52 protein-coding genes and 1 other RNA gene (2 of these 53 running past the window's edge) are annotated in these 57671 nt (G+C 57.9%); 36 read left to right on the top strand and 17 right to left on the bottom strand.

Annotated features, from left to right (window positions below):
* The 6 genes from CUC55_RS19520 to CUC55_RS19495 all read right to left on the bottom strand — a co-directional run.
* Window positions 1–289, bottom strand: partial view of a glycoside hydrolase family 25 protein gene (locus CUC55_RS19520; protein WP_103088888.1) — the 5' portion only. It extends 503 nt beyond the left edge of the window; 289 of the gene's 792 nt are visible here — the first part of the coding sequence; it begins with the start codon at window positions 287–289; its stop codon lies beyond the left edge, outside the window.
* Window positions 290–472: 183 nt separating this feature from the next.
* Window positions 473–1096 (bottom strand): class I SAM-dependent methyltransferase, encoded by a 624-nt coding sequence (locus tag CUC55_RS19515; RefSeq protein ID WP_067645621.1) that lies wholly within the window; start codon window positions 1094–1096, stop codon window positions 473–475.
* A 50-nt stretch (window positions 1097–1146) separates the two neighbouring features.
* A complete protein-coding gene (locus CUC55_RS19510; protein ID WP_103088887.1) occupies window positions 1147–2397 on the bottom strand; it encodes a BtaA family protein in 1251 nt (416 codons plus the stop codon).
* Between the two features lie 305 nt (window positions 2398–2702).
* The gene (locus tag CUC55_RS23700; RefSeq protein ID WP_425352891.1) at window positions 2703–2972 is read right to left on the bottom strand and encodes a lytic transglycosylase domain-containing protein; all 270 of its coding nucleotides are present in this window, start codon (window positions 2970–2972) and stop codon (window positions 2703–2705) included.
* Window positions 2973–3823: 851 nt separating this feature from the next.
* Window positions 3824–4459 carry a LysE family translocator gene (locus tag CUC55_RS19500; protein WP_067645265.1) on the bottom strand — a complete coding sequence of 212 codons (636 nt, stop codon included), beginning with the start codon at window positions 4457–4459 and terminating at the stop codon, window positions 3824–3826.
* 174 nt (window positions 4460–4633) lie between these two features.
* Window positions 4634–5845 (bottom strand): pyrophosphate--fructose-6-phosphate 1-phosphotransferase, encoded by a 1212-nt coding sequence (locus tag CUC55_RS19495; protein ID WP_103088885.1) that lies wholly within the window; start codon window positions 5843–5845, stop codon window positions 4634–4636.
* Between the two features lie 321 nt (window positions 5846–6166).
* Here CUC55_RS19495 and CUC55_RS19490 point away from each other — a divergent pair, with 321 nt between their 5' ends.
* The 18 genes from CUC55_RS19490 to murB all read left to right on the top strand — a co-directional run bounded on the left by CUC55_RS19490 (window position 6167) and on the right by murB (window position 26081).
* Window positions 6167–6907: a J domain-containing protein gene (locus tag CUC55_RS19490; RefSeq protein WP_170063936.1), complete on the top strand. Its 741-nt coding sequence runs from the start codon at window positions 6167–6169 to the stop codon at window positions 6905–6907.
* A complete protein-coding gene (locus tag CUC55_RS19485; RefSeq protein ID WP_067645269.1) occupies window positions 6904–7671 on the top strand; it encodes an N-acetylmuramoyl-L-alanine amidase in 768 nt (255 codons plus the stop codon). The genes CUC55_RS19490 and CUC55_RS19485 overlap by 4 nt, the downstream gene beginning before the upstream one ends.
* A gap of 245 nt (window positions 7672–7916) precedes the next feature.
* On the top strand, window positions 7917–8453 hold the full coding sequence (locus CUC55_RS19480) for a lytic transglycosylase domain-containing protein (RefSeq protein WP_103088884.1): 537 nt from the start codon (window positions 7917–7919) through the stop codon (window positions 8451–8453).
* A 67-nt stretch (window positions 8454–8520) separates the two neighbouring features.
* Complete coding sequence (locus tag CUC55_RS19475; protein WP_103088883.1) at window positions 8521–9708, top strand: FAD-dependent oxidoreductase; 1188 nt, start codon at window positions 8521–8523, stop codon at window positions 9706–9708.
* Between the two features lie 287 nt (window positions 9709–9995).
* Window positions 9996–11189: an NAD(P)/FAD-dependent oxidoreductase gene (locus CUC55_RS19465; RefSeq protein WP_103088882.1), complete on the top strand. Its 1194-nt coding sequence runs from the start codon at window positions 9996–9998 to the stop codon at window positions 11187–11189.
* A 59-nt stretch (window positions 11190–11248) separates the two neighbouring features.
* Window positions 11249–11650: RNase P RNA component class A (gene rnpB / locus CUC55_RS19460), an RNA gene on the top strand.
* 398 nt (window positions 11651–12048) lie between these two features.
* Window positions 12049–12489, top strand: coding sequence for a division/cell wall cluster transcriptional repressor MraZ (gene mraZ, locus CUC55_RS19455; RefSeq protein ID WP_067645277.1), 441 nt, complete (start codon window positions 12049–12051; stop codon window positions 12487–12489).
* Between the two features lie 14 nt (window positions 12490–12503).
* Window positions 12504–13529 carry a 16S rRNA (cytosine(1402)-N(4))-methyltransferase RsmH gene (gene rsmH / locus CUC55_RS19450; protein ID WP_103088881.1) on the top strand — a complete coding sequence of 342 codons (1026 nt, stop codon included), beginning with the start codon at window positions 12504–12506 and terminating at the stop codon, window positions 13527–13529.
* A 1-nt stretch (window position 13530) separates the two neighbouring features.
* The gene (gene ftsL, locus CUC55_RS19445; RefSeq protein ID WP_067645281.1) at window positions 13531–14085 is read left to right on the top strand and encodes a cell division protein FtsL; all 555 of its coding nucleotides are present in this window, start codon (window positions 13531–13533) and stop codon (window positions 14083–14085) included.
* Complete coding sequence (locus CUC55_RS19440) at window positions 14085–15824, top strand: peptidoglycan D,D-transpeptidase FtsI family protein (protein ID WP_067645283.1); 1740 nt, start codon at window positions 14085–14087, stop codon at window positions 15822–15824. Before ftsL ends, CUC55_RS19440 begins: the two co-directional genes overlap by 1 nt.
* 57 nt (window positions 15825–15881) lie before the next feature.
* Window positions 15882–17336: a UDP-N-acetylmuramoyl-L-alanyl-D-glutamate--2,6-diaminopimelate ligase gene (locus CUC55_RS19435; RefSeq protein WP_103088880.1), complete on the top strand. Its 1455-nt coding sequence runs from the start codon at window positions 15882–15884 to the stop codon at window positions 17334–17336.
* Between the two features lie 2 nt (window positions 17337–17338).
* On the top strand, window positions 17339–18772 hold the full coding sequence (locus CUC55_RS19430) for a UDP-N-acetylmuramoylalanyl-D-glutamyl-2,6-diaminopimelate--D-alanyl-D-alanine ligase (RefSeq protein WP_103088879.1): 1434 nt from the start codon (window positions 17339–17341) through the stop codon (window positions 18770–18772).
* A 120-nt stretch (window positions 18773–18892) separates the two neighbouring features.
* Complete coding sequence (gene mraY / locus CUC55_RS19425; protein ID WP_067645289.1) at window positions 18893–19993, top strand: phospho-N-acetylmuramoyl-pentapeptide-transferase; 1101 nt, start codon at window positions 18893–18895, stop codon at window positions 19991–19993.
* Window positions 19994–19997: 4 nt separating this feature from the next.
* Entirely contained in the window at window positions 19998–21407 is a 1410-nt protein-coding gene (gene murD / locus CUC55_RS19420) for a UDP-N-acetylmuramoyl-L-alanine--D-glutamate ligase (RefSeq protein WP_103088878.1), read from the top strand.
* Between the two features lie 4 nt (window positions 21408–21411).
* Window positions 21412–22566 carry a putative lipid II flippase FtsW gene (gene ftsW, locus CUC55_RS19415; RefSeq protein ID WP_103088877.1) on the top strand — a complete coding sequence of 385 codons (1155 nt, stop codon included), beginning with the start codon at window positions 21412–21414 and terminating at the stop codon, window positions 22564–22566.
* A 4-nt stretch (window positions 22567–22570) separates the two neighbouring features.
* Window positions 22571–23707, top strand: a complete 1137-nt coding sequence (murG, locus tag CUC55_RS19410) for an undecaprenyldiphospho-muramoylpentapeptide beta-N-acetylglucosaminyltransferase (protein ID WP_103088876.1) — start codon at window positions 22571–22573, stop codon at window positions 23705–23707.
* Entirely contained in the window at window positions 23704–25119 is a 1416-nt protein-coding gene (murC, locus tag CUC55_RS19405; protein ID WP_067645297.1) for a UDP-N-acetylmuramate--L-alanine ligase, read from the top strand. Before murG ends, murC begins: the two co-directional genes overlap by 4 nt.
* Window positions 25116–26081, top strand: coding sequence for a UDP-N-acetylmuramate dehydrogenase (murB, locus tag CUC55_RS19400; RefSeq protein WP_103088875.1), 966 nt, complete (start codon window positions 25116–25118; stop codon window positions 26079–26081). The genes murC and murB overlap by 4 nt, the downstream gene beginning before the upstream one ends.
* A 92-nt stretch (window positions 26082–26173) precedes the next feature.
* Here the strand turns inward: murB and CUC55_RS19395 are convergent, their stop codons facing one another.
* Window positions 26174–27478, bottom strand: coding sequence for an MFS transporter (locus tag CUC55_RS19395; RefSeq protein WP_067645302.1), 1305 nt, complete (start codon window positions 27476–27478; stop codon window positions 26174–26176).
* Window positions 27479–27999: 521 nt separating this feature from the next.
* Here CUC55_RS19395 and CUC55_RS19390 point away from each other — a divergent pair.
* The 7 genes from CUC55_RS19390 (at window position 28000) to recN (ending at window position 37004) form a co-directional block, all read left to right on the top strand.
* Window positions 28000–28926 (top strand): D-alanine--D-alanine ligase, encoded by a 927-nt coding sequence (locus CUC55_RS19390; protein WP_067645304.1) that lies wholly within the window; start codon window positions 28000–28002, stop codon window positions 28924–28926.
* The gene (locus CUC55_RS19385; protein WP_425352882.1) at window positions 28914–29843 is read left to right on the top strand and encodes a cell division protein FtsQ/DivIB; all 930 of its coding nucleotides are present in this window, start codon (window positions 28914–28916) and stop codon (window positions 29841–29843) included. The genes CUC55_RS19390 and CUC55_RS19385 overlap by 13 nt, the downstream gene beginning before the upstream one ends.
* Window positions 29840–31171: a cell division protein FtsA gene (ftsA, locus tag CUC55_RS19380; RefSeq protein ID WP_103088873.1), complete on the top strand. Its 1332-nt coding sequence runs from the start codon at window positions 29840–29842 to the stop codon at window positions 31169–31171. The genes CUC55_RS19385 and ftsA overlap by 4 nt, the downstream gene beginning before the upstream one ends.
* A gap of 91 nt (window positions 31172–31262) precedes the next feature.
* Window positions 31263–33011, top strand: a complete 1749-nt coding sequence (ftsZ, locus tag CUC55_RS19375; RefSeq protein WP_103088872.1) for a cell division protein FtsZ — start codon at window positions 31263–31265, stop codon at window positions 33009–33011.
* Between the two features lie 275 nt (window positions 33012–33286).
* Complete coding sequence (lpxC, locus tag CUC55_RS19370; protein ID WP_067645312.1) at window positions 33287–34246, top strand: UDP-3-O-acyl-N-acetylglucosamine deacetylase; 960 nt, start codon at window positions 33287–33289, stop codon at window positions 34244–34246.
* A gap of 201 nt (window positions 34247–34447) precedes the next feature.
* Window positions 34448–35314 carry an outer membrane protein assembly factor BamD gene (locus tag CUC55_RS19365; protein ID WP_103088871.1) on the top strand — a complete coding sequence of 289 codons (867 nt, stop codon included), beginning with the start codon at window positions 34448–34450 and terminating at the stop codon, window positions 35312–35314.
* 16 nt (window positions 35315–35330) lie between these two features.
* Window positions 35331–37004, top strand: coding sequence for a DNA repair protein RecN (gene recN, locus CUC55_RS19360; RefSeq protein WP_103088870.1), 1674 nt, complete (start codon window positions 35331–35333; stop codon window positions 37002–37004).
* Here recN and CUC55_RS19355 read toward each other — a convergent pair.
* Window positions 37001–37615 carry a LysE family translocator gene (locus tag CUC55_RS19355; protein WP_103088869.1) on the bottom strand — a complete coding sequence of 205 codons (615 nt, stop codon included), beginning with the start codon at window positions 37613–37615 and terminating at the stop codon, window positions 37001–37003. The two genes, recN and CUC55_RS19355, sit on opposite strands and share 4 nt — an antisense overlap.
* Before the next feature lie 115 nt (window positions 37616–37730).
* Here CUC55_RS19355 and ligA point away from each other — a divergent pair, with 115 nt between their 5' ends.
* The gene (ligA, locus tag CUC55_RS19350) at window positions 37731–39905 is read left to right on the top strand and encodes an NAD-dependent DNA ligase LigA (protein ID WP_103089201.1); all 2175 of its coding nucleotides are present in this window, start codon (window positions 37731–37733) and stop codon (window positions 39903–39905) included.
* A 42-nt stretch (window positions 39906–39947) separates the two neighbouring features.
* Here the strand turns inward: ligA and CUC55_RS19345 are convergent, their stop codons facing one another.
* Entirely contained in the window at window positions 39948–40892 is a 945-nt protein-coding gene (locus CUC55_RS19345) for a bile acid:sodium symporter family protein (protein ID WP_067645318.1), read from the bottom strand.
* Window positions 40893–41005: 113 nt separating this feature from the next.
* Window positions 41006–41902, bottom strand: a complete 897-nt coding sequence (locus tag CUC55_RS19340; RefSeq protein ID WP_103088868.1) for a DMT family transporter — start codon at window positions 41900–41902, stop codon at window positions 41006–41008.
* Window positions 41903–42056: 154 nt separating this feature from the next.
* Here CUC55_RS19340 and CUC55_RS19335 point away from each other — a divergent pair, with 154 nt between their 5' ends.
* Together CUC55_RS19335 and CUC55_RS19330 are read left to right on the top strand one after the other, a co-directional pair.
* Complete coding sequence (locus tag CUC55_RS19335; protein ID WP_103088867.1) at window positions 42057–42647, top strand: 3'-5' exonuclease; 591 nt, start codon at window positions 42057–42059, stop codon at window positions 42645–42647.
* A 66-nt stretch (window positions 42648–42713) separates the two neighbouring features.
* A complete protein-coding gene (locus tag CUC55_RS19330; RefSeq protein ID WP_103088866.1) occupies window positions 42714–43202 on the top strand; it encodes a CreA family protein in 489 nt (162 codons plus the stop codon).
* A 43-nt stretch (window positions 43203–43245) separates the two neighbouring features.
* On the opposite strand, the gene CUC55_RS19325 is transcribed toward CUC55_RS19330, so the two are convergent.
* Complete coding sequence (locus tag CUC55_RS19325) at window positions 43246–43713, bottom strand: chemotaxis protein CheW (protein WP_067645630.1); 468 nt, start codon at window positions 43711–43713, stop codon at window positions 43246–43248.
* Window positions 43714–43934: 221 nt separating this feature from the next.
* On the opposite strand from CUC55_RS19325, the gene CUC55_RS22940 reads away from it, so the two are divergent.
* From CUC55_RS22940 to CUC55_RS19310, 4 genes are all read left to right on the top strand, one after another.
* Window positions 43935–44093 (top strand): hypothetical protein, encoded by a 159-nt coding sequence (locus CUC55_RS22940; protein ID WP_170063925.1) that lies wholly within the window; start codon window positions 43935–43937, stop codon window positions 44091–44093.
* A gap of 126 nt (window positions 44094–44219) precedes the next feature.
* A complete protein-coding gene (locus CUC55_RS19320; protein WP_103088865.1) occupies window positions 44220–44819 on the top strand; it encodes an SCO family protein in 600 nt (199 codons plus the stop codon).
* 95 nt (window positions 44820–44914) lie between these two features.
* On the top strand, window positions 44915–45793 hold the full coding sequence (locus tag CUC55_RS19315) for a 50S ribosomal protein L11 methyltransferase (protein WP_103088864.1): 879 nt from the start codon (window positions 44915–44917) through the stop codon (window positions 45791–45793).
* A gap of 87 nt (window positions 45794–45880) precedes the next feature.
* A complete protein-coding gene (locus tag CUC55_RS19310) occupies window positions 45881–47716 on the top strand; it encodes an aminopeptidase P family protein (RefSeq protein WP_067645332.1) in 1836 nt (611 codons plus the stop codon).
* Here CUC55_RS19310 and CUC55_RS19305 read toward each other — a convergent pair.
* Both CUC55_RS19305 and CUC55_RS19300 read right to left on the bottom strand, forming a co-directional pair.
* A complete protein-coding gene (locus CUC55_RS19305; RefSeq protein WP_067645635.1) occupies window positions 47706–48020 on the bottom strand; it encodes an AzlD family protein in 315 nt (104 codons plus the stop codon). The genes CUC55_RS19310 and CUC55_RS19305 overlap by 11 nt on opposite strands.
* Window positions 48020–48739, bottom strand: a complete 720-nt coding sequence (locus tag CUC55_RS19300; protein WP_103088863.1) for an AzlC family ABC transporter permease — start codon at window positions 48737–48739, stop codon at window positions 48020–48022. Before CUC55_RS19300 ends, CUC55_RS19305 begins: the two co-directional genes overlap by 1 nt.
* Before the next feature lie 129 nt (window positions 48740–48868).
* On the opposite strand from CUC55_RS19300, the gene CUC55_RS19295 reads away from it, so the two are divergent.
* Complete coding sequence (locus CUC55_RS19295; protein WP_103088862.1) at window positions 48869–49120, top strand: DUF2164 domain-containing protein; 252 nt, start codon at window positions 48869–48871, stop codon at window positions 49118–49120.
* 9 nt (window positions 49121–49129) lie between these two features.
* Here CUC55_RS19295 and pncA read toward each other — a convergent pair whose 3' ends face one another.
* Window positions 49130–49756 carry a bifunctional nicotinamidase/pyrazinamidase gene (pncA, locus tag CUC55_RS19290; protein ID WP_103088861.1) on the bottom strand — a complete coding sequence of 209 codons (627 nt, stop codon included), beginning with the start codon at window positions 49754–49756 and terminating at the stop codon, window positions 49130–49132.
* 438 nt (window positions 49757–50194) lie between these two features.
* Between pncA and CUC55_RS19285 the strand changes: the two genes are divergently transcribed.
* A complete protein-coding gene (locus CUC55_RS19285) occupies window positions 50195–51460 on the top strand; it encodes a DUF2778 domain-containing protein (protein WP_103088860.1) in 1266 nt (421 codons plus the stop codon).
* Window positions 51461–51466: 6 nt separating this feature from the next.
* Here the strand turns inward: CUC55_RS19285 and CUC55_RS19280 are convergent, their stop codons facing one another.
* The 3 genes from CUC55_RS19280 to CUC55_RS19270 all read right to left on the bottom strand — a co-directional run bounded on the left by CUC55_RS19280 (window position 51467) and on the right by CUC55_RS19270 (window position 55495).
* Window positions 51467–51889 (bottom strand): DMT family transporter, encoded by a 423-nt coding sequence (locus tag CUC55_RS19280; protein ID WP_103088859.1) that lies wholly within the window; start codon window positions 51887–51889, stop codon window positions 51467–51469.
* Window positions 51886–52368, bottom strand: coding sequence for a DMT family transporter (locus CUC55_RS19275; RefSeq protein ID WP_067645344.1), 483 nt, complete (start codon window positions 52366–52368; stop codon window positions 51886–51888). The genes CUC55_RS19280 and CUC55_RS19275 overlap by 4 nt, the downstream gene beginning before the upstream one ends.
* 658 nt (window positions 52369–53026) lie before the next feature.
* Window positions 53027–55495: an ATP-dependent helicase gene (locus CUC55_RS19270; RefSeq protein WP_103088858.1), complete on the bottom strand. Its 2469-nt coding sequence runs from the start codon at window positions 55493–55495 to the stop codon at window positions 53027–53029.
* A 305-nt stretch (window positions 55496–55800) separates the two neighbouring features.
* Here CUC55_RS19270 and CUC55_RS19265 point away from each other — a divergent pair, with 305 nt between their 5' ends.
* Window positions 55801–56946 carry an efflux RND transporter periplasmic adaptor subunit gene (locus tag CUC55_RS19265; protein WP_067645346.1) on the top strand — a complete coding sequence of 382 codons (1146 nt, stop codon included), beginning with the start codon at window positions 55801–55803 and terminating at the stop codon, window positions 56944–56946.
* Window positions 56943–57671, top strand: the beginning of a protein-coding gene (locus tag CUC55_RS19260; protein ID WP_103088857.1) for an efflux RND transporter permease subunit. 2424 nt of this gene lie beyond the right edge of the window; only the first 729 of its 3153 coding nucleotides appear in the window; it begins with the start codon at window positions 56943–56945; the stop codon falls past the right edge of the window. Before CUC55_RS19265 ends, CUC55_RS19260 begins: the two co-directional genes overlap by 4 nt.

Below are 57671 nucleotides of genomic sequence, written 5' to 3'. Positions count from 1 at the left end.
ATTCATCGAAGCGCGCATCCACACGGTCCGTGCCTTCGGTTGCCTTGATGAAGGCAAAGGAGACGCCTGATTTGCGCACGGTGGCCCAGTCGATATCGCCATTCCACTTGGACACGTCGATTCCGTGCACATCATGCTTGTGCGGTGAGCGTGCGCCGAAATCCTGCGGATCATTATCCTTGAAGCGCGGCCTGGCGACGGATGCAGTTTCGAGGAAATCATAACTGGTGGAGGTGCAGCCGCTCAACAGGAGGATGGACGCGAAAAGAGCCGGAAGTAGCCGCTGCATGATGATCCCAGTGAAACGAATGAAAGTCCCGCCGGCTGCCTGGTGAGAAGCGCCGTAATCTCCTGTTTACCATAACAGGGTAAACAAGCCGTTATGGCAAGATGGGCGGCGGGAAATTCTGCGGCTTAGAGCGGCTTCTAACTAGCAAAGGCAGCGGGGGCAAGCCACACCCACGTTTCGACTTCAGCCCTTCGGGAGCGTCAGAACAGCGCGCCACGCGTATCCTCGTGCAATCGGCTGGAACTCGAGCGTTGCCTTGTGGCTGCCCGCCAAAGCTTCAAGAACATAACGCATATTGGCGCGCGGCGTGACGTGGAACTTGGTGAGCCATGCCTGAAGCAGGGTGCGGAAGGGGCGGGGCAAGCCTTCCTGCTGGCCGAAATCCACGATGTGCAAGGAGCCACCGGGTGCGAGCGACGCCAGTGCGCGCTCCACGGCCTTTTCCCAGTCCGGTATCATCGACACGGCATAGGAAATCATGATTCGGTCGAAGCCTTCGTTTCGGGCGAATTCGCTGATCTTGAAGGTTGTCGCGTCCGAGACCCGCAATACAGGCCGTTCCTGACGTCCGCCGAAGTTTTCAGCGGCCGTCGTCAGCATTTCTGCCGAGATATCCAAACCATAAAGCTTGGCGGTGGGGAACAGCTTCGATGCACGAAGAAGATTGCGGCCAGTGCCGCAGCCGATTTCCAGCAAGCTGCCGCCCTGGGGTACATCGAGCTTGTCGATGGTCGTGTCGCGCCCCAGAAGGTAATATTTGCGGGTGATGTCATAGATGTGCCGCTGGTTGCGGTACATGCGGTCCATCAGGTTTGCATGATTGGCATCGCCAAGGCTGATATTGTCGCCGATGATCTTCACGCCTGAGCCCTCTGATAGATATGGAAACCGCCATAGATCGCGGAGCGGTCGCGGGCGTTCAGCTCTTGAGAACGTTCGCCGAGATAGGACCATTGCGCTGCGATATCCGGCGACAGGCGACCCTCGATCACGCTTTTTTCGGCTGCGGTGCGGAAGATGACGCGCGCGTCAGGCGCTGCCGTGCGGCTGATCTGCGACCACAACTCGTTGATCTGCACATCGCTCATCCAGTCCTGCGCGTCGAGAAGCACGTAGCGATCGACGGAGGAGGCGGGTTTGGAGGCGAGCAGTTCGGTGAAGGTGGCGTGGTGGACGTGCACCCGTGAGGCGTTTTCACGGATGGCCTGATAGTAGTCCCGACGCAAATAATCCGGCAGATTGCCTTCCTGCGCTTGCGGGTAACGACGTGCGAAGGCCTGCCAAGCGAAATAATTCTCCTTCAGCGGAAANTCACAGGCCAGTTTCTCGAGACGTTGACGCAGGACCGGGGCAATGGTGTTGCCATCCGACAGGCTGGCGAGTTCGTCATACTGGCGCGGTGGAATGCCGAGACCGAAGAGCGAGCTCTTGCGCTTCGTCAGCCAGCGGATGACAGGCTTGTCGAACAGCGGCGCCACCTTTTCATCGAAAAACTGGCGTTGCTCATCCATGGAGCGGGTATTGGCCATCTCCTGCAGCTTCACGCCATGCAGACGGGCCAGCACATGGCCGACCCCGATGAAACGGCCCAGTAGGCCGGTGCGGTAGATATTGCGGTCGAAGACAGAGATGCGACGGCGTCCGCTCAAAGTGCGCTTGGACCAGTAAGCGCGCGTTTGTGCATCGAGGTTCGGCGCGATGAACTGATCGTAGCCATTGCTGTTGGAGCGCACGTTTGCGACGCCGAACTGGCGCACGACATCTCCATGGCCGGGCAGATGGCGGAAGGCGGCCAGTTTCAGCTTGTTGAGCGCAATGTGGTGCGGATTGAGGTCGACCACATCGATGCGTGACGGATTGCGCGAGAGGTAAGCCAGGACGTTGCAGCCGCCTGAGCCGATGGTGACGATGCTATGGCCATCACGCAATTCCATGGCCTGCATATCGATTTCAGGGTCTTCCCAGATTTGCGGATAGACCAGACCGGAAANCAAAACGCCGAACAATCTCTCAGACAGGCCGCTGGTGGACAGGGCCTTGTGCTGAAGGAGGGCGGACTTGAGCTTTACGTTTTTGCTGAAACCGGTTTTTGGAGCGACACTCGTCATCTGATTCCACCTCTCATTCGGTTGAGAGGCGTTTAGCGACGAGACGCAACAGTTTGATGACGGGGGTGATTGCCATATTCGATGGCAGTGGGCTTGGCCCACCCCCCTCTGTCCTGCCGGACATCTCCCCCTCAAGGGGGGAGATCGACTCGTAGCGACCTCTCGGCTATCTTGAACGGTGTGGGAGGAGTGATGAGCAGACGTCTAGCCGATCTCCCCACCTGAGGGGGAGATGTCCGGCAGGACAGAGGGGGTTAAGCCCCACACGCCGATGTGCAATCTCGGAAANTGATAGGCCGCTAGTCCTACTTGCGCAGAACGTGCAGCATGCCTTTGCGCTTGGCATCGTAATAATAGCCACGTGCATAGAGGCGCACGGCGTTGTCGCGGTTGTTATCGGCGACGAGCCAGGCGCCGCGCAGGTACTTTACCGCATATTTCAGGTTGGTTTCAGCGTCGAACAGGCCGGAGGCGGGGCCGTCGAAACCCATGGAGCGGGCTGTTGCGTGCTTGATCTGCATCAGTCCGAAATGGCCGCCATTGACGGCCTTGGGATTGTAGCGGCTTTCGCGCATGACCACGCGGTGGACGAGATCTTCCGGCACCTGATACATGGTCGCATATTTGGTGATGAGACCGCTGAGCTTCTGCCGGCCTGCCATGGACGGCGCATCCAGTGAGGGCGTCAGGCCTTCGCGGGTGCTGATGGCGGCAAGAGCGGCGTTCTGAGGTGCCGAAGCGTAGGCCAGCATGGCACCCTGTGGCTTGGGAACCGGGATGACGCTTTGCTGACGCATCATGTCTTCGGTCAAAGGTACAGCGGCTGCCGATGGTGTCCNGGGTGCACCNGGGGCAGGGGGGAAGCTGCCTTTGAGCGCAACGACCTGCGGCAGGGCAGAGGTGGCGGTCTGACGTGCAACGGCGGCTGCAGCAGGCGTTGTGGCTGCCGGTGCGGCCAGAGCGGTCTGGGTTGCTGCCTGTGGCTGAATTTGTGCGTCGATGGCTGCTGCGGCTGCAATTTCCGATGCAGGTGGAAGTGCGATACGTGCGCCCTTGGCCGTAGCGACTGTCGGAAGAGCTTCCGCTGTCGCATTTTCAGCGACCTGTGCTGGGGTAGAGGATGCACTGGCCGGGCTTGCGGCTAAGGTGCTTTCCACCGTAGCGGCGGAGGCTATCTGAGGCTTGGCAATATCGCTTTTGGATGCGACTTCTACGCTTGTGCAGCCCGCCAGTGTCAGCGCGATGCCGACTGTGGACGACAAAAGAAGAGCCGATTTNCGGCGAAAATTGCCTTCAACTTTCATGCGTCCGCCCTTGAATGTGCCTGTCGCTCGATACCCCCGTTTCTCGCGAAGCAGGCAGTCCCTATCCGGCGATCATTAACCTATCGTAAGGATTCCGGCAAGCAGGGACTCATATTTGCGTTTCAGGCGGCAATCCGGCGGTATCCGGCGGTCACGGCGCGGCCCGCGATGAAGTGGGTTCTTTTCGGATTGCGGAGCTTTTTGGTCACGGACATGCGCCGCACCGAAGTAATGGTCAGCCGCGAGAAACTGGCCTGGAAAATCAGGCAGACAACCGTCAGCAGCAGCACTGCCGCCTGCATTTGCAATACCATTTCAATGACATTGCGTGTGCCGTTGACGAATTGTACCAGGAAGGCAATGAAGAAGCCGAAATAGCGCAGGCGAAGCGCTGCGATCACGAAGCAATCGGTAAAGATCGTGCCGAAGGTCTTTCCACGCAGATTGTCGTTATCCGCATTCGACTCACGCGCTGCTGGCGTTGCGAGTGTCCACAGGCTGAACAGCATCAGCCAGCCGGTGCCTGCCCATTGGATGATGTCGAGAACAGTGGATGGCAGGAACTCCGATCCTGCGACGACGACGGATGCTGCCGTCACCGTTGTGACGATACCAAGAGTTGCGCCCACGACCGAGGCGACGAAGGCGCGCTTACCGCGAATGGCCGCGTAACTCGCGACTTTGAAGGATATGGGCGAAGGCAATGCGAACAGAATCACACAGGCCGTGCAAAAGACCAGCCAAACTTGTGCGGACATATGCGTTCCTCCTTGCCCTCCCCGACGTCATTTNCCTTTAACCTACAACATCGGCCCAGAAACCGAAACGGATTTCTGGGCCTGACATGGATAAGGTGATGAGCGGTGTGTTTCCGCCACAGTCTTTTAGCGTAGACACATAGAACAGCGTAAGGCCGCGTTTAGCTCGATTGATCAGGCAGCCTGATAAGGCTGGCCGATGTGATCCATGACCTCGCCGAACCATGGCGTCGACAACTCGAAATGCTTGCCACCCTTGATGCGCGGGAACTCGATGGTGCGCAGCTTGCCGCCCTGGTCCTCGTCGTGACCGGTGACGCCGGAGACCTTGTTGAGCGCGCTTTCGACGGCCAGATCGACCATGCTCTGAATGAGGCGTAGGTCCTGACCGTTGGCAGGGGCGGAGCGGGCGTAATAGCCGGACTTCTGCACCATGGTGCGCTCTGCGCCGATGAGGCTCGCAAACTGCTTCTGGAACCAGCCGCCGACATTGATCGTGTCGATCTTGACGTGGCCAAAGGCATCGCGCTTCACGGTATCGCCAGCCGCCTCACGCTCGGCCACGATGGAATCGAGACCGGCGCCTTCCGAAACGAAAAGTGTGACGAAGCCCGTATCGTTCATGATCTTTTTCAGGCGTTCTGCTTCGGCCTGAATGTCGAAAGCCATTTCCGGCAGATAAAGGCCGTCGATGCTTTTCAGCTTTTCGTCCATCAGCAGACCTTCGACATATTCATTGCCCTTGGTCTTTTGAATGTAGGCGCGGGCGGTTGCAGCGGTGAGCCAGCCGCAATGGCGGCCCATGACTTCGTGAATGACGAAAGTCTTTGGTGCGGCACTCTGTTCGTTGCTGACATTGTCGAAGAAGCTTGCGCCGACTTCGGCTGCGGTCCACGCGCCGAGCGACTGCTTGATCGGCACCACATCATTGTCGACGNTTTTGGGAAGACCGACGACGGTGAGGTCATAGCCGTTCGCGCCGAGATAAGCGGCAAGATCTGCCGCCGTGGTGTTGGTGTCATCACCACCGATGGTATGGAGAATGGTAACGCCATCGCTTGCAAGGCGGTCGGCTGCAACTTTCAGCGGGTTTTCGCCTTCCTTGACGAGGCCGCGCTTGGCACAGTCTGCGGCGTTGGTCAGCTTGACGCGGCTGTTGCCGATGGGTGAGCCGCCGTAGCGGTGCAGTAGGTGCGCTTTTTCCCGCATGTCGGCGGTGATTGCGACGCTGTCGCCAAGAAGAACTCCCTGATAACCGGAGCGATAGGCCACGATGTCGATATCAGGCGCGATGTCGCTGTAGCGTTCGATCAAGCCACCCACGGCAGAGGAGAGGCAGGGCGCGAGACCGCCTGCGGTCAACATTGCGACTTTCTGTTTGGCCATCGTGGCACTCCTTCGTGTTCGCTTCCGAGATATATGCGGCAAATGGATGGGGCAGTGAAACCTGCATGTAAAGTGAATTTCTCAAGAAAATCGGGCGTTTTGTGGCAATTTTCAATGTGATAGAGGCTGTTGGCCAATCTAATCGTTTCAATCGCGGAGATGGTGTACCATTCGCGCCCCGGCCTGTGGAAAACCGCTTTGGTGGCGACGAAACCGCGCCGGAAAGACCGCTCGGTGCGCGGCTTTCAGATGAAAAAANGTTAATGATCCGCGACCTTTATGCATATTGCATTCGTCAAATCGGAGTTTATGCTTGATTTCATGATGTACGATTTCGCCTGTTTGCAAATTTCATCCTTCCTGGAACGTCTACTGGGCGCAATCGGCGACGCTGCTGGAAGCGTGTTGGGGCGCGTGATCGAAGCTGTCAGAACAGTATTCGAGGGTGACCCGGAAACGCGTCGGCAGGTTTCTTTTNCCGTTGCCATCATTGCGCTGTCCGCCAAGATGGCCAAGGCCGATGGCATGGTGAACAATGCCGAAGTTCAGGCTTTCCGCCAGATTTTTGATTTCCCCGATGAGGAAGCCAAGAACGTTGCCCGCCTCTACAATCTGGCACGCCAGGACGTGGCCGGTTACGAGGCCTATGCCGAGCGGCTTGCCGGGCTTTGTGGGTCTGGTGACCAGAACTGCGAAATGCTGGAAAGCGTCATTGACGGCCTGTTTCATATCGCCAAGGCTGACGGCTTGATTCACGAGCGTGAATTGGCGTTTCTGGGACGCATCTCGGAAATATTCCGTATCAGCGAAGATCATTTCGAGACGATCATGGCACGGCATGTGCACATGGAAGGACGCGATCCCTACCGCGTTCTGGGTGTTTCGCCTTCCGATGAATTCTCCGATATTCGCAGGCGTTACCGGTCGTTGGTGGCGCAACACCACCCGGATAAGCTCATCGCGCGTGGCGTTCCCATGGAACTGCATGCGGCCGCCAATGAGCGTATGGCAGCGCTGAATGCGGCCTATGCGGCCATCGAGAAAGAACGCCGCGTCGCATGAGTGAATTCACAGCGGACTATGCAGGTGCTTCCGTCGTGCCTTCGCCGAACCATGGCGAGCGGGAAGGGGTGGATGGCCCCGACATCATCATTCTTCATTATACCGGCATGAACAGCGCCGATGGCGCGTTGGCGTGGTTGGCCAATCCTGAAAGTCAGGTTTCCAGCCATTACTTTGTCTATGAGGACGGTCGTGTCGTGCAGATGGTGCCGGAACGTCGCCGTGCCTGGCATGCGGGCAAAAGCCTCTGGGATGGTGCTGCCGATATCAACTCCCGCTCTATTGGCATCGAGATTGCCAATCAGGGTCATCCTGCGGGATTGCCGGAGTTTCCTGAACCTCAGATAAAAGCGGTCATCGAATTGTGTCGTGATTGCGGCGCGCGCTGGTCGATCGCGCCTGAGCGGGTGCTGGGGCACTCCGATATTGCGCCTGTCAGGAAGATCGATCCGGGTGAAAAATTCCCGTGGGACATCCTGTCGCAGAACGGCGTCGGGCACTGGGTGACACCCGCGCCGATCGGCGGCGGGCGTTTCTTTCAGCGCGGCGATAGCGGCCAGCCCGTGGAAGCCTTGCAATCCATGCTCTCTCTCTACGGTTACGGCATTGAAATAGATGGCGTTTACGGTGAGCAGACAGAAGGCATCGTGGCGGCTTTCCAGCGCCATTTCAGGCCCGCTTTGGTGGATGGCATTGCCGATGTTTCGACCATCGATACGCTGCACCGGTTGATTTCCAGTCTGCCGAAATTTCGCAGCGCTTAAGGCGATTTTTTAGAAAAAACGTTCGTGAAAATTGATTTGGTAAAGCGTATTTTCTGTGCCGCCACAGTAATTCCTTATTATGCCCCTCTATAACCCCTCATCAAACCGCGACCTGTTCAGTTTCGAGCAGAGATCGTCAACAATAATGATGAGGACTTTTGCCGGATTGTTCCAATGAACTTTCCCGCTGGCTTCGCTATGCAAGTGACGCCCCAAAGTCTTCATACCGGAGATCCGTTTTACTGATGAGAAGAGTGCTTTTTGCTGTCTCGGCCTGTCTTTCCATGCTCGCGGCACAGAGTGGTATCGTTTNAGCCAAGGACGACGTGAAGACCCAAACCATTCCGCTGGAAACCTATTTCCGCAAACCCGGCTATCCCATTCCCGAGAAGTCTCTTCCGACAGTTTTGAAGAATGAATATTCCGACCTGATCGTCAAATATGCCAAGCGTTACGGCGTGCCGACCAATCTGGCGCATGCCATCGTTTCCGTGGAGAGCAAGTTCAATCCAAAGGCACGGGGACGTGCCGGCGAAGTCGGGCTGATGCAGATCAAGCCCGCCACGGCGCGGATGATGGGCTATCGCGGCACGACCAAGGCGCTTTACGATCCTGAGACCAACATCCGCTGGGGCATGCAATATCTGGCGATTGCTCACCAGCTTGGCGGTAGCCAGGTGTGCAGCACGATTTNGCGTTACAATGCAGGCCACGGAGCCACACGCATGAACCCGGTTTCGAAGCGCTATTGCGGCAAGGTGCAGACGCTGTTGCAGAGTTGATGCCGTTTTGCGGCTTTTGAAACACGCCTGATTTTGCTAGGCAGCGCTTACGCGCAGGAGCAAGATCATGGTGGATTTCAAATATATCGTCGTCGGTGCGGGCATGATGGGTGCGGCGGCGGCTCGGCATCTTTCCGCTGCCACGGATGGTGTGGCATTGATCGGGCCTGCTGAACCGCTGGATCGCAAGAACCACAACGGTGTGTTTTCCAGCCACTACGACGAGGCGCGAATCACGCGTGGTTTCGATGGTGATCCTGTCTGGGCCGAGTTGGCGAAACGCTCCATCGGTCGCTATGCGCAGATCGAAGCGGAAAGCGGCATTCGGTTCTACCATGAGGCGGGTTGCCTGTTTGCTGGTAACGGCAAGGGTTTGGGTGGCGATTATGTATCCAGTGCCATGGCGGCGCGTGACAGGTTAGGCCTCGAGATGGAAGTGTTTGGCTCCACGCAACTGGGGCAGCGCTTTCCGATGTTCGATCTGCCTGATGATCACGAGGGTTGGTTCGAGCCGCGCAATGCGGGCTACGTCAATCCGCGTGCTCTGGTAAAGGCGCAGATTGCGATTGCCGAAACACAGGGTGCCAAACTGATCCGCGAAACGACGATGCGCATTCACGACACCGGCTCGGGCGTGGAGGTGGTGGCGGATGAGGGGCGGCGCTATACGGCGCAAAAGGTCATCGTCGCGGCGGGTGGCTTCATCAATATGGCCGATCTGCTGCCATCGAAAGTCGATATGGCCGCGACGGGNCGCACCATCGCGTTTTTTGAGTTGGACGAGGAAAAGCAGCAGGTTTTTGCGGCGATGCCTTCGACTATCGTGCTCGCAGAAANTGCCGACGACATCGTCTACATCCTGCCGCCGGTGAGATATCCCGATGGCAAGGTTTACCTGAAAATCGGTGGCGAGAGCGAAAAGGGCAGGCTGGAAACGCTGGGCGAGGCGGTGTCCTGGTTCCACTCCGACGGGACCGTCAGCGAGGTCGATTTTCTGGTGAAGCGCGCCATCGAACTGATGCCGGGACTTGCCGGTTGCCTGGTCACATCAAGCTCCTGCGTCGCCTCCATCACGCGCACCGGCTATCCGTATATTGGATATACACAGTCGTCCAACATTGCCGTTTTGACGGGCGGTAATTTTGTGTCGGCTAAGTCTTCGGATGAGATCGGACGGTTGGGGGCGGTGCTGTTGCTGGACGGGCAATTGATGGAAGAGGACTTTGCGGGGCAGGTGGGGCCGGTGTTTGTTTAAAGCGGGTGGAGGTGGGTGCGGCTTACCCCCTCTGCCCTGCCGGACATCTCCCCCACAAGGGGGGAGATCGACTCGTGGTTAGCTCTTGGCCATCTCTAATGTTGAGAGTGAAGCGGGGTTCGTTCGTCCAGCCAATCTCCCTCCTTGTGGGGGAGATGTCCGGCAGGACAGAGGGGGTAAGCCACACCCACCGCCGTCCACCATCATCTGAATCCAAANCCTCTGGAATCGATTCCTCAAACCGCTACAACTCTTTGTAACGGAATCGAAACTCGGCGAGTGCAGGCATGGCAACACAGTTTAAATATATCGTGGTCGGTGCGGGCATGATGGGGGCTGCGGCGGCTCGACATCTTGCGGAACATACTGATGGCGTGGCGCTTATCGGGCCGCGTGAACCTGCTGATATCAAGAACCATACCGGCGTTTTCGCCAGCCACTACGATGCGGCGCGCATTACCCGCACTATCGATAGTAACGCGGATTGGGCGCGTCTCGCCAACCGCTCGATTGCCCGGTACGCGGAAATAGAGCGTGAGAGCGGCGTCGAGTTTTATGGTGAGGTCGGCTGCCTGATCGTCGGCAAGAAGCGTGGTACCGGTTTCCCCTATATCGAGAGCGTCTGTGCGTCTGCCAATGCGCTTGGTGTTGCGACTGAGCTTCTGGACGATGCGTCACTTGCCGATCGCTTTCCATATTTNAAGTTTGAGAGCGGCTGCGAAGGCGTTTNCGAAANGAACAATGCCGGATACGTCAATCCACGTGAACTGGTGCGGGCGCAGATCACGATTGCTGAAAAGCGTGGCGTGACGCGGATCGACGACATTGCAGTCAGCGTGTGGGAAGAAGGCGGCGTTGCGATGGTGACGACTGCTGCGGGCCAAGCCTTTACAGCGGATAAGGTTCTGGTTGCTGCGGGCGGGTTCTCCATCGCCGAAGGGCTTTTGCCGCAGGCACTTGCGATGGAGGTCTATGCGAGGACGGTCGCGTTTTTCGAAATTCCCGATGACGAGCTGCATCTTTATGCTGGAATGCCATCGCTGATCTACGAGCCGACGGACCCGCGAAAACATATCTATCTGTTGCCGCCGGTGCGCTATCCCGATGGCAGGTTTNATCTGAAGATCGGTGGAGAGCCGGTGGATGTTCTGTTGCGCACAGATCAAGAAATCCGCGACTGGTTCCGTTCGGGCGGAAACGTAACGGTGCGCGATAATTTTTCGGACATCATCGACGCGTTGATCCCTTCCATTGATACGTCGCGCATTTCCATGGCGGCCTGCGTGACGTCCTATACACCGACGGGATTTCCGGCGATTGGTTATACGGCTTCATCCAGCATCGCCGTTTTGACCGGAGGCTGCGGTAGTGCGGCCAAAAGCTCGGATGAAATCGGGCGGCTGGGCGCGCAGCTTCTTGTCGAGGGNCAAATCATCGACGGGGGCTATGAGACAGATTTCGCGCCGGTTTTCTCTGCGTAATGATCCGTTTGCGGATTTTCCGGTGGCTTTCGTTTCTGAACCCGTCTAAGGAGCGCGTGCCAGTTGGCCGGGCAGCCGCGCTTTACCAATGTCGAAAGACGGTAGGGTGAGGAAAGTCCGGGCTCCACGAAAACACGGTGCCGGATAACGTCCGGCGGGGGCGACCCTAGGGAAAGTGCCGCAGAGAGTAGACCGCCACTTTTATAGTGGTAAGGGTGAAAGGGTGGGGTAAGAGCCCACCGCGCCGCTGGTAACAGGGGTGGCATGGTAAACCCCACCGGGAGCAAGACCGAATAGGGATGACGTGGGGTGCGCGCAAGCGGACCTACAGCCGGTTTTTGGGCGAGTCATCCGGGTGGGTTGCGAGAGGCGGCGTGCAAATGTCGTCCCAGATGAATGGCTGCCACGTTCCGGGTCAAACCGGGGCCATACAGAACCCGGCTTACAGGCCAACTGGCAAATTCCTTTTTATTACAGGCTCTTACGTCGCGCATCGGCATGGCGCGCGTAAGTATCTGTTATTCCTAATGAAATAAGATTTCAGAGGCGATTTTTTATTGTCGTCGCACAAGTGCTTGAATGAACACGGTAAACCATTCGTTAAACTTAACGGGATATGAATATCCGATCCGAGGCCGGTATCCCGCTGGCTTCTCCCATTGACGCCCAAAGTGTCCCATGGTATCCCAAATGCACACCACAAAGGGTCGTGTTTTTGACCCGCAATCTCTGAAACGGAGCGGCCTGCAAGGGTCCGATGGGCATTACGTCCTGCCGGTCAGCGATGTGTCGTGCGTAACGGTGTTGCCGGTCGGTGCAAGTTTCGGCTCTGCATTCGGCGGCTTTGGCGAGTTTAGGAATGGGTCGCTTTTTATCGAACGTGACGAACAGGATCGACGCCAAGGGGCGCGTCTCGGTTCCGTCTCTGTTTCGTTCGGTGCTGACGGAGCGTGGCATCCAGGAGCTTTATTGTCTCCAGGATTTCGCATTTCCGGCCATCAGCGTTGGCGGTCCGGACTTGCTCGAACGATACGAACGGCAGATCGCGTCGATGGATGCGTTCTCGCCGGAAGCGAACGCGATGTCGCTGCTGGTTCACGGCGGCGGCGTTTTCATGAAGCTCGATGCGGAAGGGCGGTTGATGGTGACGGATTTCATGCGGGAATTCACCAACATCACGACCGAGGTTACCTTTGTGGGTCGAGCGGATCATTTTCAGTTGTGGCAACCGGAAGCGTTTTACGAGGCGCAGAAGGCTGCAAGAACGGGGCGCGGTTTTACGGCTGCTCGCCCCGTATAGGACGGGGAAACGGAATGGCGGCGAATTCTGGCGAACAATCTTCTGAAGCCGGTGGCGGACCGGTTCGCCACATTCCGGTTCTTCTCCATGAAGTTCTGAAAGCGCTGGAGCCAGCGCCCGGAAAAGTTATTCTCGACGGTACTTTTGGCGCAGGCGGCTATACCCAGGCCATCCTCGATCAGGGCGCGCATGTCATCGCGCTGGACCGTGACCCCAACGCCATCGCCGACGGCCAGGCCATGGTCGCTGCCAATGGTGGTCGCTTGTCGCTGATCCAGTCTCAGTTTTCCAATCTTGCAGCCCATGCGCCCGCCGAAGGGCTTGATGGCATCGTACTGGATATCGGCGTTTCCTCCATGCAGATCGATGAGGCCGAACGTGGCTTCTCCTTCCAGAGAAACGGCCCGCTGGATATGCGCATGTCGTCTTCTGGCGTGTCTGCTGCGGATGTCGTCAATCGTTGCAAGGTCGGTGACCTCATTCGTATCTTTGGTTTTCTCGGTGAGGAAAAACAGTCGGGCCGCATTGCCCGCGCCATTGAAAAGAAGCGTGCAGACGAGCCGTTTCGCACCACCCGCGATTTGGCTGGGCTGATCGAAATCGTGACCCCGCGCAAGGCCAAGGACAAGATCCACCCAGCAACGCGTGTGTTTCAGGCGCTGCGCGTGTTTGTCAATGATGAGCTGGGTGAGTTGGCACAGGCGCTGTTTGCTGCCGAGCGGGCCTTGAAGCCCGGCGGTCGTCTCGTCGTGGTCACGTTCCATTCGCTTGAAGACCGTATCGTCAAAAAGTATTTCGCGGATCGTTCCGACCGTGCGGCGGGCTCGCGCCATATGCCGATGCTCGCTGCCAAGTCAGCGATTTTCGATTCTCTTGGCAAGCCGATGATAGCGGCCAGCGACGAAGAGGCGGATATCAATCCGCGTGCCCGTTCTGCCAAGCTGCGTGCCGGTGTCCGCACAACGGCACCCGTACGGCCAGCCGACATTTCGATCTTCGAGCTTCCCGATCTCACAAGCCTCGAAANGATGGGAGGCTGACATGCTGCGTACTCTCGATTTCATTTTGATGGGTGTGATGGTGTCTGCCGCCGTCGTTACCTACACCATCAAGCATCAGGCCGATGTGAAGCTGGAATCCGTCAAGAAGCTGGAAACCGAAATCAAGCTGGAGAAGGATACTATCGACCTTCTGCGGGCCGACTGGGCGCTGCTGACGCAGCCGAACCGTCTGCACCGTCTGGTCAATGCCTATCAGAGCGATCTAGCCCTGGCGCCGACACAGCCGACACAGCTTTCGCAGCCGAAGGAATTGCCGATGCTGCGCTCGCAATTGCCGCAGCCACCGGAGCCGCAGGGCATGAGCGTGGAAGATGTGATTGCCGCTGCGATGAATGGTTCCAAGCCTGGCGCGACGCTGGGCGGCGCAAAACCCAAATCCAAACCTGCCGGACAGATCGTCGCCACTGGCGGTACACCCGTGCCACAGCCGCGTGCGCGGGCTGCGCGCCCTGCACAGCCTATGCCGGCTGTGCGTGCAGAGCCGGGCGACGAGGCTGGCGACATGGATGAAACGATAACTGGAGCGGTGGACTGATGTCTTTTCTGTCACGCGTCATGGTTCTGAAAAGCAGGGCTCATTTTTCCGCCAGCACAAGCGGCTTTGCCGACCATGCTGCCTTCGAAGGTGCGCGCAAGCGGCGCGCCACACAGGCGAAAACCCGCGTTGGTCTGCTGATCGTCGGTTTCATCGCTTTCTACGGTGTCGTTGGTGGCCGTCTCGTTCAATATGGCATGACCCAGCCGGAAACCGTTTCCAGCATTGCGCCCGCAGACCGGTTGATGGCCTCGCGCCCGGACCTTCTGGACCGTAACGGCGAAGTGCTGGCGACGGACATTCGTACTGTCTCGCTGTTTGCAGAACCGCACCGCATCGTAGATGTCGATGAAGCCATCGAAAAACTGCAGACGGTTCTGCCCGATCTCGATACGCGCGGCACCTATCAGAAACTGAAATCCGAATCGCGTTTCCAGTGGTTGCGTCGCCAGTTGACGCCGAAGCAGCAGAGCCAGATTCTGGCGCTCGGCATTCCCGGTATCGGCTTCCGTCCCGAGAAGCGTCGTTTCTATCCCGGTGGGCATACGGCCGCTCACGTCGTCGGCCACGTCAATATCGACAACCGCGGCGTTGCCGGTATGGAACGTTATCTCGACAGCCAGGGTCTCGCTGACCTGACGGCGCTGGGCATGACATCCGACCAGCCGCTGGAGCCGGTCAAGCTTTCGATTGATCTGCGTGTGCAGGCCATTGTGCGTGAAGTGGTTTCCGATGCCATCAAGAAGTTTCAGGCAATCGGGGCAGGCGCTGTCGTCATCAATGTTCACACCGGCGAAATTCTCGCCATGGCATCGCTTCCGGATTATGATCCGAACAATCCGGCAGAAGGTGCCAAAGAGGGCTGGCTGAACCGCATGTCGAACGGCACGTTCGAGATGGGGTCGACCTTCAAGTCCTTCACCATCGCCATGGGTCTGGATTCCGGCAAGGTGCACATCAACGATACGTTCGATGCACGTGCGCCGATCCGCATCGGCGGCTTCACCATCAAGGACTTCCACGGCAAGGGCCGAATCCTGTCCGTGCCTGAAATCTTCCAGTATTCGTCCAATATCGGTACGGCCAAGATTGCCGATACTGTTGGTATCGAAGGCCATAAGGAGTTTCTGACGCGGCTTGGTCTTCTGACCAAGATGCAGACAGAGCTGCCGGAAATCGCCATGCCATCGCAGCCGCGTGTGTGGAAGAAGATCAACTCGGTGACCATTTCCTTCGGTCACGGCGTGTCCACGACGCCTTTGCAGACGGCGATTGCCGGTGCGGCACTGGTGAATGGTGGCAAGCTGATCGAGCCGACTTTCCTGCCGCGCACGGTGGCGCAGGCCGATCAGGTTGCCAAGCAGGTCTTGCAGCCGGGTGCCAGCAAGGACATGCGCTTCCTGTTCGAGTGGAACGGCGTCAATGGCTCTGGCCGTAACGCGCGTGTCGAAGGCTTCAATGTAGGCGGCAAGACCGGCACGGCCGACAAGGTCGTCAATGGTCGCTATGTACACGACAAGAACTTCAACGCCTTCCTCTCTGCCTTCCCAATGGACAAGCCGGAATATGTGGTTCTGTCCTTCATCGATGAACCGAAGACGGACAAGGGCAATGGCGCGGCACTGGCCGGTACATCTGCGGCACCGATGGTGCACGATATCATCGCCCGTTCCGCCGCCATTCTTGGTGTAAAACCCAAGTTCGGCAAGGACGGTTCGGCCTTGCTGGTGTCTTATTGATTGGTACAGCTTATGACGGACCGGCGAATCGCGCCGGGGGACAAGACGGACACATCGATGAATTTGCGAGACCTCTCCGGGACTGAGTTTCCGGAACTGAATGATTTGCTTCGGACAGAAACCGGAGCGCTGGATATTACCGGGATTACGGCTGATAGCCGCAAGGCCCAGCCGGGATCGCTGTTCGTGGCGGTGGCCGGAACCAAGGCGGATGGCGGCACCTATGTGCAGGACGCGATTGCCAAGGGTGCCATCGCAGTCGTCTCCAGCCATGCAATCGATGCCGATGTGCCGGTTCTCGTTGTCTCCGACCCGCGCCGTTATCTCTCTCTTGCCGCTGCCCGCTTTTATGGAAANCAGCCTGAAACCATGATTGCCGTGACCGGCACGGCGGGCAAGACTTCGGTCGCCTCTTTCATTCGCCAGATTTGGGCTTTTGCCGGCCATGCGGCGGCACAGATCGGCACCACAGGTGTGATCGCGCCGGGCCGCGAAGAGTATGGTTCGCTGACGACGCCTGATCCGGTTTCCCTGCATGCGCTGCTGGCTGAACTGGCCTCCGAAGGCGTGACCCATGCGGCGATGGAAGCCTCCAGCCATGGTCTCGACCAGCGCCGACTGGACGGCGTGAAACTGGCAGCCGCCGGTTTTACCAATCTCGNTCGCGACCATATGGATTACCATCNGACCATTGAAGATTATATGGCCGCCAAGATGCGGCTGTTCGATACGCTGTTGCCGAAGGGTTCGCCGGTTGTCATCTTTTCTGACGATCCATGGTCGGACCGCGCTATCAAGGCGGCAGCGTATGCGGGCCATGATGTGCGCACCGTTGGACGCAAAGGCGATTATCTGGCGCTGAAGCGCGTCGAGCATTTTCGTCACAAGCAGATGATCGAAGTGCATCATCAGGGCAAGATTTACGAAGTCGATATTCCGCTGGCCGGTGATTTTCAGGTCGCCAATGCGCTGGTTGCCGCAGGCCTTGCGATCTCGACCGGCGTTTCGGCCTCGGTGGCGCTGAAGGCGCTGGAAAAGCTGGTTGGGGCCGCTGGTCGTCTCGAGCTGATCGGCCAGACGAAAAACGGCGCGCTGGCTTATGTGGATTATGCCCATAAGCCGGATGCGCTGGAAAATGTGCTGACGTCGGTGCGGCCCTTCACGTCAGGCCGCATCATCACTGTTTNCGGTTGCGGTGGGGATCGTGACAAGGGCAAGCGCCCGATCATGGGCGAGGTTGCCACACGGCTTTCCGATATCGTCATCGTGACGGATGACAATCCGCGCTCGGAAGAGCCGCAGACCATCCGTTCCGAAATCATGGCGGCGGCACCCGGTGCGCTTGAAATTGCAGACCGGGCAGCGGCTATCAGCCATGCCGTTTCGCTGTTGGGGAATGGCGATACTTTGATTGTAGCGGGTAAGGGGCATGAGGAAGGTCAGATTGTTGGCGGCGTGACGCTGCCATTTTCGGACCATGAACAGGTGCGTACTGCGCTGGAAGGATTGTAGATTTGAACTGGTTATGGACAGTCCCGGATATGGTCGCCGTCATGGCAGGCCGTCCGGTCGGCAACCTGCCGCAAGGCATTACAGGCATTTCCATCGATAGCCGCTCGGTGCAGGAGGGCGAAGCCTTCTTCGCCATCAAGGGCGACCGGGTGGATGGCCATGATTATGCAAGCTTTGCCGTCGCCAATGGCGCTGGGCTTCTGGTGGTCTCGGAATCCAAACTGCCTGCGCTCGGTCGACTGACCGTGCCAATGATCGTCGTGGAAGATGTTCTGGCCGCCTTGGTCAAGTTGGGTATCGCTGCCAGAGAGCGGACGTCGGCGCGTGTCATCGCTGTTACCGGCTCTGTCGGCAAGACGACGACCAAGGAAATGCTGCGGCAGGTTCTGGCCCCATCGGGCCGGGTGCATGCGGCGGTGTCTTCCTTCAACAACCATTGGGGCGTACCACTGACACTGGCGCGCATGCCTGCCGATACGGAATTCGGCATTTTCGAAGTGGGCATGAACCATGCGGGCGAGATCAGCCCGCTGGTCAAGCAGGTGAAGCCACATCTGGCGATCATCACGACGATTGCGGCGGCTCATCTCGGAAACTTCAACAATCTCGAAGAAATCGCCGCTGCCAAGGCGGAAATCTTCGATGGCGTTCTGCCGGGTGGTGCCGTCATTCTCAACCGTGACAATGCGCAGTTCGAGCAATTGGAACGGGCGGCGTTCGATGCTGACATCGAGCATGTGCTGACGTTCGGTCAACATGCCAAGGCGGATTTCCGTCTTGCCGATTTCGAGAGTACGCCGAACGGATCTACGATCTGGGCCATCGTCAACGGTGAGACCAGCGAACTGCATATCGGTGCTGCCGGACGGCACATCGCCGAAAACGCCATGGCCGCCATCGGCACGGTCGCCGTCCTGGGTGCGGATATCGACAAGGCGTTTGCGGCACTCGGCAAGTTGGAAGCCGTAAAGGGCAGGGGGCAACGGCATCGTCTTTCTGTCGGTGAAGGCTCGTTCCTGATGATCGACGAGAGCTACAACGCCAATCCCGCTTCCATGCGTGCAGCCATCGCGCTGCTGGCAGCGGCTGAAGTGAGTGGCAACGGGCGGCGTGTTGCCGTGCTTGGCGATATGCTCGAAATGGGCGAATTCGCGGCTGAAGTGCACGAGGAGTTATCCGGCCCACTTCTGTCTGCGGGCATCGAACATGTGTGGCTTGCGGGTGAGTCGATGACGGCTCTTCGCGATGCTTTACCGGAAAGCGTGAGCGTGGCGTGGTTTCCGACAACGGCGGAACTTAACGAATTCGTTCTGAANTGGGTGCAGCCGGGCGACGTATTGATGATAAAATCGTCACTTGGCGTCGGTTTCGGAAAGATCGTAACGGCCCTTCTTGACAAGTATCCGGCATTCCCCGAGACGGAACGCCAAATCTGAGCATTTTAACCGGACGCTGAAGCAGTCTTCGGTGAAACGGTGCTGAAACGAAANCTTGAAGCGGCGCAGGCACCCGCGTTTTGCTGCCCGCCGCTTTAACGGCCTTTTGAAAGGGCAAACATGCTGATCTGGCTCGTTGAACTGTCGGACAAAGTTCAAGTCTTCAACCTGTTCCGGTACATTACGTTCCGGGCTGGCGCTGCATTGTTCACCTCCGCCCTTATCGTCTTCCTGTTCGGTCCTGCGATCATCAATTCGCTTCGTGTGCGCCAGGGCAAGGGACAGCCGATCCGTGCCGATGGCCCGCAGACCCATTTCAAGAAGGCCGGTACGCCCACCATGGGTGGACTGATGATCCTTGCGGGCATTCTCGGCGGTTCGCTGCTGTGGGGTGACTTGTCCAACGTCTACGTCGTTGCCGTTCTGATGGTGACGCTCGGCTTCGGGGCTATCGGCTTTTACGATGACTATCTGAAGGTCACCAAGCAGAGCGACAAGGGCTTTTCAGGCAAGGCGCGCCTTGGCATCGAATTCGTCATCGCCGCGATTGCCGTGTTCTTCATGATGGAAATCGCGCTGGCGACGGCACCGCATGGCGGTACGCTCGGAAGCTCGATCGCCTTTCCTTTCTTCAAGGAATTCGTCGTCAATCTCGGCTATTTCTTCGTGCTGTTCGGCGCATTCGTCATCGTTGGTGCGGGCAACGCCGTCAACCTGACGGATGGCCTCGATGGCCTCGCCATCGTGCCTGTGATGATTGCGGCGGCGACCTTCGGCGTCATTTCCTATCTCGTGGGTAACGCGATTTTCGCCAATTATCTCCAGATCAATTTCGTGCCTGGTACGGGTGAGCTTGCCGTCATCGTCGGTGCCGTCATCGGCGCGGGTCTTGGCTTCCTGTGGTTCAACGCACCGCCCGCCGCTATCTTCATGGGAGATACGGGCTCGCTGGCACTTGGCGGCCTGATCGGCTCCATCGCGGTCGCCGTCAAGCACGAGATCGTCATGATCATCGTCGGCGGCCTGTTCGTGATGGAAACGCTGTCGGTCATCATTCAGGTGTTCTGGTTCAAACGCACCGGCAGGCGCGTGTTCCTGATGGCCCCGATCCACCACCATTTCGAAAAGAAGGGCTGGACGGAAAGCCAGGTCGTTATCCGCTTCTGGATCATTTCCGTCGGTCTTGCGATGCTTGGTCTCGCCACGTTGAAGCTGAGATAATCGAATGATCCCTGTCACCTCACTCGCGGATAAAAAGGTCGCCCTGTTTGGTCTGGGTGGCTCGGGCCTCGTGACTGCGCGGGCGCTCGTGGCTGGCGGTGCAGATGTCACGGCATTCGATGACAATCCCGATAGTGTTGCCAAGGCGCAAAGCGAGGGCATTCACACAGCCGATTTGCGGACACTGGACTGGTCGAAGCTGGCGGCTTTCGTGCTGGCACCCGGTGTGCCGCTGACGCATCCAAAGCCGCACTGGTCTGTCGATCTTGCCCGCGCCGCTGGCGTGGAAGTGATCGGCGATATCGAACTTTTCGTGCGCGAACGCCGGGCGCATGCGCCGGATTGCCCTTTNATTGCTATCACCGGCACCAACGGCAAATCCACGACGACGGCGCTGATTGCACACATTCTGACATCGTCGGGGCGCGATACGCAGTTGGGTGGCAACATAGGTACTGCGATCCTCAGCCTCGAGCCGCCGAAAGCGCAGCGCTTCTACGTGGTCGAATGCTCGTCCTACCAGATCGACCTCGCGCCGACGCTGAACCCGACGGCTGGCATTCTGCTGAACCTGACACCTGATCACCTCGACCGGCACGGCACGATGCAGCATTATGCCGATATCAAGGAACGTCTGGTCGCGGGCAGCGATACGGCGGTTGTTGGTGTCGATGACAGTTACTGCACGCTGATTGCCGATCGCATCGAACGCGCTGGCGTCAAGGTGTCGCGGATTTCCAAACGCAACGTGGTGGCTGACGGTCTTTATGCCGATGGCAGCCGAATCATGAAAGCCGAGGGTGGCACGTCTTCGCTGCTGGTCGATCTCGATGGCATTCCGACGCTGCGCGGCAGTCACAATGCACAAAACGCGGCTGCGGCCATTGCCGCCTGCCTTGCGGTGGGCGTTTCCGTAGACGAGGTAAAGGCGGGGCTGAACTCATTCCCCGGTCTCAAACATCGCATGCAGCCGGTTGGCCGTCGCGGCAACGTGACCTTCGTCAATGACAGCAAGGCGACCAATGCGGATGCGGCAGCACCTGCCTTGTCGAGCTATGAGCGCATCTACTGGATCGCGGGCGGTCTGCCGAAGGCGGGCGGTATCAGCAGTCTTTCGCCGCTTTTCTCGCATATCGCCAAGGCGTATCTTATCGGCGAAGCAGCGCCTGATTTCGCCGCCACGCTTGGCGAGGCGGTGCCTTACGAAATTGCCGGAACGCTCGACAAGGCCGTCGAACATGCGGCAGCGGATGCGCGAGCCGATGGCAGGGATGGCAATGTCGTGATGTTATCCCCGGCTTGCGCAAGCTTCGACCAATATAAGAACTTTGAGATACGTGGTGATTCGTTCGTCTCGCATGTTGCAGCACTGGATGGTGTGACGATGCTGATTGGGTTTGAAAANGGAGGCTGAAGAGATGGTAAGCCGTATAGACCGGGGACCGGTCGCGGAATGGTTCTGGACCATCGACCGTTTCTTCCTGACCGCGTTCATAGCATTGATGGGCATCGGGCTGATGCTGTCATTTGCGGCGTCTCCGGCGGTGGCGGAGCGCATCGGACTCAACAGCTTCTTCTTCGTGGAGCGCCAGGCCATGTTCATGGTGCCATCTGTGGCGATCATGCTCGGGCTGTCTTTCCTGTCGCCCCGTCAGGTGCGCCGTGTCGCCGTCATCCTGTTGATCGTGTCGCTGCTGATGATGATCTTTGCCCTGTTTTTCGGCATCGAAGTCAAGGGCGCTCGGCGCTGGATTTCCGTCGGCTCGTTTNCCATCCAGCCATCCGAATTCATGAAGCCTGCTTTCGTGATCGTCTGCGCGTGGCTGTTTGCCGAACGCGCCCGTCATCCTGAAATTCCGGGCAATCTCTTTGCCATCATCACATTCGGTATCGTGGCGGCGCTTCTGATTGCGCAACCTGACTTCGGCCAGACCATTCTGACGTCGGTCGTTTGGGGCGGCATGTTCTTCATGGCGGGTATCCCGTGGTTCTGGATCATCATGCTGGGTGGTCTGGGCGTCGGCGGCATTGTAACCGCCTATCTGATGCTGCCGCATGTTGCCGGTCGTATCGACCGTTTCTGGACGGGTGAGGGTGACACGTTTCAGGTGGATACAGCCCGCGAAGCCATCATTCGTGGTAACTGGTTCGGCCAGGGCCCGGGCGAAGGCATCGTCAAGCGCATCATTCCCGACAGCCATACCGACTTTATCTTCTCCGTCGCGGCGGAAGAGTTCGGCATTCTGTTCTGCATGCTGCTGGTCGCGATCTTCGCCTTCATCGTGCTTCGTGGCTTAAGCCACGCCTTCAAGGAAAAGGATGATTTCGTCCGCTTTGCAGTTGCTGGTCTGGTGCTACAGATCGGCATGCAGTCGATGATTAATATCGGCGTTAATCTGGAACTGATGCCTGCCAAGGGCATGACGCTGCCGCTGATTTCCTATGGCGGTTCTTCCATGATGGCGATTTGCGTGACGGCCGGTTTCCTGCTGGCGCTGACCCGCCATCGCCCCGAAAAACGTGCGCAGGAGCGCAGTTTCTTCCGGGTCAATGCAGGCCTTCCTGCGGAGTAAAAATATGAGCAAAGGTATTGTTCTGCTAGCCGCCGGGGGAACCGGCGGCCATGTGTTTCCGGCAGAGGCGCTGGCATACGAGTTGAAGGCGCGCGGATATTCCGTGCATCTGGTGACCGACAGCCGCGCCGAACGTTATGCGGGCAAGTTTCCTGCCGACGAAATCCATGTCGTGCCATCGGCCACCATCGGTTCCAAAAATCCAATCGCTGTGGCCAAGGCGCTGCTGAAACTGTGGACCGGCCTTCGTGCCGCCAGCCGCCTGATCACCAAGCTGAAGCCGGTGGCCGTTGTCGGTTTCGGTGGCTATCCGACCGTGCCGCCGCTTCTGGCGTCTACGGGGCTTGGCATCCCATCGCTGATCCATGAGCAGAATGCCGTCATGGGCCGCGCCAACAAGGCGTTGGCAAAGCGTGTGAAGGCAATCGCGGGCGGGTTTCTGCCCGAGACGCAGGGTCAATACGCCGACAAGACGGTGACGACGGGCAACCCCGTGCGCCCCGCCGTGCTGACGGCTGCCGATGTGGCCTATACGCCATCCCATGCCGGTGAACCGTTTCAACTCGTTGTCTTCGGTGGAAGTCAGGGCGCCCAGTTTTNCTCGGCGGCTGTTCCCGCGGCTATCTGCCTGCTGCCGAATGAGCAACGCAGCCGCGTCTCGGTGACGCAACAGGCGCGCCCGGAAGACAAGGACAGCGTTATCGCGTCCTATAAGAAGCTCGGCGTCGTCGCTGATGTCTCGCCGTTCTTTGGCGATATGGCAGAGCGTATCGCCGGTTCTGATCTCGTTATCAGCCGTTCCGGTGCTTCTACGGTTTCCGAACTCTCCGTCATCGGTCGTCCATCGGTTCTGGTTCCATATCCGCATGCGCTCGACCACGATCAGGCGGCCAATGCAGCAGCCCTTTCGGCTGCTGGCGGCGCAAGCGTCATCAAGCAGTCTGACCTGACACCGCAGAAATTGTCTTCGCTGATCAGCGATGCCATGAATGATCCTGAACGGCTGGCAAGAACGGCGGCGGCTGCGAAAGCAACCGGCAAGCCGAATGCCGCTGGCGCGCTCGCTGATCTGGTCGAAGCCATTGCGCGGGCGCAGCCGGTTGCGCAATTCAAAACAAACAATAAAGGAGTGCATCCATGAAGATGCCGAAAGCCATAGGTCTTGTCCATTTCATCGGAATTGGCGGCATCGGCATGAGCGGCATTGCCGAAGTGTTGCACAATCTCGGCCATCGCGTTCAGGGCTCCGATCAGGCAGACAGCGCCAATGTGCAGCGTCTGCGTGACAAGGGCATCGAGGTCTTCATCGGACAGGCCGCTGAAAATATCGGCGATGCCGAGGTTGTCGTGGTTTCGACCGCCATCAAGAAGAACAACCCGGAACTGATTGCAGCGCGCGAAAAGTCCCTGCCGATCGTTCGCCGTGCCGAGATGCTGGCCGAGTTGATGCGCTTTCGCAATGCCATCGCCATTGGCGGCACGCATGGCAAGACCACGACGACATCTATGGTCGCGACGCTGCTGGAAGCGGGCAATCTTGATCCCACCGTCATCAATGGCGGCATCATCAACGCTTACGGCACGAATGCGCGCATGGGTGAGGGCGAATGGATGGTGGTTGAGGCCGACGAATCCGACGGCACCTTCCTGAAGCTGCCTGCCGATGTTGCCGTCATCACCAATATCGACCCGGAGCATCTGGACCATTACGGCAATTTCGACGCCGTGCGCGCCGCTTTCCGCCAATTTGTGGAGAACGTGCCATTCTATGGTTTCGGGGTGCTGTGCATCGACCATCCCGAAGTGCAGACGCTGGTGGGCAAGATCGAGGACCGCAAGGTCATCACTTACGGTGAAAACCCGCAGGCCGATGTGCGGTTTTCCAATGTTCGCATCGACGGGACCAAATCGATTTTCGACGTGGAAATCCGTCGTCGTCGCACGGGCAAGATTTTTACCTTTACCGATCTCGTGCTGCCGATGCCGGGCCGTCACAACGTGTCGAATGCGACGGCGGCAATTGCGGTTGCCAATCGTCTCGGCATTTCGGTCGAAGACATCAAGAAGGGGCTTGCCTCCTTCGGTGGCGTCAAGCGCCGCTTCACGCTGACGGGCGAATCCAACGGCGTACAGGTGTTCGATGATTATGGCCACCATCCTGTCGAGATCAAAGCGGTGTTGAAGGCGGCGCGTGAAGCGTGCAGCGGGCGCATCATTGCGGTGCACCAGCCGCATCGTTATTCGCGCCTTGCCAGCCTGTTTGAAGATTTTGCACATTGTTTCAACGATGCGGACACAATTCTTCTTGCTCCAGTCTATGCGGCGGGTGAAGATGCAATCGAGGGTGTGAACTCCGAGACGCTTGTTTCAGCCACGAAGGCTGCCGGCCATCGCGATGCTCGCCATCTCTCCTCCCGCGACGATCTGGCCAAGACTGTCGCAGCTATCGCGAAACCAGGTGATTTCGTGGTTCTCTTGGGGGCTGGCAATATTACGCAATGGGCGGCGGTGCTGCCCTCGGAATTGGATAGCATTTCAGGAAAGTCTGCATGAGACAGGTGGATGGGGTAAAGTTGCTGGAGAGACTCGGCAACGGAGTGAATGAGCTCAGGGGACGTTTGACGCCGGATAGTCCAATGGACCGCGTAACGTGGTTCAGGGCCGGTGGTCTGGCGGAACTGATGTTCCAGCCCCATGATGTGGACGACCTCATTGCTTTCCTCAAAATTCTGCCGGAAGATGTGCCGCTGACTGTTGTCGGCGTCGGCTCCAACCTGCTGGTTCGTGATGGCGGTATTCCGGGCGTGGTCGTGCGCCTATCCGCCAAGGGCTTCGGCCAGGTGGAACTTGCGGGCGAAAACCGTATCAAGGCCGGTGCTATCTGCCCCGACAAACACATCTCTGCCATGGCGATGGATAACGGCATCGGTGGTTTCCATTTCTACTACGGCATTCCCGGCTCTATTGGCGGCGCGCTTCGCATGAACGCCGGTGCCAATGGCGGCGAAACGCGTGACCGCGTGGTGGAAGTCTATGCTGTCGATCGCAAGGGCAATCAACATGTGCTTTCCAACGCCGACATGGGCTACAGCTATCGTCATTCGGACGCGTCGAAGGACCTGATCTTCACCGGCGCGCTGTTTGAAGGCCACCCGGAAGATCGCGCGAAAATCCGCGCCGACATGGATGCGGTGCGCCTTCACCGTGAAACGGTTCAGCCTATCCGTGAGCAGACCGGCGGTTCGACGTTCAAGAACCCNGAGGGNCATTCGGCCTGGAGCCTTATCGATGAGGCGGGCGGCCGCGGCATGGTCATCGGCGGCGCGCAGATGTCGTCTCTGCATTGCAATTTCATGATCAACACCGGCCACGCCACTGGCTATGATCTCGAATATCTCGGCGAAGCGGTGCGCAAGCGCGTGTTCGAACATGCGGGCATTCGCCTGGAATGGGAAATCAAGCGTCTTGGCTTGTTCATGCCGGGTCGTGAGGTGGAACCGTTTTNCGGGGCATAGGGAATTTATCCCGGTGAATTAATATTTAAAGACAATAAAAANCCCGCGAAGCCAATGACTTCGCGGGTTTTTCTTTGCTTTTGATTCAAACGTCAGACTTCGTCTTTGCGTGACATCAGAATGCAGGCCAGTGTGATGATGGCGGCAGCGCAGAGGTAGTAGCCGACATAGGCCATGCCGTAGTTCACCTGTAGCCATGTAGCGATATAGGGTGCGAGCGACGCACCGAAAATGCCAGCCATGTTGAAGGTGATGGATGAGCCGGTGTAGCGTACGGTGGTCGGGAAGGGGGCCGCGAGTGCTGTTCCGATCAGGCCATAGGTCATGCCCATCAGCGCCATGGAAAGAGCTGCGAACACGAAGATCGAGCCTTCACCAGCGCTCATCAGGCTTGGCAGCAGGAATGAGAAAGCCGCGATCAGCACCGTGGTGAGGATCAGGATTTCACGACGACCGAAGCGCTCAGCCAGCTTGCCTGCAAACGGAATGAAGATGCCGAAGACGATCGAGCCGACGATCTGGATTTCCAGGGCGTCAAGGAACGGGATTTTCAGAATCTTGACGTTGTAGGACAGAAGATACGCGGTGCCGATATAGAACAGGACGAAAGTGGCCAGCGCCACGAATGTGCCGAGTGCCAGGCTGCGCTTGTGGTTGCGGAAGAGTTCGGCCACAGGCACGGCAACGCGCTCTTCCTTGTCGATGGCCTTCTGGAAGGCCGGGGTCTCGGTGATCGATAGACGAACCCAGAGGCCGACGGCGATCAGGATGATCGAGGCGACGAAAGGAATGCGCCAGCCCCAGCTCAAAAGCGCTTCCTGCGACATGAAGTGCAGCAAAATCCAGAACACGCCAGATGACAGGAACAGGCCGAGAGGTGCACCAAGCTGCGGGAACATGCCGTACCAGCTGCGCTTGCCGGGAGGGGCGTTTTCCGTTGCCAGAAGCACGGCGCCACCCCATTCACCGCCGAGACCGAAGCCCTGACCGAAACGGCACAGCGCCAGAAGCAGCGGCGCGAGAACGCCTGCGGTTTCATAGGTCGGCAGCAGGCCGATGATGACGGTGGAAACGCCCATGGTCAGAAGGGCGGCAACAAGTGTCGTCTTGCGGCCAATGCGGTCGCCGTAATGGCCGAAGACCACGGCACCCAGCGGGCGGGCGAAGAAGGCGATGGAGAAGGTGGCGAAAGATGCCAGAAGCGCCGTCATCGGGTCGTTGTTCGGGAAGAACAGCGTCGGAAACACGAGCACTGCGGCAGTCGCGTAGACGTAGAAATCGAAGAACTCGATGGTCGTGCCGACCACGCTGGCAGTAAGAACTCGTGCAGGCGAATTTGTCTTTACATCGTTCGGATTGTCAGCGGTCGGCGATATGGGAGATATCGCGTCGGTCATTGTTTGGATTCCGTTGTTAAGTAACACTTATCACTCTTGGAAGAGATAGCGGTGCGTTAACGCAATTTNCCGTCCTTTGGAACGCCTTGGACGCAATATATTACAAAAAAGATCGAATATGGAGTTGTTGACGAATTCCACGACGAGGCGGGGAGGTCGTCCAGCCCACAAGTCAGGTGCGATTGCTGAAGTGCCAAAATAGCTTGGGGACAATCTCTGGATATTAACGAATCGAGCTTGCTTTTAAGGGAGCCGCTTTCGGCTCCGGCAAGAGTTTTATTTCACCCAGCTGAAATTCTGCATGTTGCATTGCGCGCAACTCTCTGATTCCAAGGAAGGAATCCGGACCTCGTGTGATTCTTTAACAAAAATTACATCGGGCGTGGCATCGGTTAACGAAAGTAAACACTTCATTAACCTTAATGCCGCTTAAGTGTTTGGAACGGAGCGGGCGAGCGAATCGTAAAGCAGTTCGGTGCTCCGGTGGTCTCGTCTGAGTGATTTTTGTGTCAGAGGTTTTTATGAGCGGCAAGCACGTAGCTGTTCTTATGGGTGGGTTTTCTTCAGAGCGGCCAGTCAGCCTCTCATCGGGAGAGGCTTGCGCATCGGCTCTGGAAGGTGAGGGCTTTCAGGTTACACGCGTCGACGTGGACCGTGATGTTGCCGCCACGCTTTCTCGGCTGCGGCCAGACGTTGTTTTCAACGCTTTGCACGGCCCCTTTGGCGAAGATGGTACCATTCAGGGCATTCTCGAATATCTCGAAATTCCATACACGCATTCCGGCGTGCTGGCCTCTTCGCTGGCCATGAACAAGTCGCTGGCCAAGAAGGTCGCCGCCGCATCCGGCATGCCGGTTGCTGCTGAAAAGGTCATGAGTCGTTTCGACATCGGCAACCAGCACCCCATGAAGCCGCCCTATGTTGTGAAGCCTGTGCGTGAAGGTTCGAGCTTCGGCGTCGTGATGGTTCAGGAAGATCAGTCACACCCGCCGCAGATCATCGGCTCTTCGGAATGGCGCTATGGCGATGAAGTCATGGTCGAGCGTTACATCCATGGCCGTGAATTCACCTGCGGCGTCATGAATGGCGAGGCTTTGGGCGTTACCGAAGTCGTGCCGGTGGGTCACGCCTTTTACGATTACGATGCAAAATATGCCAAGGGTGGCTCAAAACACGTCATTCCCGCGGAAATTTCACCAAAAATTTACCAAAAAATTCAATCATTGGCGGTTATGGCGCATCAGGTGATTGGGTGCCGTGGCGTAAGCCGTTCGGACTTCCGCTACGACGACCGTTTCTCAGAAGAAGGCGAACTTATCTGGCTTGAGGTCAACACCCAGCCGGGTATGACGCCAACCTCCCTCGTGCCCGAAATGGCAGCTCATGCCGGATACACCTTTGGTGATTTGGTCCGGTGGATGGTGGAGGACGCATCGTGTTTGCGATGAACGGTAAAAANTCGGCGGCTAAAAATCGCGGGCAGTCCGCCTCGGGTTCTGCCGATGAGCGGATGGTTCTGCCGCGTCCGCTGCGCAAGGGCTTTCGCTTCGGCGTATCGCTCGCCACTGGCCGCGTCCATATTCCGGCTCATACGGGCACGCTTGCGACTGTCGCATTTTTCTCTGTTATCGGTCTCTACGGCATGTCGCTGGGTGGCCACACGGATGTTGTCGCCCAGGCAACCACATCTGCTGCTGGTTTTGCGATCGAGGACGTCAAGGTTTCCGGCAACGTCCAGACCTCTGAAATTGATGTGTTTCAGCTTCTCGGGCTTGATGGTGCGACATCGCTGATCGCGCTCGATGTGAACGCTGCGCGCAAGAAGCTGACGGAACTGCCTTGGGTCGAGGATGTGGATGTCCGCAAANTCTACCCGAAGACAATCGAAGTGCGCCTGAAAGAACGTCAGGCCTTCGGCATCTGGCAGCATGGCACGGAGCTTTCGCTGATCGAAAAGAGCGGCAGCGTGATCGCGCCGTTGCGTGACAACAAATATGCGGGCCTGCCGCTTTTTGTTGGTCGTGATGCCGAAACGGGCGCTGCCGGTTTCGTTGACGAGCTGGCAGACTGGCCGGAAATCCGCAACCGCGTTCGCGCTTACGTTCGCATTGCCGGACGTCGCTGGGACCTGCATCTGGATAACGGCATCGTCGTAAAGCTGCCGGAAGAGAATGTTCCCAAGGCGCTGCAACTGCTGTCGCGCATGGATATGGAAGAAAAAGTTCTTTCGCGTGATGTGGCTGCCGTTGATCTGCGCTTGTCGGACCGCACGACGGTTCAGCTCACCGAAGGTGCTGCCGAGCGTCGTCAGAAGGCTGTCGAAGCTCGCTCCAAAGCGCTCAAGACCGCGGAGAAGAACACATGAGCTTTTTCGGTTCTTCCCATTTCGGCCTTCCGCGCCTGAAGCCCTTGTCGTCCAAGCGCACCCATGTGGTTTCCGTGCTGGATATCGGTTCGACCAAGGTCGTCTGCATGATCGGTCGTCTCACACCCCGTGAGGAAACCGAAGTGTTGCCCGGTCGCACGCACAAGGTCGAAGTCATCGGCATTGGCCACCAGCGTTCGCGTGGTGTCAAATCCGGCGTCATCGCCGATCTGGATGCGCTGGAAGGTGTGATTCGTCTGGCTGTGGATGCCGCCGAGCGCATGGCAGGTCTGACGGTCGACAGTCTTATCGTTAACGTTTCCGCAGGCCGTCTGGCCAGCGACATCTATACCGCCAGCATCGATCTGGGCGGTCAGGAAGTCGAATCGGGCGACCTGCGCAAGGTTCTGATCGCTGCCAGCCAGCAGTCTCTGCGTCAGGACCGCGCCATTCTGCATTCCCTGCCAACCGGTTATTCGCTGGATGGCGAGCGTGGTATTCGTGATCCATTGTCCATGTACGGCGACCTTCTGGGCGTGGACATGCATGTGGTGACAGCTGAGCGCACAGCGCTGAAGAACCTGGAATTGTGCATCAACCGCGCGCATCTTTCGGTCGAAGGCATTGTTGCGACACCTTATGCCAGCGGTCTTGCGGCGCTTGTGGATGACGAAGTCGAGCTTGGCTGCGCTGCCATCGACATGGGCGGCGGCACGACGACGATTTCGGTTTTNGCCGAGGGCCGTCTGGTTCACACCGATGCCATCGGCCTTGGTGGACACCACGTCACCACCGATCTGGCGCGTGGCCTTTCGACCCGTATCGAAGATGCAGAGCGCCTGAAGGTTGTTCACGGTTCTGCACTGGCCAACGGTTCCGACGACCGCGACATGATTGCCGTGCCACCGATTGGCGAAGACGACCGCGACCAGCCTTCACAGGTTTCGCGTGCTCTCGTCAGCCGCATTGTTCGGGCTCGCATCGAAGAGACGTTGGAACTGATCCGCGACCGCATCCAGAAATCGGGTTTTTCCCCGATTGTCGGCAAGCGCGTGGTTCTGACCGGAGGTGCCAGTCAGTTGACCGGCCTGCCGGAAACGGCGCGGCGCATTCTTGCCCGCAACGTTCGCATCGGCCGCCCCATGGGCGTGTCCGGCCTGCCGGTCGCGGCCAAAGGCCCGGCCTTTTCCACAGCCTGCGGGCTGATGATTTATCCGCAGATCGCGGACATCGAAATCCATGCGGCGCAGAACGGAATGTTCTCGCCGTTCGGAACAGGTAGTGGCCGGATAGCCCGTGTAGGGCAATGGCTGAAGGAAAGTTTTTGATCCTCTGCCTGCCCATCGGGCAGGGGACCGAGTGAAGTTGATATGAATTGGCCTGCAGGGCGATGCGGCCAGAGAAAGAAGGAATGTTAAAATGACGATACAGCTGCAAAAGCCGGATATCACCGAGCTGAAGCCACGCATCACTGTTTTCGGCGTTGGCGGTGGCGGCGGTAATGCTGTTAACAACATGATCACGGCAGGTCTTCAGGGCGTCGACTTCGTCGTTGCCAACACGGATGCACAGGCTCTGACGATGACGAAGGCCGACCGGGTCATCCAGCTCGGCGTCAATGTCACCGAAGGTCTGGGCGCTGGTTCGCAGCCAGAAGTTGGCCGCGCTGCTGCCGAAGAGTGCATCGATGAAATCATCGACCACCTGAACGGTACGCACATGTGCTTCGTCACCGCAGGCATGGGTGGCGGTACCGGTACCGGTGCTGCTCCCGTCGTCGCGCAGGCTGCCCGCAACAAGGGCATTCTGACGGTTGGCGTCGTGACCAAGCCTTTCCACTTCGAAGGCGGTCGCCGCATGCGTCTGGCCGAACAGGGCATCGAGGAACTGCAGAAGTCCGTCGATACGCTGATCGTCATTCCAAACCAGAACCTGTTCCGTATTGCCAACGACAAGACCACGTTCGCTGATGCATTTGCGATGGCTGACCAGGTTCTCTACTCGGGCGTTGCCTGCATTACCGACCTGATGGTGAAGGAAGGTCTTATCAACCTCGACTTCGCCGACGTTCGCTCCGTGATGCGCGAAATGGGCCGTGCGATGATGGGTACCGGCGAGGCTTCCGGCCAGGGCCGTGCGATGCAGGCTGCGGAAGCGGCTATTGCCAACCCGCTGCTCGACGAAACATCGATGAAGGGTGCGCAGGGCCTGCTGATCTCCATCACCGGTGGTCGCGACATGACCCTGTTCGAAGTCGACGAAGCCGCGACCCGTATTCGCGAAGAAGTCGATCCGGACGCAAACATCATCCTCGGCGCGACATTCGACGAAGCTCTGGAAGGCCTCATCCGCGTGTCTGTTGTTGCCACCGGCATCGACCGTGTTCCTGGCCAGATGGAGCGCAACGCAGAAGAACTGCGCCAGGCTGCAGCTGCAAAGCCACTTATCCGTCCTTCCGCGGCCGTTGCTTCTGCTCCGGCCGCAGTGCAGCCTGCCCCAGTCATGCAGGCACCAAAGACGACCGTAGATCCTATTGCCCAGACCATTCGCGAAGCCGACATGGAACGCGAACTGGCACTGGCGGCTGCTGAACAGCGGCTTCGTCAGGCCCAGGCAGAAGCCGAATTCCGTCCTCAGAGCAAGTTGTTCGCAGCTGCTCCAGCGGAAGCACCGGTTGCTGCTCGCCCCGCAGCACCGGTGCACACCGCACCTGCGCCTGCCTACCATGCTGCAGAACAGGTGGCAGCACCTGCTCCTCGCATGCAGGCGCCAGCGCCGGTCTACCATGAGCCCGCTCCAGTCGCTCGTGCGCCTGAGCCAGTCCGCATGCCAAAGGTCGAGGATTTCCCTCCGGTCGTTAAGGCCGAGATGGATCACCGCGCCCACCCGGCCTCTGCCGTTCCGGAAGAGCGTGGCCCAATGGGCCTTCTGAAGCGCATCACCAATTCGCTTGGTCGCCGCGATGAAGAAGAAACCGTTCCATCCGACATGATGGACGCGCCAAGCCTGGCCACTCAGCAGCGTCGCCCGCTGTCGCAGGAAGCCAGCCTCTACGCACCGCGTCGTGGCAATCTGGACGATCATGNCCGTCAGACGCCGTCGTCTGCCAGCCAGCATGATGACGATCAGCTCGAGATTCCGGCCTTCCTGCGCCGTCAGTCGAACTGATCTTCTGATTCTCGATCAACGCGATACCCGGGTCCGAAAGGCCCGGGTATCGCTGTCTTAAATGGCCGTGATCCGTGCCTGTTAGTTTAGATTTTTCAAAGCTTTGAGTCTGTTACAAAACGAAATCAACAGTGATTTGAGATAGCGCCGGACTGTGCGTATGTATGACCGTGAAACGAGGTTATGAGGCGGCGCAGCTGTCGTTCATCTCCCTCGGTTGAAATTTGGATCGCGCCGGGATATCGGGCAGGTCCACACGAAAAGGCTTTACTCGCATGACCATCGGACTGCTCGGTTTCCAAACAACGATCGCCAACTCCGTTCAGCTCAAGGGTATTGGCGTTCACTCGGGCAACCCGGTTTCCATGACGTTTCAGCCTGCGGAAGCAGGTACAGGCATCGTCTTCAGTCGCCAGCATGAGAATGGCAACACCACCGAACTGAAGGCTGTTTCGGCCAATGTCGGCAATACGGATCTCTGCACGGTGCTCGGTCGTTCGCTGCCACAATCCATCTCGACTGTCGAACACGTCATGGCCGGTATCTACGCCATGGGAATCGACAACCTCATCGTTGAGGTCGATGGTCCTGAAGTTCCGATCATGGACGGCAGCTCGATGCCTTTCATCGAAGCCATCGAATCAGTCGGCATCACAAATCTTGGCGTGAAGCGTCGTTACATTCGCGTTGTGAAGCCCGTTCGTATCGAAGCTTCCGCATCCTGGGCCGAGTTCCGCCCCTATGACGGTACGCGCTTTGAAGTCGAGATTGATTTCGACACGCCGTTGATTGGCCGCCAGATCTGGAAGGGCGATCTGACGCCTGAGACGTTCAAGAACGAACTTTCGCGTGCCCGGACATTCGGCTTCATGCGTGATGTCGAGCGCCTTTGGGCTGCCGGTTATGCGCTGGGTTCGTCGTTGGAAAACTCGGTTGTCATTTCCGATGACAGCACGGTCATCAACATGGAAGGTCTGCGTTACGCGAAGGATGAGTTCGTCCGTCACAAAACGCTGGATGCGGTTGGTGATCTGGCCCTTGCTGGCGCTCAGTTCATTGGTTGCTACCGCTCCTATCGCGGTGGTCACAAGGTCAATGCCAATGCGTTGAAGGCGCTGCTTAGCGATCCCACGGCCTATGAAATTGTGGAAGCGCCAGCCGTGCGCAGCCCGGTTGTTCGTGCGCGCGAGTTCGTGCCCGTCCAGCAGCTTGAGTTTGCTCCCTGGTCTGCATGATCGAGAGTTTAGCGAAACAAGAGCCGTCCACTAGGGCGGCTTTTTCGTATGTGGGCCGAATATAATCATCGACTACAGGGTGCCGCGCCATAAAAATGCGTTATTGCGTCATCATTGCGTTGCCCTGCGGACGCTTTTATGGCTAGAAACGCCTTTGGAAAAGCCGATGTTCTGTATTTACGCGGAAGTGGGAACTGACGAATGAAGCGTGTAGTGTCTGGTGCAATGAATGGAACGGTACGGGGAGCACTCGTATCGCTGATGCTGATTGGCGCCGGAACGCTGGTAACGTCTTGCCAGTCTGACCCTGACATCGACATCACCAAACTCGGCGTCGAGACCGATCCGCCGGATGTGCTTTACAAGCAGGGCCTTGCCAACATGAATGCTGGAAACATGACCGAAGCCGGTCGCAAGTTCTCGGCGATCGATAAGCAGTATCCTTTCACGGAATGGGGCCAGAAGGCTCTCGTGATGAACACCTTCATCGCCACACGTCAGAACAAGAACGAGGTGGCGATCGCTTCCGGCGCGCGCTTCCTCAAGCAATACCCACGCGCCAAGGATGCCGCCTACGTTCAATACATGATCGGTCTTGCCTATTCCAAGCAGATTGCCGACGTGACGCAGGATCAGCGCGCTGCACAGCGCACGATCGAAGCGATGAACAAGGTCGTAACCGATTATCCGACCTCCGAATATGTGCCGGATGCGCAGGCGAAAATCCGCTTTGCGCGTGACCAGCTTGCTGGCCGCGAAATGCAGGTTGGCCGTTACTATCTTGAGCGCAAGGAATATCTTGCTGCCGTATCGCGCTTCCGCATCGTCGTTGAGCAGTATCAGAACACCAACCAGATCGAAGAAGCTCTCGCACGTCTGACAGAAGCCTATTATGCCATGGGTCTGGTGGACGAGGCGCAAACGGCGGCTGCGGTTCTCGGCAACAATTATCCTGACAGCCAGTGGTACGGTGATTCGTACAAGCTGCTGAAGGGGCAGGGGCTTGAGCCACGCGAAAACAAGGAATCCTGGATTTCCCGCGCTGGCAAAAAANTCGTGGGTGCCTGAGAGCAGAGCATAAGACATGTTGGTCCAGCTATCGATCCGCGACATCGTTCTGATCGAACGGCTCGACCTAGGGTTCGAGGCCGGCCTTTCTGTGCTGACCGGCGAAACGGGCGCTGGCAAATCCATTCTTCTCGATAGTCTGTCGCTCGCACTTGGCGGGCGTGGCGATGGTGGCCTTGTGCGCCATGGCGAAGACAAGGGGCAGGTTACCGCCACCTTCGAAGTGGGGATGGATCATCCCGCCCGTGTGCTGCTGCGCGATAATGGGTTGGATGACGATGGCGATCTGATTTTTCGTCGTGTGCAATCCGCCGATGGCCGCACCAAGGCCTATGTCAACGATCAGGCCGTTTCCGTTCAACTGATGCGCCAGCTTGGTCAGCATATGGTCGAAATCCACGGTCAGCATGATGATCGTGCGCTTGTCGATACCAATGCGCATCGCACCCTTCTGGACGCCTTTGCCGGTTTGACGGACGAGGTCGTGTCCGTTCAGTCGCTGTACCGAACATGGAAAGACGCCGAGCGTGGCCTGAAGGTTCACCGTGCCAAGGTGGAGGCCGCCGCCCGCGAGGCGGATTATCTGCGCTCCTCCGTCGAAGAGCTCGAGATTCTGGCGCCGATGGATGGCGAAGAAGACGAGTTGGCCGAGCGCCGCGCCGTGATGCAGAAGTCCGAGCGCATTGCCGGTGACATCGCCGAGGCGAGCGATTTTCTGAATGGTAATGCTTCGCCTGTACCCGTCATTGCATCTATGATGCGCCGTCTGGAGCGCAAGAGCCACGAAGCGCCGGGCCTGCTGGAAGAGACGGTGCAGTTGCTGGATGCGGCACTCGACAGTCTTTCCAATGCGCAGATGGAAGTTGAGGCGGCGCTGCGGCGCACCGAGTTCGATCCGCGTGAACTGGAGCGCGTCGAGGAGCGTCTGTTTGGCTTACGTGCGGCCGCCCGCAAATATTCCGTTCCCGTCACCGAGCTTCCGGCGCTGGCCGAGCGCATGGTTGCCGATCTTGCCGATCTGGACGCGGGCGAGGAAAAGCTTGCCCAGCTGGAAAAGCATCTGGGTGTGGTGAAAACGGATTTTGACCGGGCTGCCCTGTCACTCTCAGAAAAACGCCACAAGGCAGCGTCGGCGCTTTCCGAAGCTGTGATGGCGGAGCTTCCAGCGTTGAAGCTGGAGCGCGCGCGCTTCACCGTGGAAGTCAGCAGCGATGCGGCTTTGGGTACGGCTGATGGCATCGATGTCGTGGAATTCCATGTTCAGACCAACCCCGGCACGCGCCCCGGCCCGATCATGAAAGTGGCGTCAGGCGGCGAGCTTTCGCGGTTCCTGCTGGCGCTGAAGGTCGCGCTTGCTGATCGTGGGTCCGCACCCACGCTGGTCTTCGATGAAATCGACACGGGCGTCGGCGGGGCCGTGGCAGATGCCATCGGCCAGCGGCTGAGACGTCTGTCGAAANCCGTGCAGGTTCTGTCCGTGACCCACGCGCCGCAGGTCGCAGCCCGTGCTGCCACGCACTTGCTCATCTCCAAGGGACCATCCGGCGATGGCACCGAGCGCATTGCCACGCGCGTCACCACCATGCAGCCGGAACACCGCACCGAGGAAATCGCCCGCATGCTGGCCGGTGCGTCTGTCACGGATGAGGCGAGGGCGGCGGCGGCACGTTTGCTGGCGGCCAAGGACTAACGGCTGACCGCGACTGCAACGCCGGAGCCGATCATGACGCCACCAGCCGTGCGATTGACCCGGCGGACGATCTTGGGCGAACGCAGCAAACCGCGGGCGCGCACCGCAAGCGCGACATGGCCACCGATGACGATGGCTTCCACAAAGAGAATGACGCCAGCCAGCGCGGCCAGATGATCGACGGTCAACGATGATCCTACGACGTTCGGCAGAAGAGCGACATAAAACAGCGGCATTTTCGGATTGCCGAGGTTGAGTGCCATCCCTGTTGCGAAAATCGAAAACAGATTTCCGCGTTCTTTCACCGCTTGCAGTTTCGGCACAACCGGCTCTGCCGTCCACAATTTGATACCCATCCAGATCAGATAGGCCGCACCGGCGTAGCGCAGGATGGTCATCAGTGTCCCCATCTCGGCGGCAAGAATGGACAGGCCGAAAGCGGCGAGTGTCAGGAAANTCAGGATGCCCGCGACTGTACCTGCGCCATAGGCGAGGCCGGATGCCGCGCCATGGGTGATGGTGCGGGCAACGATGGTCATATTATCGGGACCGGGGCTGGCCGCGAAAACAAAGAAGGTGGCGGCGAAGGCGATGAGCGTCATCATGTCCATATGGATATTCCCCCGTTTGATTCAGTCGTGATTTNCAGATTACCGCAATGCCGGACGTTGAAAACTGTCTCACCTTCGTTAAAAACGAATTCTGTTCATGCAAGAGGCCTGCTCCATGTCCCAAGATCAAACCCCGGTGGAAAAACTGTCCGAGCTTGAGGCGTCTGCCGAGCTTGCCTTTCTGGCTGCCGAGCTTGCGCGGCATGATGCGCTCTATCATGGCAAGGATGCGCCGGAGGTCTCGGACGCTGACTATGATGCGCTGAAGCGCCGCAACGACGCTATAGAGGCGGCATTCCCTGATCTCGTCAGGGCGGACAGTCCGTCCAAGAAAGTCGGTTTCGCGCCGCTGGCAACATTCGCGCCCATCGTGCACGCCCGGCCTATGCTGTCTCTGGACAACGCCTTTTCCGATGATGACGTGCGCGATTTCGTGGCATCGGTCTACCGCTTCCTGGGCAACCTGCCGGATGATTCGATTGCCTTTACGGCCGAGCCGAAGATCGACGGTCTTTCGATGTCGATTCGCTACGAGAACGGCAAGCTGAAAACGGCGGCCACCCGTGGCGATGGCACCACCGGCGAGAATGTAACGGCCAATATTCTGACCATCAAGGAAATCCCGAACAGCCTGCCGAAGGGCGTGCCTGATGTGGTGGAAGTGCGCGGCGAGGTCTACATGGCCAAGAGCGATTTTCTGGCGCTGAACGCGCAGATGGAAGCCGATGGCAAGCAGACCTATGTCAATCCGCGCAACACGGCGTCCGGTTCGCTACGGCAACTGGATGCGAATGTGACGGCCAGGCGCAAGCTGCGCTTTTTNGCCTATGCACTGGGCGAGGTTTCCGATGACGGTCAGCCGGTGCGTCTTGCAGACACGCAATTCGGAATCGTGGAAAAGTTCAGGGAATGGGGATTTCCGGTAAACCCGTTCATGAAGCGATTCACATCCGGCCAGCAACTGATTGAACATTATCAGGAAATCGGCATAGCAAGGCCGGATCTCGATTACGATATCGACGGCGTTGTTTACAAGGTGGACCGGCTCGATTTGCAGGAAAGGCTCGGCTTCCGTTCCCGCAGTCCGCGCTGGGCAACCGCGCACAAGTTTCCGGCGGAGCAGGCATTCACGACCGTTGAAAAGATCGAGATACAGGTGGGTCGCACCGGCGCCTTGACGCCGGTTGCGCGTCTGACGCCGATCACGGTCGGCGGCGTGGTCGTGACAAACGCGACGCTGCACAATGCCGATTACATCGAAGGCATCGGCAATAATGGCGAGCGTATTCGGCCAGAGGGCCATGATATCCGCGTCGGCGATACCGTCATCGTCCAGCGCGCAGGGGATGTCATTCCGCAGGTGCTGGATGTTCTTCTGGAAAAGCGCGATGGCGGTTCGCAGCCTTACGAATTTCCAAAACAGTGCCCGGTTTGCGGCAGTCACGCGGTGCGCGAGCGCAATGAGAAAACCGGCAAGCTCGATTCCGTTACCCGTTGCACGGGCGGATTTGCCTGTTCCGCGCAGGCGAAAGAGCATCTCAAGCATTTCGTGTCGCGCAATGCCTTCGACATCGAAGGTCTCGGCACGAAGCAGATCGATTTCTTCTTCGAGAGCGAAGACCCGGCACTGTCTATCAGGACCGCACCCCAGATTTNCACTCTGAAAANGCGTCAGGAAGAGTCCCATCTTACCAAACTGGAAAACATCGATGGATTCGGCAAANCCAGCGTCAAAAAGCTGTTCGATGCCATCGATGCGCGCCGCGAGATCGACCTGCATCGCCTGATCTTCGCACTGGGCATTCGCCATGTGGGGGAAACGACGGGAAAACTTCTGGCGCGCACCTACGGCACCTATGAGCATTTCGAAGACGCCATGAAAGCCGCCGCTGATTTGACCGGCGATGCCTGGGCCGAGCTCAACAGCGTCGAGGGCATCGGTGAAGTGATGGCGCGCGCCATCGTTGAATTCTACAAGGAGCCGCGTAATCTCGACGTTATCGACCGGCTGATGAAAGAGCTTCGTCCGAAGGAAGCTGAAAAGCCGACGACGGAAGGAAGTCCCGTCGCTGGCAAGACGGTGGTCTTTACTGGCTCGCTGGTGAAATTCACCCGCGACGAGGCAAAGGCCCGTGCCGAAAGCTTGGGTGCCAAGGTAGCCGGCTCCGTTTCCAAAAAGACCGACTACGTGGTGGCAGGGCCGGGTGCTGGCTCAAAACTCGACAAGGCCCGCGAACTTGGCGTGCAGACCATGGATGAGGATGAGTGGCTGGCGCTGATTGCGGGGTAGGTCAACTGTCGTTTCAGCTGAAAANGGCTCAAACCTGTTGGTTCAACCATCAGCCTTCACATCGTCTGAGCGCCCGGCAAACCAATTGGCCAGCAGCGCACCGGAGATGTTGTGCCAAACGCTGAAAATGGCGCTTGGTACGGCTGCCAGCGGCGAGAAGTATGCCGTGGCCAGAGCAGCTCCAAGTCCGGAATTCTGCATGCCGACTTCGATGGCAATTGCCTTGCGCTTTGCAAGCGTCAAACCACAGGCTTTTGCGGCGAAAAAGCCCAGCAGATAACCAAGCCCATTGTGCAGGATGACGACAGCGAAGATCATCAGGCCGGACTGCACAATCGATGCCTTGGACGCGCCAACCACGGCTGATACGATAAGTACGATGCCGATGACGCTCACCAATGGCAAGGCAGGAACGGCAGCTTTAACGAAGGCTGGCAGTAGCTTCTGAAGGGCTGCCCCGAGCGCAAGCGGCACGAGTACGACCTTGATGATGCTCATAAACATCGCCCAGCCATCCACTGGCAGATACTGGCTTGCAAACATCCACACAAGGAATGGTGTGATGATGGGAGCAGCGATGGTGGTGACCGAGGTGCAGGCGACCGAGAGTGCGACATCGCCTTTGGAAAGATAGGTCATGACATTCGAGGACGTACCGCCCGGGCAGCAGCCAACAAGGATCACCCCGGCGGCAACTTCGGGTGGCATGGGGATCAAACGTGTCAGCAGCACTGCAAGCAGTGGCATGATGAGAAACTGTCCCAGAACGCCAATTGTCACGTCGAAAGGACGCTTTACGACCTCCCTGAAGTCATCCAGAGAAAGAGTGAGGCCCATGCCGAACATGATGATGGACAAGAGCGTAACGATCCAGGGGCCGATCTGCTTAAACGTGTCTGGGAAGAAGAAGCCGAGGAACGCGAACAACACGACCCAGGCGGCAAATGTCTTGCCAACAAATGATGATATCAGCGCCAATGTCTTCATGTTCGTTTCCTTCCGCCTAGCCTGCGGGGACGTCTAAAGGCACGATCCTGACTGTCAAGGTCATCACACACGTCATTTGACCGGCATAAGCCTGCTCCCGGCATCACAAACCGTTACCGGACATGTTTCCTGCGAAACACCCGCCCATCAATGGCCACCAGGCCGCCGGCGATCATGGCCATGCCGAGGAGGTGTTTTGCTTCCAGCTGTTCTCCCAGCACGAGGGAGCCAAGCAGAATGGCGCTGACGGGGATGAGGAAGGTGACGAGGGCGAGGTTTGTAGCGCCTGCGGAAGCGAGAATGCGGAAGAAAATCAGGTAGGCGAGTGCTGTGGACAGGAGTGCTATGCCGAGGAGTGCGGCCCAGACTTCACCGCTTGGCACGGCGAGCGACCATGGCTGGTCGATGACGAGGGCCAAAGGGATGAGCATGATGGTGGACGCAGAAATTTGCCCGGTCGCGGTAACCAGTGGTGGTACGCCCATGGCCTTGAAGCGGCGGCCGAAAATTCCGGCGAAGGCGTAGGAGATCGCTGCGCCGAGAATAGCGAGTTGGCCCCAGAGGCTGGAGCTTTCACCGGTGAGTGCTTCGGGGCCTATCATGGTTGCGACCCCGGCAAAGCCGATGATGATCCCGGTTAGCTTGTTGATGGTCAGTTTTTCATCCACCGTCAGCATGTGGGCGACGATGACAGTGAAAAGCGGGGTTGTTGCATTGAGAATGGAGGCAACGCCGCTGGCAATATGGGTCTGGCCCNAGACGATGAGGCAGAAGGGGATGATATTGTTGAGCAGACCCATGCCAAAGAAAGCGCGAAGGACATCGCGGTTCGTTGGCCATCGGTAACCCATGAAGCGACAGACGGTGAGCAGCGCCAGCGCGGCGATGGAGACGCGCAGCGTGACGATGGTCACGGGCGGCAGTTCCTTGACAGCGATGCCGACGAAAAAGAACGATCCGCCCCACAGGACCGAAAGTGCAACGAGCAGCGCCCATTCGGTTGCGTTCATCTGTTTATGTACGGCCACGTCGGATGCCCCCTTGCCACATCGGTTCCGCCTTTGTGTAATTCGGGCAATAGCGCGTTACCACCCGATTCCGGCAGGCGGTTCATTTTCGTGGTGTTTTCCTTTATGTCGAGCGAGTAGCAAGCGGGAATCACCTTTGAAANCCATCGCCATCGATTTCGAAACAGCCAATGAGGAGCGGGGTAGTGCCTGTTCCGTGGGGCTGGCGTGGATCGAAAACGGCCGGATCGTGCGGGTGGAAGAGCGGTTGATCCGCCCCAGGGATATGCGGTTTTCGCCGTTTAATGTTGCCATTCACGGCATCAAACCTGTTGACGTGGAAGACGCACCGGAATTTCCTGAAGTGATGGACGAGTTCATCGAGGATTTNCGGGACGCGACGATGATTGCGCATAATGCCGCTTTCGATTTCAGTGTCATGCGGGCGAGTTTCGACAAGTATCGGCAGAGCTATCCGCAGCTTTCCTACTTGTGCAGTGTGAAGATGTCGCAGCGCGTCTGGCCCTCGCTGCCCTCGCACAAACTCAACATCATCGCCCACCATCTGCAACTGCGTTTCGTGCACCATAATGCGGCGGAAGACGCCGTCGTGTGTGCGGCTGCGGCCATTGCGGTGGCGAAGGCTGTCAACGTGGAGCACATCCACCACATACCCGAAANGATAGGCATGGTGGCAGGGCGGTTGCACGCTGCGGGTTACGCGCCATGCACAATGAGAAAACGCTGACTTTGCGGTCTTGTGGTGCGCTTGCGGGTACCTATCTCTATGGCAGCTTATGGAGGGCTTAGGGTTATGGTTTCAAAGGTACTTTGTGCACTCGGCGTTGCTGCTTCTGTTGCTCTACCCATCGCGGCCTATGCGCAGGTGGTTGGCAAGGTCGGGGTCGACTGGACTGGAAACGATATCGTCGTAGAGGCGGTCGCGGACCCGCAGGTCAAGGGCGTAACGTGCCACGTCACCTATTTCGACCGTGGCGTTATCGACCGCCTGAAGAATGGAAACTGGTTCGAAGACCCTTCCAACAACGCCATTTCATGCAGTCAGACCGGACCCGTGGAAGTGGGTGATATCGATCTGGACGATGAGGGTGAAGAGGTCTTCCGCCAGGGCATGTCGCTGGTGTGGAAAANGATGGTCGTCAACCGCATCTACGACAAGGCGAACGATACGCTGATCTATCTCGTTCACACCCGTGAACTGACCGATGGTTCCGCCAAGATGGCGATTTCCACCGTGCCGCTCTACGGGCAGACTGTGACATGGAAAAACGGCAAGCCGTGAGGCTCGCCGTTTTCTTAAAGTCCATCGATACGTGCGGCGAGCCTTAGGCGGCTTCGCGCGAAAGCTCGTCGGCGATAACGGTGTCGAGGTTGAGGAAGCAGACCATGCTCTTTTCCAGCGCCACGATGCCGCGGCAGAAATCGCGCTGTTCTTCCGGGATGATTTCCGGTGCGGGCTGAAGGTCTTCGGATTTGATGGTCATCATGTCGGAGACCTGTTCGACCAGAAGGCCGACGAGCTTGCCGCCGATATCGGTGACGATGATGGCTGAGCGTTCTGAAGGCTCGGTCATTTTCATGCCCAGACGGCACGCCATATCGATGACGGGAATAACCGCGCCACGAAGGTTGATGAGGCCAAGAACATAAGGCGGCGTGTGCGGCATCGGGGTGACCGGTGCCCAACCGCGAATTTCGCGGATCGCCATGATGTCTATGCAGAATTCCTGATCGCCGAGATGGAAGGAAACGATTTCAAGGTATGCGCCGGATTGCTTGATGGCGTTTGACATGATTTGAACTTCCTGACGGCTCTCTGGCTGGCCGTTTCGATTTGGGAGGTATGCGGTGTCGGGAGGTTTCCTGATGACATCATGTCGTGCGCTTGAGCGACCGCTGGCGATCATAATGCCCGAAANCCATTTAAACTTTTCCTAACGGACGGCTGTAAACACACAGTAGAAGCACGTTATTTACTGTTTCATGCGGGCTTGTTTGGCGGTATAGACAAAGCATGAAATCTGTACTCGCAGGTCCGTTGAAAGTGCTTGGTGTCACGGTTGCAACAGGCGCAGCATTGCTGCTGGCTGTTTTGACGTTTCAGGGCTGGATGCGACATGGCACGGATATTTTTCTGTCCGCCGTTCAAAGCGGTATCGCTTGGTGCCTTTGAGCGCCTTGATATTTGAGACAAAATAGCGCGGCTGGCGCAATGTGGCCTTTCCTGAATTGCCGAACTTCATCTTGCTGGTCTAGAAGCATGTCAGGAAAGCTGGCTTACCGCTGATCGGGGAATGGCATGAAAANTATTCGTATTGCGCTTTGGGGTGCCGTCGCCGTTCTGCTTGGCGTCATGGGCTGGCTGACGATAGAGCTGACCAAGAGCCGCGAACAGATGGTGGAGGAAGTCTACGGCGTTCCATTCCAGCTGGTTGCGCAGAACGGTCAGCCGATTACCGAACAAGCTTTTCAGGGCAAGCCGACGGCTTTGTTCTTCGGCTTTACCCATTGCCCGGAAGTCTGCCCGACCACGCTGTTCGAGCTGAATGGCTGGATGGAAAAGGTTGACCCGGCAGGCGACAGGATGCAGGCCTATTTCGTGTCCGTCGATCCTGAGCGGGATACGCCTGAAATTCTCAACCAGTATGTTTCCAATGTTTCCAAGCGGATCACCGGTGTTACCGGTGCACCGGACAAGATTGCAGAGACGTTGAGGGGATATCGCATCTACGCCAAGAAAGTACCGGTGGATGAGAAGGACCCGAACGGCGATTACACCATGGATCACACCGCATCGGTTATACTGCTGGATGCGAAGGGCCGCTTTGCAGGCACCATCGCCTATGGTGAGAACCCCGATGTTGCCATCCAGAAGCTGCAAAATCTCACCAAGACCTGATCTTTGATCAATAATCTCACCAGAAGTCCATTGGACTGCTGCCGCTTTNATGGCAAAGGCTGACGGCTGAAACATCTGCATAGAAAGTCTCAGCCGTGAGCGAAATCCGTCTTTATGTGTCCACCACCGAAGTTCAATCGGGCGAAGTTCTGGATTTGCTGTCCGAGGTGTTCGGTGAAGAAGACATCGCTATCGCCAACACCGAGNTGGATGAGAAGCGCGACATCTGGGAAACGTCCGTCTACCTCTATGCAAATGATGAAGACGATGTTCGCAACCGTGTCNATGAGGCGCTGAAGTCTGCCTTCCCGCATCTCACCCTTGTGCGTGAAGTGATTCCCGACGTCGACTGGATTGCCAAATCGCTGGAAGGGCTGACGCCAGTCAGAGCAGGGCGGTTCCTCGTGCACGGCTCGCATGACCGCGACAAGGTTCGGATCAACGATCTCGCCATCGAAATCGAGGCTGGTCAGGCCTTCGGCACTGGCCACCATGGTACGACGGCGGGTTGCCTTGAGATGATCGAGCAGGTTCTGCGGGCGCGCACCATTCGCAATGCGCTGGATTTGGGTACGGGCAGCGGCGTTCTGGCCATCGCGGTCGCAAAGATGCGCCCGGTGCCTGTTCTGGCAACGGATATCGACCCCATCGCCATCAGGGTTGCCAAGGAAANCGCGCGATTGAATGGCATCGTTTCGGGCATGTCGCTGGAAACAGCTCCCGGCTTTCATTCGGATTCGTTTCGCAAGCATGGGCCTTTCGACCTCATCATTGCCAATATTCTTGCCCGCCCATTGATCAAGATGGCGCCGCAACTGGTGACGCATCTGGCACCCGGCGGGACGGTCATCCTGTCCGGCATTCTGGCGTCGCAGCGGTGGAAGGTGCTTTCGGCCTATAATGGCATGCATCTCAGCCATATCCGCACATTGTGGCGCAATGGTTGGGTGACGATCCATCTGCGCAAGGACTGAGTGTTGTAAACACGAGCCTTTCGTCTGGACGTTGGCAAGCGTGACGCGATAAGGTCCGCTCCGAAACAGGCATTCGGAAAGTCATTCATGTTCCAGTCATTCGACAACAAGTCCACACCGCAATTCGGCAAAACCCGTGTCGAGGCGCTTCGCGCAACATTCGATACTCTTGGTATCGATGGTTTTCTCGTGCCGCGCGCCGATGAATATCAGGGCGAATATGTACCTGAATCAGCCGAACGGCTGGCGTGGCTGACGGGCTTTACCGGTTCGGCCGGTGTCGTGCTGGTCACGCGCAACGAGGCGATTGTGTTTGTCGATGGTCGCTATACGACACAGTTGGCCACGCAGGTTGATCCATCCGTTTTCCGGGGCGGCGACCTGGTGGGCGCACCACCTTCGAAGTGGCTTGCCGATAACGCTCCGGATGGCTTTCGCCTTGGCATCGATCCGTGGCTGCACACGGGTGCTGAACTGAAGCGATTCGAACAGGCGCTCTCGGAACAAGGCGGCTCGGTGGTTCTTCTGGGAGCCAATCCGCTTGACCCGCTGTGGGACGGTCGCCCCGCCGAACCGTTGGAGCCGGTTACGATCCAGCCGGATGCCGTCACGGGCATTCCCGCCAACATGAAGATCACGGTCATTGGTGAGATCGTATCAGGGCGTAAAGCCAATGCAGTGCTGATGACCGATCCGTCCTCGATTGCCTGGACATTCAACATTCGCGGCAATGACGTGCCGCACACGCCACACCCTTTGGCGCGCGCCATCATCTATGCCGATGGCAGTGCCGATCTGTTTGTGGATGAGCGCAAGATCGGTGATGAGGTCAAGGCCCATCTCGCACCACTCGCCACTCTTCTGCCGCCCGCTGACATCGAGGCACGGTTACATGCGATTGCCAGTGCGGCAGGCCGTATTCTCGCCGATGTCGATGTGACACCGGTGGCACTGACGCTTTCCATAAAGGAAGCCGGTGGAGAGGTGATCGAAGCCTCCGATCCGGTCAAATTGCCACGCGCCTGCAAGAATACCGCAGAGCTTGCCGGTTCAGCCGCCGCCCACGTGCAGGACGGGGCGGCCATGGTGGAGTTTCTGGCCTGGCTGGACAAACAGCAGCCGGGTACGTTGACGGAGATCAAGGCCGTGACCGCGCTGGAGGCCGTACGGGCGAGGGTAGGGCAGACGTTGCAGAACCCGCTCAAGGATATTTCCTTCGACACGATTTCCGGCGCTGGCGAGAATGCCGCCATCATGCATTACCGCGTGACGACGGACAGCGACCGGCCATTGAATGATGGCACGATGTTCCTGATCGATTCCGGCGCGCAGTACATCAACGGCACGACGGATATCACACGCACGGTCGCAATCGGCAATGTGCCCGAGGAACAGAAGCGTTTCTTCACGCTGGTTCTGAAGGGCTTCATCTCCATCAGCGTTGCACGTTTTCCCAAGGGTACGCGTGGTTGCGATCTCGATCCGCTGGCGCGCATCGCACTGTGGAAGGCGGGCGCGGATTACGCTCATGGCACGGGCCACGGTGTCGGCTCCTACCTCTCCGTGCATGAGGGACCACAGCGTATTTCCCGTGTGTCGCAACAGGAACTCCTGCCGGGCATGATCCTGTCGAACGAGCCGGGATATTACCGTCCTGGTGCATTCGGCATCCGCATCGAAAACCTGATCTACGTGCGTGAGGCGGAAGCGGTTGACGGTGGCGACCTGCCGATGCTGTCGTTCGAGACGCTGACATGGTGCCCTGTCGACCGGCGGCTTATCGTCGTTTCGCTTCTGACCGGCGAAGAGCTGGAATGGTTGAACGCCTATCACGCAAAGGTCAGGGACAAGCTCCTGCCACTGATTTCCGACGAAGAGGTGCAGCAATGGCTGAACGCTGCGACCGAGCCGCTTACGCGATAGAGAAGTAACGCATTGCCACGACAAGCGCCCAGCCTGATATCAGCATGATCAGGCCGGGAAAGCGCAGGCCGACGATTAGTGCCAGGATCATGCCGAGCTTCACCTCGTATCCGCCTTCGAAAAAGGCGGGTGCGACGAGCGTGGTCAGCACGGCCACGGGAACGGCGTTGAGACCGGCTTCGACACGCGGCGGAATGGTCTTCATCCGTACCATCAGCACATAACCGCCAATGCGGGTGAGATATGTCGCGACAGCACCGGCGAAGATGATGAACAATGTCTGCGGATCAAAGAGGTCGTTCATCATACGGCCTCCCCGCTATCGACAATGGTTTGCGGCTCAGCTGGTGCTGGCGGCAGGATGACGGCAAGCAGGATGCCGGTCATGGCGCCTATGCTGACATGCCAGGGCGAGCCGACGAANTGATAGGCGGCGATGGCGCCAACGGCGCTGGCCAGCATGACGGGGTAGAAGTTGCTGCGGGTGCGAAACCCCAGCACCATCCCCATGAAATAGACCGGCAGCAGCACATCGAAGCCCGCCGCCTTCGGATCGCCGATCAGATTGCCCAGCGACGCGCCCGCAATGGTGGAGAGCATCCAGCCGACATAGACGATCAGCGCGTAGCCCATATACCAGGAAAAATCGACCTTGCCGTGGATTTCCTTCTGGCGCACGGATTCGGCAAATTGCGGATCGACCAGAAAGAAAAAGCCGATTGCCTTGCGGGCAAGCGACCATTCCGGGACAATGCGGACCATGGCTGCCGAGTAAAGCACGTGGCGGAAATTGACGGCGAAGATGGACAGCACCACAAGCCAGGCCGGTAGATTCTGGTTGAACAACTCGATACCGACCAGCTGGCTGGCCCCGGCGTAGATGCTGCCGCTCATCAAAATCGCTTCGGCAACCGTCAAGCCGTTATCAATCGCCACGGCACCGAAAAGAGCGCCGAAGGGCAAGACGGACAGAGTGACGGGGAGGCCACGTTTGAGGCCGGACCGAAAGGTGGACACTGACATATGTTAGAAGCTCCGAATTTCTCCTGCTCCTAGCGTCCTCAGCGTCATCTGACAAACGAATTGCTGGAATAGATTAGATTGATTTCATTGAAGTATCGATTACGCTCCCCGTAACCGAAGGAGCCTGTGATGAAAGACTTGAAGCTGGAAAAGCAGCAAAAGGCCGATATGGTCACCGCGCTGCGTGGCTTTCTCACCGACGAACTCGACGTGGATATCGGCGCGCTTCAGGTCGATATGCTGGTGGACCATCTTGCCGAGGTGATTGGTCCGGTGTTTNACAACAAGGGCCTGCGTGACGCGCATGAAGCGGTGCTGCAGCGTATGGAATATGCGGCAGCCGATATCGACTTGCTGGAGCGAACGGTGCCGCGCCGGTGAGACCCGGCATCAGTCGTTCAGGATATCGCTGCTGTTGACGATGGCCACGCCCTTGGCCCTCATAGACGCAATGGCGTTTCGGATGCCTTCGGGGTCGATCCCGCGGCTTGCGTCCTCGATGAAGCGCACCTTGACATCAGGTAACATATCCACGGCGTCCAGCGCTGAAAAACTGACGCAGTAATCGGTTGCCAGCCCACAGATGTCCAACACGGTCACGCCCTGGCGCTCCAGATATTCCGACAGGCCGGTGGTTGCGAATTGGTCATTGTCACGAAAGGCTGAATAGCTGTCCACAGCGGGGTTCTCGCCCTTTTGCTGCACATAGTCGAAGGCGTCCGTGTTCAAGTCGGGGTGGAATTCCGCGTCCTGCGTGCCTTGGACGCAATGATCCGGCCACATGACTTGCGGCTTGCCGGAAAGCTCGCCCAACTCGAATGCCTGTTTGTCCGGATGCTGGGAGGCGAAGCTGCCGTGGTTTGCCGGATGCCAGTCCTGCGAAGCAACGATGATGTCGTATCCACCATTGTCTATCAGTGCATTGGCGATGGGTACGATCTTGTCGCCATCCTTCACGGCGAGGTTGCCGCCTGGGCAGAAACCATTCTGGATATCGATCAAANGCAGAGCTTTCATATTGTGTCCTCCGACATCATGTGAAGATGCCAACCGAAAGGGTTTGGATCAAGCCCAAACGTTCACGCACCTGGCTATTCGTTAACATCTGACATTACGCCGCCGTAATTTTAGCCAAATCGGCCTATAACCGAGCTTTATCGGTGGGAAGAATCAGTTACCGTCCATATCGAAATCTCTTACACGCGCCTTATCCGACCATTCTCGGCATGACATCTCATGGCGTGTGGTAACTTGGTAGGCGGCTTAAGAGAAACGCATGCGAGCTTTCAAAGAACTGTGTTTTCAGGGGACTTGTAAAGACTTTGGTTACCATAATTCGGCATGCTCTGAACCTGTTAGCAACGATGCTGGCGCACCTAGCGTGCAGCTTTCGCGGCATTCACACGATGACCGGTTTCGACCGGTCTTGCGTAACCGGTTTGAGTAAAATGTATCATGGCGTTATCACTCGTGGCTCGTAACGAAGTGCGCGTTGGCCGCGCTTCCGTCACCGCAAAGCGCAAGCCTGCTGGCTTGGGCAAATTTNCCGCCATGCTGGGCGGCGGCGTGTTGGCAAGTGTCTGTGCCGTCACGGCTTTTGCGTCTCTGCATGGTATGGCGCAAGCCTCCCATGGGGTGCAGCGCTTCGACAAGCTGCTTGTCGCCGGTCTGGAGCGGACGTCGCTCGATGCGGCCGAGCGGAATGTTCATATTCGCAAATTCTCCCGTCTTTCGGAAAACGGTCACGGCAGCCAGAAGGCCGTGCGGCTCGCCGCCGAGCATCACATCGGTGCAAAGGCTTTTGCCGAACGTTACGGTGCATCCGTTGCCATGAATGCCCATGCGCAGGCTGCGGCTCAAGCCCTGGCAGCGCTGCGCCCATCGGCGATTGTCGATTCGGCGCTTGGCCGCAATACTGAGCAGGCCATGCTGGAAACGCAGGCGAAGGAACACCCGGCATTCGAGGTGGCGCTGGGCAAGCCTCAGACAACCACCGATAACGAGATCGATCTGCTGCCGGAAACTGTTCCGCTGCCAAGCTTCCGTCCGGAGATTGCACGTGCGGTAGACGTCGAGCCGACACCACGCCCAGCCGTACCATCTCTGGCTGAGAAGCAACTGGCGGCGGCGCCCACTTCAGCACCCGTACCTGCGCCTATTCAACAGAGACCCGCGACCAACATGGTGGCTTTCGCGCGGCCTGACAATCCGATGCGTGAAACCAAGATGGATGCTGTGCCGTGGCCTGATCGCGGCAATGGCACTGCCATCTATGATATTTCCGCAGGCGTCGTGCATTTGCCAAGCGGCGAAAAGCTGGAAGCCCACTCCGGCATTGGCAAGATGCGGGACAATCCTGATTTCGTGCATGTTAAAATGCGCGGTGCCACACCGCCTTCAAGCTACAAGCTGACGATGCGCGAGTCGCTGTTTCACGGCGTCGAAGCCATTCGTCTGACGCCTGAGAGCGGCGTCAACCCGCATGGACGGAACGGCCTTCTGGCACACACTTACATGCTGGCACGGCGTGGTGAATCCAATGGCTGTGTTGTTTTCAAGGATTACACGCGCTTTCTGGCCGCTTTCAAACGAGGCGAAGTCAAGCGGATCGTGGTTGTGCCGAAGCTTTCGGGACGGTCTTCCATGACGGCTGGTGGCGCGACGAAGGGCAGTGGCAAAACACTGTTCGGCATGCTGGCCGGTCGCGGTACGGATTCCTGACCCGGATCATCGCTTGCGTTGCGTCAGCACCATGCCTGCGAGAATGAGCAGAACGCCCAGCGCGCTGGCCCATGCTTTCGGTGGTTGATCGCTGAAAAGATCGAGCACCACACCCGACACCATCTGACCGCTGATGACAAGAAGCGCTGTGTTGACTGCGCCAATACGCGGAATGAGCCAGCTTCCCGATGCAATAAAAATGACGCCGATCGGTCCGCCAATGAAGGCGTACCACGNCGCGTCCGCCGCGCCTGATGGTAAGAGTCCACCGATGGCGAGACCAAGTGCCGTCAACACCACGAAGCCGACCAGATGGTTCCATAGGGACGCAATCAACGGTGAGTTCGACAGGCTGAGGCGACCGTTGATCTGACGGCTCAGCGATACGAAAACGCCGCCTGCAAAGGCCACTGCAATCCAAAATGTCATGCTGCTCTCCCCACCAGAACGATGAGCGCGCTACCGCCAAGGATGAGGGCTACTGTGCACAGATCACGCGCATCGGGACGGCGTTTTGGCAGGCCGAAAAGGCCCCAGAAGTCCGCAATCAGGCTGAAGATGACCTGGCCACCCAGCCCGAGCGCAATGGTGCCGGACAAAGCGAGCGGCGAGTTCACCGCGCTTGAGGTGAGCATGACGATGGCCGCACCAACAACGCCGCCCGTATATGCCCAGTACGGCGCCTTCGGCTTTGCCTGCCGCTCACCTTTGGGTTTTCGGTAGAGAATGGCGAGGTAGATCAGAGCCGCAATCGTGCCCGTGCCATGTGCCGTCCAAGACGAAAACAGGGCGTTGCCGTAATGGGCAAGCATACCGTTGAAATGCACCATCAAGGTCAACAGGCAACCGCTGGCGAAGGCCGCAGCAAGGTGGAGCGGGTTCAAGCGCGTATGGGTCTTTTCGGTCATGATGGGCCAATGCTTCAGAGGGTGATTCAGCTTTAGCCGATATGTCCTTGAAGCAAAATTGAATTTCGCTGAAGTTTGAAAAGTGGCAGCATTTATCGGAACCAAAAACGGTGTCGGTTGTTAAGTGGTCATGAAGAAAACGACCCGCAAACCTCTGAACCGCATGACTATTTTNGTCATCACGATTTNCATTTTGGCTATCATTGTTGCCGCTATCTATTTGATTGGCTTCACGCCGGGTGAGACGCCTCCGGTTTGATCACTGTCACCTCAGTCTGGTCGCTGCTTAATACGGTGATATCCATATTTTTTNGCGAAGACCCGTGATTACGCCTGCCATGCATCAGCATATACGATAATTCCGAAAATTCCGGGATGGGAAAGGTCAGCTTTCTGCCATCCGTGGCTTCAATCCGCTCGACCGGCAGGCCAAGTTCAGCGATTTTAGAAANCATGGCAACACGTCGTTTGTCCGTGCCACTGAGGTTTAAGAGTTAGGCATCAAGTCTAAATTTGGTTTAGGTAATAAATGCACGGATTTCCCCAACCATAGCTGGCCATAGAATGGGAAATATATTGCATTCAATTTTTTAAAGTGAATATCCGGCGCTGTGGGGCCGCAGGAGAGTATTAGTCCCGTGGCAAAAATAGTGACGCTTTAAACCCGCTCTACGAACCCGTCCAGCACGCGCTTTTGTCCGGCGCGATCGAAGTCGATGGTCAGTTTGTTACCTTCCACCCCCGCAACGTTGCCATTTCCAAATTTCATGTGAAAGACACGGTCGCCGACGAAGAATTTCGATGGGGTGTCTGCCACGGATTTCGCGACCAGTTCCCCGTCGATGGTGCGGCTTTTCGGGCCGCTTTCGCCATAGCCTATTCTGTCAACGGAGTGGCCGGAGCGGCTACCCCAATTGTCGCGGGTCGCATCCGACTTGTTGGCCTGCGCGCGTTTCCAGCCGGGTGTCGAATAATTGTTGGTGAACGGGTCTGCGGCGTCGAAACGCGACTGGCCGTAGCCGCCACGTCCGCCATATCCGCCGTAATTGCTGTCCGAGGCCGAAACCTCGACATGGTTGGGTGGCAGTTCTTCGAGAAAACGAGACGGGATCGTGGCTTGCCACAGCCCGTGGATGCGGCGGTTGGAAACGAACCAGATGTGGCAGCGGCGTTTGGCCCGCGTAATGCCGACATAGGCCAGCCGCCGTTCTTCTTCCAGACCGGAGCGGCCACCTTCGTCCAGTGAGCGCTGGTGCGGAAAGAGGCCTTCTTCCCAGCCCGGTAGAAAGACTGTCTCAAACTCCAGACCCTTGGCGGAGTGCAACGTCATGATTGAAACGGCGTCGAGTTCTGCGTTCTTTTCCGTGTCCATCACAAGTGCGACATGCTCGAGGAAGCTGCGCATGCTCTCATACGCTTCCATGGAGCGGATGAGTTCTTTCAGGTTTTCCAACCTGCCGGGGCCTTCGGCGGTTTTATCCGCCTGCCACATGGCGGTGTAACCGCTCTCATCGAGAATTTGCTCTGCCAGTACAGTGTGTTCGGTATTCTCAAGCAGGTTCTGCCAGCGGCGGAAATCCTGCACGACATCGAACAAGGCCTTACGCGCCTTCGGTTTCAACTCATCGGTTTCGATAATGTCGGCGGCAGCAGCGAGCATGGGAATGTCGCGGGCGCGGGCATAGTCATGCAGGTTGCGCACCGTGGTGTCGCCAAGGCCGCGCTTTGGCGTATTGATGATGCGCTCGAACGCCAGATCGTCGGCGGATTGGCAGACGAGACGGAAATAGGCGAGAGCGTCGCGGATTTCGAGGCGTTCATAGAAGCGCGGACCGCCGATGACGCGGTAGTTCAGGCCAAGCGTGACGAAGCGGTCTTCAAATTCACGCATCTGGAAGGACGCGCGGACCAGAATTGCCATGTTGTTGAGCGGATGCTTGATGCGCTGAAGCTGCTCGATTTCATCTCCAACGGCACGGGCTTCCTCTTCCGAATCCCACGCGGCGTGGACGACGACCTTTTCGTCGTCGGGTTCACTGCGATCGGTAAACAGCGTCTTGCCGAGGCGGCCTTCATTGTGGGCGATCAGATGACCGGCTGCGCCCAAAATATGTTCGGTGGAGCGATAGTTGCGCTCCAGCTTGATGACCTTTGCGCCGGGAAAATCCTTGTCGAAGCGTAGGATGTTGTCCACCTCGGCACCGCGCCAGCCGTAGATCGACTGGTCGTCGTCACCCACGCAACAGACGTTTTGCGGCTGGCCTTTGGGCCGCTGCGCCAAAAGGCGAAGCCACATATACTGGCAGGTGTTGGTGTCCTGATACTCGTCCACCAGAATGTAACGAAACTTCTGATGATATTCTTTCAAAATGTCCGGGTGGTTTCGGAAANTCGTGATCGGGTGCAGGAGCAGGTCGCCGAAATCGCAGGCGTTCAGCGTCTTTAGCCGCTGCTGATAAGCAGCATAGAGTTCACGGCCCTTGCCATTGGCAAAAGCGCGGCTGTCACCCTCGGGAATTTCAGGTGGCGTCAGTCCCTTGTTCTTCCAACCATCGATCATGCCCGCGAACTGTTTTGCGGGCCAGCGCTTGTCGTCCAGACCTTCGGCCTGAATGAGCTGCTTGAGCAGTCGCACCACATCATCGGTATCCAGAATGGTGAAATCGGATTTCAGGCTCATCAGCTCCGCATGGCGGCGGAGCAATTTTACACCGATGGAGTGGAAGGTGCCGAGCCACGGCATGCCTTCGACCGCACCGCCAACGAGAACGCCGATACGTTCCTTCATTTCGCGCGCGGCCTTGTTGGTAAAGGTCACGGCCAAAATCTGGCTTGGGTAGACGCGACCGGTTGCGAGAATATGTGCGATACGCGTGGTCAGGACCCGCGTCTTGCCGGTGCCGGCACCNGCGAGCACGAGAACGGGTCCCTCGAGAGTTTCGACGGCTTCGCGCTGCTCCGGGTTCAGGCCCGCCAGATAATCGGACGCAGCTCGCCCCTTATCACGTGCCGCCATGGCCTGCGCTGCTATGCCCAAACCACTAGCACAAGGGGGAGCGGCTGGCTGGCGGCGTGGCTCTGAAGGTTCTTCATCGAAGAACGGCATATCGTCGAAACTGTTACTCATGAGGCCCAATGTAGTGATTCGGGGCGGAAAGGCCAGAACCGTGTTCTGCTTTTATTCCGGTATCAACTGTCAAAGTGCCCATTCCAAGGCATTTTCTATATGAGCGCTGCGTCAGCAACCAACGATGTGGCTACGTGAAGTTGCAGACGAGGCTAGCTTCAGAAAAGCGTCGCAAATTACCATTATGTAAGAAACGGATTTGTGCGTTGCGTTGTTTAAAACAAGCAATAATACTGCCGCTAACTATAAAAGGGGCCGCAATCTCTTGATATGCGGTAGCGAAGTGTTTTACCTCGGAGAACTATATGAAGGTTTGGAAGCAGGTCGGTGTCAGTCTGGCTGTCTTGGGCGCTGGTGTCTGTCTATGGGCGTTCATGTCGCCCGATGGCAGGAGTGTGCTTGCAAAAGTCGGCCTTGCCAGTGCTGAACAACCTGCGGCTCAATCGGCCGGCGCACCTGGTGCAGGGCGCGGGCAGGGCGGTTCGCGCGGCAAAAGTGCGACGCTGGTTTCCATCGCCCCTGTCAAAACCGGAACCGTCAACGACCGGTTGAACGCCATCGGCAATGGCGAGGCCATCCAGTCCGTCGTGGTAACGCCACAAGCTTCCGGTCTGATTTCCGAAATCCTCGTCTCATCTGGGCAGAGCGTCAAAAAAGGCGATGTGCTGGCGCGGCTCGATGATGACGAGCAGATTATCGAGAGAGAAAAGGCGCAGGTGTCTTTGAGAAGCGCCGTCGAGAAGTCCACATCCTATGCGAACTTACGTTCTGTTGCGCGGCTTGATGTGCTGGATGCGCAGATTGCCGAAGAAGCTGCCAAGCTTGCGGTGAGCACCTCGGAACTCAACCTGAAGCGCCGCAACATCGTTGCCCCCATCGATGGCATTGCCGGTATCGTCGCCATCAACATCGGTGACAACGCAACGACACAAACCAGTATCGTCAGCATAGACGACCGTTCGAAAATTCTCGTCAACTTCTGGGCGCCGGAGCGTTTTACCACGGCCATCAAAGTTGGCATGCCGGTGGAAGCGACATCGATTTCTCGCCCGGGAGAAACCTTCAATGGTAAGGTTGAAGCCATCGACAATCGCGTCGATGAGGCAAGCCGCACCGTGCGGGTTCGCGCTGTCTTCGATAATGCCAGTGACGATCTGCGCGCCGGCATGTCCTTTGCCGTGACCATGGGCTTCACCGGTGAAAATTATCCCTCCGTCGATCCGCTGGCCGTGCAGTGGGATGCAGAAGGCTCTTACGTATGGCGTGTGAAGGACGACAAGTCCTACAAGGTCCGTGCTCAGGTCGTCCAGCGCAACCCCGATTCCGTACTGGTGAAGGCTGATCTGGTGCAGGATGAACCCATTGTCATCGAAGGCTTGCAGCGTGTTCGCGAGGGTGGTTCCGTTCGCACCGCAGGCCAGAAAAAAGCACCGGAGGTCGCCAGCCAATGACAGAGCAGACGCCTTCCGGTGGAAATGATTCCAAGCTGGCCTTCACGGCACTTTTTGTTCGCCGCCCGATTCTCGCCGCCGTCATCAACACGCTTCTTGTGGTTGCGGGTCTTGCGGCACTTGTTGGCGTAGACGTGCGTGAGCTGCCGGATGTTGACCGTCCGGTTATCTCGGTGCGCACGACCTATGACGGTGCATCGCCGCAGACCATCGATCAGGAGGTTACGCAGACCATTGAGGGCGCCGTTGCCCGTGTCAGTGGTGTGAAGTCGATTTCCTCGGCATCGCAATTCGGCACCAGCCGCGTGACGATGGAGTTCAACGACAATGTCGATATCGCGGTTGCTTCTAACGATGTGCGCGATGCCATCGGTCGTATTGCCAACCAGATGCCTGACGATGCCGACGAGCCGCAAATCATCAAGGCCGATTCCGATAGCCAGCCGATCATGCGGCTAGCCGTCACGTCCTCCAGCCTCAGCATGGAAGATTTGACCAAGCTGGTCGATGACGAGGTCATAGACCGTCTAGCCGCGGTGGATGGCGTCGCTGACGTGGAGCTTTATGGCGATCAGGAAAAAGTGTTCCGCATCGATCTCGATCAAGGCGCACTTGCCAGCCGTGGCTTGACGGTCACTGATGTTTCCAATGCGCTGGGCAGTGCCGCGCTTGACGTCCCGGCGGGGTCGCTGAAAAGCTCGACGCAGGACATTGTCGTGCGCGCC

Origin of the sequence: Agrobacterium bohemicum (assembly GCF_002896715.1) — a bacterium.
Taxonomy (GTDB): domain Bacteria; phylum Pseudomonadota; class Alphaproteobacteria; order Rhizobiales; family Rhizobiaceae; genus Agrobacterium; species Agrobacterium bohemicum.
This window is presented reverse-complemented; position numbering and strand designations above follow the sequence as displayed.

Coding starts and splice junctions, on each gene's coding strand:
- CUC55_RS19515 (WP_067645621.1), bottom strand. CDS start 1,096: ATGGACCGCATGTACCGCAACCAGCGGCACATCTATGACATCACCCGC.
- CUC55_RS23700 (WP_425352891.1), bottom strand. CDS start 2,972: ATGCGCGAAAGCCGCTACAATCCCAAGGCCGTCAATGGCGGCCATTTC.
- CUC55_RS19500 (WP_067645265.1), bottom strand. CDS start 4,459: ATGTCCGCACAAGTTTGGCTGGTCTTTTGCACGGCCTGTGTGATTCTG.
- CUC55_RS19485 (WP_067645269.1), top strand. CDS start 6,904: ATGAGTGAATTCACAGCGGACTATGCAGGTGCTTCCGTCGTGCCTTCG.
- mraZ (WP_067645277.1), top strand. CDS start 12,049: ATGGGTCGCTTTTTATCGAACGTGACGAACAGGATCGACGCCAAGGGG.
- ftsL (WP_067645281.1), top strand. CDS start 13,531: ATGCTGCGTACTCTCGATTTCATTTTGATGGGTGTGATGGTGTCTGCC.
- CUC55_RS19440 (WP_067645283.1), top strand. CDS start 14,085: ATGTCTTTTCTGTCACGCGTCATGGTTCTGAAAAGCAGGGCTCATTTT.
- mraY (WP_067645289.1), top strand. CDS start 18,893: ATGCTGATCTGGCTCGTTGAACTGTCGGACAAAGTTCAAGTCTTCAAC.
- murC (WP_067645297.1), top strand. CDS start 23,704: ATGAAGATGCCGAAAGCCATAGGTCTTGTCCATTTCATCGGAATTGGC.
- CUC55_RS19395 (WP_067645302.1), bottom strand. CDS start 27,478: ATGACCGACGCGATATCTCCCATATCGCCGACCGCTGACAATCCGAAC.
- CUC55_RS19390 (WP_067645304.1), top strand. CDS start 28,000: ATGAGCGGCAAGCACGTAGCTGTTCTTATGGGTGGGTTTTCTTCAGAG.
- lpxC (WP_067645312.1), top strand. CDS start 33,287: ATGACCATCGGACTGCTCGGTTTCCAAACAACGATCGCCAACTCCGTT.
- CUC55_RS19345 (WP_067645318.1), bottom strand. CDS start 40,892: ATGAAGACATTGGCGCTGATATCATCATTTGTTGGCAAGACATTTGCC.
- CUC55_RS19325 (WP_067645630.1), bottom strand. CDS start 43,713: ATGTCAAACGCCATCAAGCAATCCGGCGCATACCTTGAAATCGTTTCC.
- CUC55_RS22940 (WP_170063925.1), top strand. CDS start 43,935: ATGAAATCTGTACTCGCAGGTCCGTTGAAAGTGCTTGGTGTCACGGTT.
- CUC55_RS19310 (WP_067645332.1), top strand. CDS start 45,881: ATGTTCCAGTCATTCGACAACAAGTCCACACCGCAATTCGGCAAAACC.
- CUC55_RS19305 (WP_067645635.1), bottom strand. CDS start 48,020: ATGAACGACCTCTTTGATCCGCAGACATTGTTCATCATCTTCGCCGGT.
- CUC55_RS19275 (WP_067645344.1), bottom strand. CDS start 52,368: ATGACCGAAAAGACCCATACGCGCTTGAACCCGCTCCACCTTGCTGCG.
- CUC55_RS19265 (WP_067645346.1), top strand. CDS start 55,801: ATGAAGGTTTGGAAGCAGGTCGGTGTCAGTCTGGCTGTCTTGGGCGCT.